General features: G+C 33.5%; 41 protein-coding genes (1 of these 41 running past the window's edge). 18 read left to right on the top strand and 23 right to left on the bottom strand.

What is annotated here, in order from left to right; all coding sequences use genetic code 11:
* The 3 genes from ACT3CE_RS07850 to ACT3CE_RS07840 all read right to left on the bottom strand — a co-directional run.
* On the bottom strand, positions 1-983 hold the 5' portion of the coding sequence (locus ACT3CE_RS07850) for a PepSY-associated TM helix domain-containing protein (RefSeq protein ID WP_444709217.1). 523 nt of this gene lie to the left of the window's left edge; only the first 983 of its 1,506 coding nucleotides appear in the window; its start codon is at positions 981-983; its stop codon lies beyond the left edge, outside the window.
* Between the two features lie 172 nt (positions 984-1,155).
* Positions 1,156-2,802 carry a hydroxylamine reductase gene (gene hcp, locus ACT3CE_RS07845; RefSeq protein ID WP_444709216.1) on the bottom strand — a complete coding sequence of 549 codons (1,647 nt, stop codon included), beginning with the start codon at positions 2,800-2,802 and terminating at the stop codon, positions 1,156-1,158.
* A gap of 243 nt (positions 2,803-3,045) precedes the next feature.
* Positions 3,046-3,408, bottom strand: coding sequence for a hypothetical protein (locus ACT3CE_RS07840; RefSeq protein ID WP_444709215.1), 363 nt, complete (start codon positions 3,406-3,408; stop codon positions 3,046-3,048).
* Positions 3,409-3,725: 317 nt separating this feature from the next.
* On the opposite strand from ACT3CE_RS07840, the gene ACT3CE_RS07835 reads away from it, so the two are divergent.
* From ACT3CE_RS07835 to uvrB, 3 genes are all read left to right on the top strand, one after another.
* Entirely contained in the window at positions 3,726-4,310 is a 585-nt protein-coding gene (locus ACT3CE_RS07835) for an HAD family hydrolase (RefSeq protein ID WP_444709214.1), read from the top strand.
* A 17-nt stretch (positions 4,311-4,327) separates the two neighbouring features.
* Positions 4,328-5,341 carry an endonuclease/exonuclease/phosphatase family protein gene (locus ACT3CE_RS07830; protein ID WP_444709213.1) on the top strand — a complete coding sequence of 338 codons (1,014 nt, stop codon included), beginning with the start codon at positions 4,328-4,330 and terminating at the stop codon, positions 5,339-5,341.
* A 128-nt stretch (positions 5,342-5,469) separates the two neighbouring features.
* Positions 5,470-7,479: an excinuclease ABC subunit UvrB gene (gene uvrB, locus ACT3CE_RS07825; protein WP_444709212.1), complete on the top strand. Its 2,010-nt coding sequence runs from the start codon at positions 5,470-5,472 to the stop codon at positions 7,477-7,479.
* Positions 7,480-7,546: 67 nt separating this feature from the next.
* On the opposite strand, the gene ACT3CE_RS07820 is transcribed toward uvrB, so the two are convergent.
* Both ACT3CE_RS07820 and ACT3CE_RS07815 read right to left on the bottom strand, forming a co-directional pair.
* The gene (locus tag ACT3CE_RS07820) at positions 7,547-8,407 is read right to left on the bottom strand and encodes a sigma-70 family RNA polymerase sigma factor (protein WP_152734659.1); all 861 of its coding nucleotides are present in this window, start codon (positions 8,405-8,407) and stop codon (positions 7,547-7,549) included.
* Between the two features lie 109 nt (positions 8,408-8,516).
* Positions 8,517-9,962, bottom strand: a complete 1,446-nt coding sequence (locus ACT3CE_RS07815; RefSeq protein WP_444709211.1) for a Do family serine endopeptidase — start codon at positions 9,960-9,962, stop codon at positions 8,517-8,519.
* A gap of 286 nt (positions 9,963-10,248) precedes the next feature.
* On the opposite strand from ACT3CE_RS07815, the gene dapF reads away from it, so the two are divergent.
* Positions 10,249-11,034, top strand: coding sequence for a diaminopimelate epimerase (gene dapF, locus ACT3CE_RS07810; RefSeq protein WP_444709210.1), 786 nt, complete (start codon positions 10,249-10,251; stop codon positions 11,032-11,034).
* A 16-nt stretch (positions 11,035-11,050) separates the two neighbouring features.
* Entirely contained in the window at positions 11,051-13,492 is a 2,442-nt protein-coding gene (locus ACT3CE_RS07805; RefSeq protein ID WP_444709209.1) for a cache domain-containing protein, read from the top strand.
* A 135-nt stretch (positions 13,493-13,627) separates the two neighbouring features.
* Here ACT3CE_RS07805 and ACT3CE_RS07800 read toward each other — a convergent pair whose 3' ends face one another.
* The 5 genes from ACT3CE_RS07800 to ACT3CE_RS07780 all read right to left on the bottom strand — a co-directional run bounded on the left by ACT3CE_RS07800 (position 13,628) and on the right by ACT3CE_RS07780 (position 22,154).
* Positions 13,628-14,194: an LOG family protein gene (locus ACT3CE_RS07800; protein WP_444709208.1), complete on the bottom strand. Its 567-nt coding sequence runs from the start codon at positions 14,192-14,194 to the stop codon at positions 13,628-13,630.
* Between the two features lie 71 nt (positions 14,195-14,265).
* Positions 14,266-16,227, bottom strand: a complete 1,962-nt coding sequence (gene gyrB, locus ACT3CE_RS07795) for a DNA topoisomerase (ATP-hydrolyzing) subunit B (RefSeq protein WP_444709207.1) — start codon at positions 16,225-16,227, stop codon at positions 14,266-14,268.
* Between the two features lie 388 nt (positions 16,228-16,615).
* The gene (locus tag ACT3CE_RS07790; RefSeq protein WP_444709206.1) at positions 16,616-17,116 is read right to left on the bottom strand and encodes a hypothetical protein; all 501 of its coding nucleotides are present in this window, start codon (positions 17,114-17,116) and stop codon (positions 16,616-16,618) included.
* Positions 17,117-17,242: 126 nt separating this feature from the next.
* On the bottom strand, positions 17,243-18,949 hold the full coding sequence (locus ACT3CE_RS07785) for a hypothetical protein (protein ID WP_444709205.1): 1,707 nt from the start codon (positions 18,947-18,949) through the stop codon (positions 17,243-17,245).
* Between the two features lie 19 nt (positions 18,950-18,968).
* On the bottom strand, positions 18,969-22,154 hold the full coding sequence (locus tag ACT3CE_RS07780; RefSeq protein ID WP_444709204.1) for a tetratricopeptide repeat protein: 3,186 nt from the start codon (positions 22,152-22,154) through the stop codon (positions 18,969-18,971).
* A gap of 252 nt (positions 22,155-22,406) precedes the next feature.
* Between ACT3CE_RS07780 and ACT3CE_RS07775 the strand changes: the two genes are divergently transcribed.
* Together ACT3CE_RS07775 and ACT3CE_RS07770 are read left to right on the top strand one after the other, a co-directional pair.
* Positions 22,407-23,126, top strand: a complete 720-nt coding sequence (locus ACT3CE_RS07775; RefSeq protein ID WP_444709203.1) for a cell division ATP-binding protein FtsE — start codon at positions 22,407-22,409, stop codon at positions 23,124-23,126.
* Positions 23,127-23,807 (top strand): rhomboid family intramembrane serine protease, encoded by a 681-nt coding sequence (locus ACT3CE_RS07770; protein ID WP_444709202.1) that lies wholly within the window; start codon positions 23,127-23,129, stop codon positions 23,805-23,807.
* Between the two features lie 75 nt (positions 23,808-23,882).
* Here the strand turns inward: ACT3CE_RS07770 and ACT3CE_RS07765 are convergent, their stop codons facing one another.
* The 4 genes from ACT3CE_RS07765 to ACT3CE_RS07750 form a co-directional block, all read right to left on the bottom strand.
* Complete coding sequence (locus ACT3CE_RS07765; RefSeq protein WP_444709201.1) at positions 23,883-24,689, bottom strand: M48 family metallopeptidase; 807 nt, start codon at positions 24,687-24,689, stop codon at positions 23,883-23,885.
* 85 nt (positions 24,690-24,774) lie between these two features.
* Complete coding sequence (locus ACT3CE_RS07760) at positions 24,775-26,877, bottom strand: thioredoxin domain-containing protein (protein ID WP_444709200.1); 2,103 nt, start codon at positions 26,875-26,877, stop codon at positions 24,775-24,777.
* Between the two features lie 187 nt (positions 26,878-27,064).
* Positions 27,065-28,543, bottom strand: coding sequence for a sulfatase family protein (locus tag ACT3CE_RS07755; RefSeq protein WP_444709199.1), 1,479 nt, complete (start codon positions 28,541-28,543; stop codon positions 27,065-27,067).
* A gap of 220 nt (positions 28,544-28,763) precedes the next feature.
* Positions 28,764-29,630, bottom strand: a complete 867-nt coding sequence (locus ACT3CE_RS07750) for a helix-turn-helix transcriptional regulator (protein ID WP_444709198.1) — start codon at positions 29,628-29,630, stop codon at positions 28,764-28,766.
* Positions 29,631-29,785: 155 nt separating this feature from the next.
* On the opposite strand from ACT3CE_RS07750, the gene ACT3CE_RS07745 reads away from it, so the two are divergent.
* The 5 genes from ACT3CE_RS07745 (at position 29,786) to ACT3CE_RS07725 (ending at position 34,306) form a co-directional block, all read left to right on the top strand.
* Positions 29,786-30,820: a uroporphyrinogen decarboxylase family protein gene (locus ACT3CE_RS07745; protein ID WP_444709197.1), complete on the top strand. Its 1,035-nt coding sequence runs from the start codon at positions 29,786-29,788 to the stop codon at positions 30,818-30,820.
* Positions 30,821-30,897: 77 nt separating this feature from the next.
* Complete coding sequence (locus tag ACT3CE_RS07740) at positions 30,898-31,968, top strand: L-rhamnose/proton symporter RhaT (RefSeq protein WP_444709196.1); 1,071 nt, start codon at positions 30,898-30,900, stop codon at positions 31,966-31,968.
* A 273-nt stretch (positions 31,969-32,241) separates the two neighbouring features.
* A complete protein-coding gene (locus ACT3CE_RS07735) occupies positions 32,242-32,691 on the top strand; it encodes a KTSC domain-containing protein (protein ID WP_444709195.1) in 450 nt (149 codons plus the stop codon).
* A gap of 162 nt (positions 32,692-32,853) precedes the next feature.
* Complete coding sequence (locus tag ACT3CE_RS07730; protein WP_444709194.1) at positions 32,854-33,732, top strand: DMT family transporter; 879 nt, start codon at positions 32,854-32,856, stop codon at positions 33,730-33,732.
* A 49-nt stretch (positions 33,733-33,781) separates the two neighbouring features.
* The gene (locus ACT3CE_RS07725; protein ID WP_444709193.1) at positions 33,782-34,306 is read left to right on the top strand and encodes a CIA30 family protein; all 525 of its coding nucleotides are present in this window, start codon (positions 33,782-33,784) and stop codon (positions 34,304-34,306) included.
* Positions 34,307-34,309: 3 nt separating this feature from the next.
* Here ACT3CE_RS07725 and ACT3CE_RS07720 read toward each other — a convergent pair whose 3' ends face one another.
* Positions 34,310-34,735, bottom strand: a complete 426-nt coding sequence (locus tag ACT3CE_RS07720; protein WP_444709192.1) for a BLUF domain-containing protein — start codon at positions 34,733-34,735, stop codon at positions 34,310-34,312.
* A gap of 73 nt (positions 34,736-34,808) precedes the next feature.
* Positions 34,809-35,174: a hypothetical protein gene (locus ACT3CE_RS07715; protein ID WP_444709191.1), complete on the bottom strand. Its 366-nt coding sequence runs from the start codon at positions 35,172-35,174 to the stop codon at positions 34,809-34,811.
* Positions 35,175-35,213: 39 nt separating this feature from the next.
* On the opposite strand from ACT3CE_RS07715, the gene ACT3CE_RS07710 reads away from it, so the two are divergent.
* On the top strand, positions 35,214-35,732 hold the full coding sequence (locus tag ACT3CE_RS07710) for a hypothetical protein (protein WP_444709190.1): 519 nt from the start codon (positions 35,214-35,216) through the stop codon (positions 35,730-35,732).
* A 187-nt stretch (positions 35,733-35,919) separates the two neighbouring features.
* Here the strand turns inward: ACT3CE_RS07710 and ACT3CE_RS07705 are convergent, their stop codons facing one another.
* The 3 genes from ACT3CE_RS07705 to argS form a co-directional block, all read right to left on the bottom strand.
* Positions 35,920-36,801: a bifunctional 5,10-methylenetetrahydrofolate dehydrogenase/5,10-methenyltetrahydrofolate cyclohydrolase gene (locus ACT3CE_RS07705; protein WP_444709189.1), complete on the bottom strand. Its 882-nt coding sequence runs from the start codon at positions 36,799-36,801 to the stop codon at positions 35,920-35,922.
* Positions 36,802-36,870: 69 nt separating this feature from the next.
* Positions 36,871-38,202: a signal recognition particle protein gene (gene ffh, locus ACT3CE_RS07700; RefSeq protein ID WP_444709188.1), complete on the bottom strand. Its 1,332-nt coding sequence runs from the start codon at positions 38,200-38,202 to the stop codon at positions 36,871-36,873.
* A gap of 284 nt (positions 38,203-38,486) precedes the next feature.
* Positions 38,487-40,280 (bottom strand): arginine--tRNA ligase, encoded by a 1,794-nt coding sequence (gene argS / locus ACT3CE_RS07695; protein ID WP_444709187.1) that lies wholly within the window; start codon positions 40,278-40,280, stop codon positions 38,487-38,489.
* Positions 40,281-40,677: 397 nt separating this feature from the next.
* Here argS and ACT3CE_RS07690 point away from each other — a divergent pair, with 397 nt between their 5' ends.
* Positions 40,678-43,656: a tetratricopeptide repeat protein gene (locus ACT3CE_RS07690; protein ID WP_444709186.1), complete on the top strand. Its 2,979-nt coding sequence runs from the start codon at positions 40,678-40,680 to the stop codon at positions 43,654-43,656.
* A gap of 215 nt (positions 43,657-43,871) precedes the next feature.
* Positions 43,872-44,213 (top strand): avidin/streptavidin family protein, encoded by a 342-nt coding sequence (locus ACT3CE_RS07685; RefSeq protein WP_444709185.1) that lies wholly within the window; start codon positions 43,872-43,874, stop codon positions 44,211-44,213.
* Positions 44,214-44,253: 40 nt separating this feature from the next.
* On the opposite strand, the gene ACT3CE_RS07680 is transcribed toward ACT3CE_RS07685, so the two are convergent.
* Positions 44,254-44,547 (bottom strand): hypothetical protein, encoded by a 294-nt coding sequence (locus tag ACT3CE_RS07680; RefSeq protein WP_444709184.1) that lies wholly within the window; start codon positions 44,545-44,547, stop codon positions 44,254-44,256.
* A 159-nt stretch (positions 44,548-44,706) separates the two neighbouring features.
* Between ACT3CE_RS07680 and ACT3CE_RS07675 the strand changes: the two genes are divergently transcribed.
* Positions 44,707-45,519: an aminotransferase class IV gene (locus ACT3CE_RS07675; RefSeq protein WP_444709183.1), complete on the top strand. Its 813-nt coding sequence runs from the start codon at positions 44,707-44,709 to the stop codon at positions 45,517-45,519.
* On the opposite strand, the gene ACT3CE_RS07670 is transcribed toward ACT3CE_RS07675, so the two are convergent.
* Positions 45,520-48,513: a histidine kinase gene (locus ACT3CE_RS07670; RefSeq protein ID WP_444709182.1), complete on the bottom strand. Its 2,994-nt coding sequence runs from the start codon at positions 48,511-48,513 to the stop codon at positions 45,520-45,522.
* Between the two features lie 264 nt (positions 48,514-48,777).
* Between ACT3CE_RS07670 and ACT3CE_RS07665 the strand changes: the two genes are divergently transcribed.
* Positions 48,778-49,338: a hypothetical protein gene (locus tag ACT3CE_RS07665; protein WP_444709181.1), complete on the top strand. Its 561-nt coding sequence runs from the start codon at positions 48,778-48,780 to the stop codon at positions 49,336-49,338.
* Positions 49,339-49,468: 130 nt separating this feature from the next.
* Entirely contained in the window at positions 49,469-51,790 is a 2,322-nt protein-coding gene (locus ACT3CE_RS07660; protein WP_444709180.1) for a cache domain-containing protein, read from the top strand.
* Here ACT3CE_RS07660 and ACT3CE_RS07655 read toward each other — a convergent pair.
* Both ACT3CE_RS07655 and ACT3CE_RS07650 read right to left on the bottom strand, forming a co-directional pair.
* On the bottom strand, positions 51,787-52,824 hold the full coding sequence (locus ACT3CE_RS07655; protein ID WP_444709179.1) for a PorP/SprF family type IX secretion system membrane protein: 1,038 nt from the start codon (positions 52,822-52,824) through the stop codon (positions 51,787-51,789). The genes ACT3CE_RS07660 and ACT3CE_RS07655 overlap by 4 nt on opposite strands.
* The coding region (locus ACT3CE_RS07650) for a T9SS type B sorting domain-containing protein (RefSeq protein ID WP_444709178.1) at positions 52,824-57,671 on the bottom strand (4,848 nt) is incomplete at its 5' end. The genes ACT3CE_RS07650 and ACT3CE_RS07655, both read right to left, overlap by 1 nt.

The raw sequence follows: 57,671 nt of genomic DNA, 5'->3' as shown, positions 1-57,671 counted from the left end.
GCCAAAACAATCCTATCCAATTCCTCATCAAAAAGTATCCTTCTAAACTGATCGTACCAGGGATTTGAATGATCGAGATGAGTAAATGGAATTTTAGTAACCCGATTACTGGCTATGGCAATTAACAAAGGCGGCCTTAAAAACATACCGCTTAAAGTGCTTATAATTAAAAATACAATAAGCCAACTACCAAAACGATTGTGCCATTTCAAATTGAATTTCAGAAATTGAATCTTCCCCTTAGTATTTGCACCTTTCTTTCTCAGTTTTTTAATCCACTTTGGAAATAAAAAATAAACCAATCCACTAAAACTCAAAAAAAGGAATACAAAACCTAAAAAATCGACAAATAATTTTCCAATCAATCCAAACGCTTCGCCGCTATGTATTTCCCACAAGGTTTTAAACACACTTGTTTTTCCATCGTAATCGGCACTAGCCTTAACGTCTACAATCTGAAATCCAGACTTCGTTTTTTTTAACAGATTACTTCTGCTTAAAACATACAAACTCGAGTCAAGCTCCATTAAATCAACAATCCGGTGTTCTTCAACTGGCAACTCAAGTTTTTTCCATTCTTGATTCTCCAAATAATACAAACCAAACAGAGTTCCTGCGTAAATTTTACCCGAAGAGGTACAAATCATTTTTTCAACCTTTCGATTATCTATTCCCTCGGGAAATCCCCTATTAAACTCATTATATGTCTGAAAATTATCTGTCGTTTTCCAAACACCAATATTTCCATAAATTAAAGCTGTATCTCCTTTAAGGTTAATAGCTGATTTTACGGCTGCCTTATTCCAATTTTTATATTGATATTCACTTCCCAGATAATTTCTATTTACATCGATAGATGAAAACAGAGCACGATGATTCATGATAATCCCAGAAATGGAAAAAAAGATAATAAATAGAGTTAACACAAGAGAAGGCCACTTGTGATACTTTTTTAAAAATGCGAGTGATTTTTTGGCAGCCATTAATTTTAATTTTATTGCAAGATATAAAACAAAAAACTGTCTGCTCAGAACTTATTAAAGTACCATGCAGACAGTTATTTTTTAATCTCTAATATATAAGTTCTAAGAATAGTATTCCGGAAACAAACCCTACATTCCTAACCACATCCGGAATACTTTTAAGATCTTTTTTCTAGTTCAAGAACATTTTCATGTCTTCATCAACAGTTCCAATTCCGCCAATTCCGAATGTATCAATTAATACTTTAGCTACGTTTGGAGAAAGGAAAGCTGGCAATGTAGGTCCTAGGTGAATATTCTTAACACCTAAAGAAAGGAGAGCTAACAATACGATAACCGCTTTTTGTTCGTACCATGCAATATTGTATGCAATTGGTAACTCATTGATATCGTTTAACTCAAATACTTCTTTCAATTTTAATGCAATAACAGCTAATGAATATGAATCGTTACACTGACCAGCATCTAATACTCTTGGAATACCTCCGATATCACCAAGCTCAAGCTTGTTATAACGGTACTTAGCACAACCTGCAGTTAAAATTACTGTATCTTTTGGTAAAGCTGCTGCAAATTCGGTATAATAATCGCGACTCTTCATTCTTCCATCGCAACCTGCCATTACAAAAAACTTACGAATAGCACCAGTCTTAACTGCATCAACAACTTTATCAGCCAATTGCATTACCTGGTTGTGTGCAAAACCTCCAATAATTTCGCCTTTTTCAATTTCGATTGGTGCAGCACAAGTCTTAGCCAACTCGATAATTTCAGAAAAATCTTTTACTCCATTTTCATCAGCTACTATGTGCTTAAATCCCGGGAATCCAGAAGATCCTGTTGTAAATACTTTATCCTGATAAGTAGAATTTGCTTTTGGAGGAACAATACAGTTAGTAGTAAACAGAATTGGTCCGTTAAAAGTTTCAAACTCTTCATTTTGCTTCCACCATGCATTACCATAGTTTCCTACAAAGTGCTCATATTTTTTAAATGCTGGGTAGTAATTTGCTGGCAACATCTCAGAGTGAGTGTAAACATCAACACCAGTTCCTTCTGTTTGCTTCAACAATTGCTCCATATCTTTCAAGTCATGACCCGAAATTAAAATACCTGGTTTATTGCTAACACCAATATTTACTTTTGTAATTTCTGGATTACCGTAAGCTGTAGTATTTGCCTCATCAAGCATAGCCATTGCAGTAACTCCATTTGCACCACACTCCATTACCAAAGCAACCAATTCATCAACAGAAAGAGAATCGTCGGTAGTAGCTTTTAAAGCTTTTTGCATAAAAGAGTACATTTCGCTCTTCTCAAAACCTAAATTATCAGCATGCTCTACATAGGCAGCCAATCCTTTTAAACCGTAAATTGTCAATTCTCTTAATGAACGAACATCCTCATTCTCTGTAGTTAAAATACCGACTACACGAGCTTTTGCATCAAAATCATTTTCAGTTTCAGCAAACCAGCTTGCAGAATGATGTAACTCACCAAAAGCAACACCTGCATCTTCAGCTTGTTTCTTAATTTCCTCTCTCAATTGAAGACCTTCACGAATTGCTTCTACAAATTTTACCTTATCAAAATTGGCATTGGTAATGGTCATAAATAAACCATTTGTAATAAAACGATTTACCTTTTCGTTTTCAATTCCAGCTTCACGTGCAAGAGTACTGTACTGCGAAATTCCTTTCATTACGTACATTAATAGATCCTGGATATTTGCAACCTCATCGGTTTTACCACAAACTCCTTTTACCGTACAGCCAGTTCCCTTAGCTGCTTCCTGACACTGATAACAAAACATTGACATATCTTTTTTATTTAAGTGATATTGATATTTGATTTCTTAAGTTACAAAATTCGAAAGAGATAGTTACACTATTCTTTCCTTTTGACTTCACAAATATGATACATCTAAATAATAAAAAGTGTAACGAATGTTACAAACGCAAATATTTTTCAGATTTTTTTATCTTTTTTTCTTTTATATATTTTTAGACAAAAAAAAATCCCAATCGAATTAAATTGGGAAAGCATATTATTCTATATGAAATTACAATTTTTTAAACATTTTTTTAAGCTTCTTTTTTAGTTCGCATTTATTCTCCTTATAACAGGAAAGTTGTTGAAGGGTTAAAATTTTCTCAAAATCATTTTCTTTTTGAAGAAGACTATCACGAACAGCTTGCATACACGAGAAACCAGCTTTTTCGATAGTTAATCTATCTATCTCTTTTTCGCACTCCAAATTTAAAACCTTAATTTTAGAAATCTGATCTGAATTTAAATCCAGCTTTTTCTCCATCCACTCTGTAATTATATCAGCCCTCTTTTCTGCCTTAGTAAAACTTTTAGCATTAACAGTCAAACTTAAAATTACAAACAGTAGAATCAAACTTTCTCTCACAAATTTCATAAATCTCCCTTTTAATTCTATACCTCTTAACAATTTTTAAAACGTATATTATCTAAAAATGTTCTCTTTAAGATTAGAAAATTATAAAATATTAGTGAGAACCACAAATTAAGCTCTCTTTAAACCTCTGTTTTACAAGCACTACTTCTTTCATTTAAATAGATCCAAATAATAAATTTTACTTGCTATTATTTAAAAAATAATTAATAATTTGGGCTTCCTTTTCTATCGATTCTGTAGTAATATTATTTACTATCCGATACAGGAAAGATAATTTACATGAATGTGTGAAGTTGAACTAAATAAACAGAAAGAAAATGAAATCGATAGACATTTTTACAAACACAAAAGCTTTAATATTCGATTTAGACGGAACCCTAGCCGATACTATGCCAATTCATTACGATGCATGGAACAAAACTGCTAAAGTTATGGGCATTAGTTATAGTCAGGAATTTTTGTCTAGTTGCGCAGGAATGCCATCTGCTAAAATTATCGAATTGCTTAATAAACAAAACAACCATTCTATTGATCCGCAGGAATTCTCCGCTTTAAAAGAAGAATTTTTCGCAAAGGAAATGCATAAGATAACAGAAATTAAACCTGTTACTGATCTTGTTTACAAATACCATAAAAAAATGCCTATGGCTGTAGGTACTGGTGGTAAAAGAAACATTGCCGAAGAAACTCTTAAGTTATTAGGACTGGACAAATACATTCCTATACTTGTAAGTGCCGACGATGTGGAAAATCACAAACCAGAACCTGAAACTTTTTTAAAGTGTGCCAATTTAATGGGTATTGCGCCCGAAAACTGTCAGGTTTTCGAAGATGGTTTATTGGGTATACAAGCAGCAGAAAAAGCAGGAATGATGGTTACCGATGTAACTCCTTTTTACTAAATCAATAAAATTAAATCATGCTTAAAAAATTATTCTTCCTTATTCCATTAGCTCTACTTATTTATTCTTGTAATGTAGAAAAAAAGGAATATACGGTCGCCTTTTACAATGTCGAAAATTTATTCGACACAATTAACGATCCCATTAAATGGGATGATGATTTTACTCCTGAAGGAAAATTAAAATTTACGACCGAAAGATACTCTAAAAAACTAGAGAACCTTTCATCGGTATTATCTGCTATAGACACTCTTAATTTACCTTCTATTATTGGGCTTTGTGAAATTGAAAACAGAACTGTCCTTGAAGATTTAATTTCCCAAAAAAGCCTAAAAACTGGAAATTACGCAATCGCTCACACCGAGAGTCCAGACAAAAGAGGTATTGATTGTGCCCTTTTATACAAAAAAAGTGACTTTCAGTACTTAAACCACGAAGTAATTAACATTCAGTTTCCCTGGGAACCCAATTATAAAACCAGAGATATTCTTAACGTAACTGGAATAATGGGTACTGATACATTACATATTTTTGTAAACCACTGGCCTTCACGCCGGGGTGGACAGGAGAAATCTGAAAAGAACAGAGTTTTTGTGGCAAAACAACTTAAAGAGGCAGTAAATAAAATACAAAGTAAAAACGAGCATGCTAAAATCGTTATTATGGGCGATTTTAACGATGAACCTAACAATGTTTCAGTTACCCAAACCTTGCTTGCCTCGAACAATAAAGAATCCCAAAAAGCCAGTGATTTATACAATTTAATGTATGATTTACAAGCCAATGGACATGGAAGCTATAGCTATAGAGGAAATTGGAATATGCTCGACAATCTTATTGTATCCAGAGAATTAATTAACTCATCGAATGGATTAAGCACCACATACGATGCAGGAAAGATATTTACAAAACAATGGTTTTGCTACGAGAGTAAAAATGGAGAATACCTGCCAAGTAGAACCTATGCCGGACCAAAATATTTTGGTGGCTACAGCGATCACTTTCCAGTTTATTTTAAACTTAAAAACTAAGATTAAAAGCTGAAAAATATAATGCCGGTTGATAATTTCAATCGGCATTTTTATTGCCAAAATATTCCATGGTTCGCATTGTTTCTCTATTTTAGCAAATCAGAATAGAAACGATTCAAAAGTGCTGCATGAAATTTAAAATAGAATCAAAATTTAAACCAACAGGAGATCAACCCACTGCTATCGAAGAATTATCGAATGGCCTAAATAACGGTGCTCCATTTCAAACCTTATTAGGAGTTACAGGTTCTGGTAAGACATTTACCATTGCCAATGTAATAGAGAAAGTGCAGCGTCCTACTCTTGTCTTAAGTCATAATAAAACTCTTGCTGCACAATTGTATGGGGAATTCAAGAATTTTTTTCCGAACAATTCTGTCGAATATTTCGTTTCCTATTACGATTACTATCAGCCCGAAGCATATTTGCCAGTTACAGGAACTTATATAGAAAAAGATCTTTCTATTAATGATGAAATTGAGAAATTGCGTTTAAGTGCTTCATCGGCTCTTCTCTCGGGCAGAAAAGATGTTATTGTTGTTTCCTCTGTTTCCTGTATTTACGGAATTGGTAACCCCGATGATTTTCATGCTAATGTTACCATAATAAAAAAAGGACAGTTAATTTCACGTAATAAATTACTTCATGCTTTTGTAGATGCTTTATATTCCAGAAATGAAATAGAGTTCGACCGGGGAAATTTTCGCGTAAAAGGTGATACAATAGATATATATCCTGCTTACGCTGATTTTGCGTATCGCCTTATTTTTTGGGACGATGAGATTGATGAGATCTATTCTTTTGATCCCTTAAATGGATCGAAATTGGATTCCTATGATCGAATTACCATTTATCCGGCTAACATCTTTGTTACCAGTAAAGATCGGGTACAGCAAGCCATACATCAAATTCAGGATGATATGGTAGCACAGGTTGCCTTTCTTAAGGATATAGGCAAACACCTGGAGGCAAAAAGATTAGAAGAAAAAGTTAATTTCGATTTGGAAATGATTCGCGAATTAGGTCATTGTTCGGGTATTGAGAATTACTCGCGATATTTTGATGGCCGAAAAGCAGGAACACGTCCTTTCTGCTTAATGGATTATTTTGCAGACGATTTTCTTGTAGTAATTGATGAAAGTCATGTTACAATTCCACAGATTAGAGCAATGTATGGTGGAGATCATTCCCGAAAAATTAATCTGGTAGAATATGGTTTCCGTTTACCTTCAGCACTGGACAATCGTCCTTTAAAATTTGAAGAATTTGAGCAAATTGCGAAACAAACCATTCATGTAAGTGCTACTCCTGCCGATTACGAGCTCGAAAAATGTGAAGGTGTTGTTGTTGAACAGGTGATTCGACCAACGGGATTACTCGACCCGGAAATTATTATTCGCCCAAGTTTAAATCAAATTGACGATTTAATTGCTGAAATTAATACGCGAACTGAAATTAATGAAAGAACACTGGTTACCACTCTAACCAAAAGAATGGCAGAAGAATTATCGGAATATTTCACAAATTTAAGTATTCGCTGTCGTTACATTCACTCCGATGTTGATACGCTGGATCGCGTAAAAATTATGGAAGAACTTCGAAATGGTGTTTTTGATGTTTTAATTGGTGTAAACCTATTACGTGAAGGCCTTGATCTACCAGAAGTTTCACTTGTAGCTATATTAGATGCTGATAAAGAAGGTTTTTTGCGCTCTACCCGATCATTAACACAAACTGCCGGCCGTGCTGCCCGAAATATAAATGGTAAAGTAATTATGTATGCCGATAAAATTACAAAATCAATGCAGGAAACCATCGATGCTACAAATCATCGAAGAGAAAAACAGCTGGCATACAATATTAAAAATGGAATCACCCCTAAACAAATTGTAAAATCGAAGGAAAGCATTATCGATCACGATAAAAAAGAACAGCCAAAAGCCTATAGCGGACCCGAATCGGTTGAGATTGCTGCCGATCCAGTTGTTCAATACATGAGCAAAGAAAATTTGGAAAAAACCATCGAAAAAACTAAAAAAGCAATGCAGAAAGCATCTAAAGAAATGGATTTTCTGCAAGCAGCCCAGTATCGCGATGAAATGTATCGACTTCAGAAACAACTCGAAGAAAAAAAGTAATTGTAAAAAAAAGGCATTAAAAAAAGCAGTTTCTTTCGAAACTGCTTCAGTTATTTCTAGGGAAATACTATCCCAAATATGATTTCAACAACTTGCTTCTGGAAGTGTGACGCAAACGACGAATCGCTTTTTCTTTAATTTGACGTACCCTCTCGCGAGTTAAACCAAATTTTTCGCCAATTTCTTCCAAGGTCATTTCTTGAATTCCAATTCCAAAGAAAAGCTTAATAATATCACTTTCTCTCTCTGTTAGAGTAGCTAAAGCTCTATCAATTTCTCTGGTTAATGATTCATTCAAGAGACTTCTGTCTGCAATAGGCGAATCATCATTCACCAATACATCCAACAAACTGTTATCCTCTCCGTCAACAAACGGAGCATCAACAGAAATGTGACGACCAGAAACACGTAGAGTATCTGCAACTTTATCTGCAGGCAATTCTAAGGAGTCTGCTAATTCTTCAGGAGATGGCTTTCTTTCATGTTCTTGCTCGAATTTCGAAAATGCTTTGTTGATTTTATTCAACGAACCAACCTGGTTCAATGGTAATCGAACGATTCGAGACTGCTCTGCCAAGGCCTGAAGGATAGACTGACGAATCCACCATACAGCATAAGAAATAAATTTGAAACCACGAGTTTCATCAAATTTTTCTGCAGCTTTTATCAATCCCAAGTTACCTTCGTTAATTAAGTCAGGAAGACTCAATCCTTGATTTTGATATTGTTTAGCTACAGAAACAACAAAACGCAAATTTGCTCTGGTTAATTTCTCCAAAGCTCTTTGATCGCCTTTTTTGATTCGCTGCGCCAATTCAACTTCTTCTTCTACTGTAATAAGATCTTCTTTACCAATCTCTTGTAAGTACTTATCTAAGGAAGCACTCTCTCGATTGGTAATTGATTTAGTTATCTTTAATTGTCTCATAGTCCCTTTTCCTCGAAAATATGCCGCAAAATTAACCTTTTAAATAAAAAAAGTCAAAATTAATTGCCATTTTATTCGAATATTTATATTTTTCTTTTTTTTGCATTCCTTAATCTCCATTTAAAGAGAAGGCATAATACTTAACACTACCGTTAGGATAAATTCCGGAAATAAAAATTCCACCATCATTTACCTCATCAATCGCTTCCTTTATATCATCCACTTTATAAATTGGTTTATCATTTATTTTATATATAATAAATCCTTCTTTAATATTCTCATCTTTTAATTTCCCACTCCGCAGATTCTTCACCTTTACTCCTCTGTTAATTTGTAAGCGATACTTCTCTTTTTGTGATATAGCTTCGAAGTCGGCTCCCAGAAAAGCTAAATTTTTCGATTTAATAACATTCGTATTTCCTAAGCTGTTACGTAAAACTACGTCTAATTGTTTCTTTTTTCCGTTTCTTTTTATTAATACCTTAATTTCATCACCAGGACGATATTTACTAACCTGCTCCTGTAATTCTGCCGGCGAGTTAACATCTTTCCCATTTATAGCTAAAATAACATCCTTAATTTCAACTCCAGCCTCGTCTGCAGCACTTTCCTGTGTCAGCCCTGCCACAAATACACCTTCAATTTTATCTAAATCTTTATCCTGTGCAAGTTTAGCATCTACAGATTGAATAGAAACACCAAGCATGGCTCTTTGCACATGACCAAACTCTTTTAAATCGGCAATAACTTTTTTAACTATGGTAACCGGAATAGCAAAAGAATATCCCGAATAGGAACCGGTTCTAGATTCAATTGCTGTATTAATCCCAACTAATTGTCCCTTACTATCAACCAATGCTCCTCCACTATTACCAGGATTAACAGCAGCATCTGTCTGTAAAAACGATTCGATACTCATCTGACTTCTCATAATCCCCAAATTTCTTGCTTTGGCACTAATAATACCTGCAGTAACTGTCGATGTCAAATTAAATGGATTACCGACTGCCAAAACCCACTCTCCTAATTTTAATTCATCTGAATTACCTAGTTCCATTTTCGGTAAATCTTCTTCATCAATCTTAATTAACGCCAAATCTGTATATGGATCTTGTCCTATTAATTGAGCTTCGTACGATCGTTTATCATTTAAAACAACAGAAATAAAATTTGATTCCTTTACTACATGATTATTAGTTACAATATAACCATCTTTAGAAATAATTACTCCCGAACCAGAACCCATAGCTGGCTGAGTCTGATAACCTCTACGACTGTTTCCAAACAAAAAATCGTAAAATGGATTGGATTGATATTCTTCGTTACCATAAACTGTGGTAATATGAACCACTGATTTTACCGATGATTCCGCAGCAATGGTCAAGTCTACTAATCCTGAAGGACCTTGTGAAAGGCCTGCTAATTGTATTGTCTGCGGCTCAGGAGTTGTTATAATTTCTTTTTCTCTATCAACAAATAAAACGAATAAAATAATTGCTATTCCACCACCAAAAATTGCGGTTAATACTCTTCCAAAAAATAATTTAATCTTCATTTCTAATACTATTTTTTTGAGTGACACATAATATTAACCTTATTCAGATATTTTTTACTTATTATGAGTTTAAAAAAAAGTTACAAAAACAAAATCATTTAGTCAATTATAATTTTTTATGGTCGTAGCTGACTGGTATCTCATCAAAATCTATCACTTTTCAGCCCGCTAAACCAAGAATATCTGAATAAGATTCTTATTTTTACACTACAATTTTAACGAATAAGTTCATTAAGTGTTTTTCATTTTAACGTATTTAACACTTCTTAACAACATTTATACAAAAATGCAAATCGAATTCTCTAAATATCAAGGAACAGGCAATGATTTTGTTCTTATTGATAATCGTAACAATCTTATTTCGCCAGAAGATACCAGTTTAATTGAAAAACTTTGCCACAGAAGATTTGGTATTGGTGGCGATGGATTAATGCTGCTTGAAAAGGAAAATAATTACGATTTTAGAATGAGATATTTTAATTCTGATGGTAAGGAAGCGAGTATGTGCGGCAATGGAGGACGATGCATCGTTGCGTTCGCATATCATTTAGGAATTATTAAAAACATAGCCAGCTTTATTGCTGTTGATGGTGAACATGAAGCAAAAGTAGAGGATAATGAAGGACAAATACAAATTTGTCTGAAAATGGTAGATGTTAGTGGAATTGAAAAAAATGAAACTACATTTTACCTGAACACGGGCTCACCTCATTATGTAGAATTCATTAACGATCATAATGAATTTGACACCTATTCTAACGGAAAAGCAATTCGATACAACAAAAGATTCGCAAAAGAAGGAACCAATGTAAATTTTGTATCATTCAACAATAATGACTTACAAGTTAGCACCTATGAAAGAGGTGTTGAAGATGAAACTTATTCATGCGGCACTGGCGTGGTTGCATCGGCAATTAGCGCTGGTTTTTTGAAAAATAAAAATCGTTTCAATATAAATACCAAAGGTGGAAAACTAAGCGTCTCCTTTAACAAGATTGACAATCAAAACATCGATAACATTTGGCTCATGGGACCCGCTACTCATGTATTTTCCGGCTCATTAACTATTTAATATCCTCTTTTTTTATATGAAGTTTATTCTCTCTAAAATTTTTGAAGATAAAAGTATTTCAAAGGTATTTTTACTTTCATTACTTTTAATTTCTCTTTCTCTAATTCTAATATTAGGAATATTTACAATACAACAAGAAAAACAAAAATTCACGAGAGAATCTGCTCTCATACAGGAAGATTTTATTAAAAATCAGAAAAAAACACTTTTACAAGAAACACAAACATTAATTAACTTTATTGAGAACGAAAGACTTCAAACTCGAAATCTATTAAAAAAAGAAATAAGTAGTAGAGTAAATGAAGCGCATACCATCGCAACCAATTTATACAAAAGCTACAAAAACAAATTATCAGATAAAGAACTGGAAAATCTCATATTAAATGCACTTGCTTCGTTAAGATTTAATAATGGCAGTGGATATTTCTATATTAACAGTCTATCTGGAATTGTAATTCAGGATCCACAAAACCCAGAATGGAAAGGAAAAAACAAACTTGCCTTGAAAGATGCTTATGGAGTTTCTATTATTAAAAGTGAAATTGAAACCGCAACAACGACCGGAGAAGGCTACACAAACTACTCCTGGCAAGATAACAATAGCCAAAAAATACATCCTCAGATATCTTTTGTAAAAATATTTAAGCCTTTTAATTGGTACATAGGATGCACTCAACATGTTGAAAATTATAAAACTGAAATTCAAGAGGATATTCTAAATAAAATTACTGATTTAAGATTCGATGATAATTTTACCATAGCCGTAATCCGTTTCGATGGTGTTTGTCTTGCCCACACCAATAAATCACTAATAGGCAAAAATCTATGGGATAGTGAAGATAAAAATCAAAACAAATTTATTCAGAAATTTATATCAAGAGGAACCGATATGAATGGTGGTTTTGTTGAATCTCTAAACAATTTTGATAACCACTCTAGTCTGGCAAACCTAATGCATGCTAAAGCATACAAAGATTGGCAATGGGTAATTGGCTCGGGTGTTAATTTAAAAGAACTAAACCTGGCCATAAATAAACGTAAGCAAGAACTTCGATCAAATGTAAACAACTACATAATAAGAGCTAGTATTGTTCTTATTCTCAGCATCTTTTTTATTATTATATTTACAAGATTTGTTGTTAAAATTAGCAAATCGGAACTTGGTATTTTCAGTCAGTTTTATAAGGATGCTGCTTCAAACTCGGTTCTTATTGATACCTCCACTTTACATTTTAAAGAATTTAAAGAACTGGGGGACCTTGCCAACCAAATGATAATTAACAGACAAAAAGCAGAACACCAATTAAACATAGAAACAGCTTACTTTGAACAGCTATTCGAAAATTCGCCAGAAGCAATTGCCATTACCAATACTGAAAGTAAAGGAATAAAAATCAACCATAAATTTACCGAACTTTTTGGGTATTCTGCAAAGGATATTAAAGGAGCCGTAGTAGACTCTCTACTAACCGATAAAGACACGCAAAACGAGGCCTGTGAGTTAAATGCTACAATGGCAAAGGGAAAACTTGCCGAACTTGAAACCAAACGAAAATGTAAAAATGGCGAGTTAATTGATGTATCGATAATGGGAAATCCGATTGTTATTGACGGAAAAACCATTGCTATTTTTGGAATCTATCGTGATATTACCCAGCGTAAAGAATACGAGCAACATCTTAAAGAAGCAAAACACCGTGCCGAAGAATCTGATTTATTAAAATCGGCTTTTTTAGCTAATATGTCTCATGAAATAAGAACACCTATGAATCATATTATTGGTTTTACGGATATTATGACATCACAACAAATTGAAGAAAAAGACAGACAAGAATATGCTGCATTAATAAAACAAAGTGGATACAGTCTTCTGCAATTAATAAACAATATAATCGATTTATCAAAAATTGAATCCAAACAGGTACAAATACACCCTGAGTACTCCTGTGTAAACAGCATTTTAACAACCCTATATGAACGTTTCAACAAGCAGAAAAATGAGAATAAAAAATCTCACCTAAACCTTATTATTGAAAAACCATTAAGCAATAATGACTCTATAATTTATACCGATGCAAGGCGCTTAGAACAATTACTAGCTAACTTAATTGACAATGCCATTAAATTCACCAACAAAGGAAATATAGAGTTTGGTTACCAACTAAATAAAGCTGAATCCGAAATAGAACTATATGTTAAAGATACCGGAATTGGAATTCCAAAAAAATACATAAACAATATTTTCAAATCATTTAGACAAATAGATGGATCGGACACCAGACAATATAGCGGCACAGGACTAGGTTTGACAATTTCACATCGATTAAGTGAAATTTTAGGTGGTAAAATCAGATTAAAATCTGAAGAAAATAAAGGTACCTGCTTTTATGTCTCATTACCTTACAAGTGTAAAACTTCAAACTTAACAACAAAGATATCAGAAGAATATCAAAATTAAATACTAAACAAATTAGAGTAATTATTAAAATTGGTTTTAATAAACACCGTAAATAAGTTAATTAGCTAATCCTAATAAATTAGGACTTTAGTAAAATGAGATTACCATATAGATACCTTAAAAAACTTACATTTACTAATCCCATTTGGTACCCGACTGTTCTTGTTTATAATCTTTAACATAAGCAAGGGCCTGATTATAATCATCGACGAACACATACATTTTTTTATACTGCTCTTTCACGAACTTTTCCTGATACGAAATTTCGAACTGCTCTTTTAAATTATTATAAAACCCTTTGGTATTAATAAACACAATGGGTAAATTATGATATCCTAACTGCTTTAATGTGATTACTTCTAAAATTTCTTCGAGTGTTCCAAATCCACCTGGAAGTGCAATAAAAGCATTCGATTTTTCTCTCAAAATCTTCTTCCTATCTGCCATATCTGAAGTAATAATCAACTCATCAAGATTACTTGCACAAATTCCATAATCCTTAATCAGCTTTGGAATTACACCTATAACTTTTCCACCTGACTTTTTAACGGCCATTGCGACCTCGTTCATTAAACCAACATTTGTTCCTCCATAAACCAAATTATTTCCTGTAGAACCAATTTCTATTCCAAGATTTTTTGCTTCCTGAAAGTAATCCTCTCCTAACGAATTACTTGATGAACAAAATACACAAATATTCATTTTCTTTAATTTTATGGTAAACAAAAGCCCCTGAGAAATCTCAAGGGCTTTAGAATAATATTATTTACACCTTATGCATCAATATTTGCATAGGTAGCATTTTTCTCAATAAACTCTCTTCTTGGAGGCACTTCATCACCCATTAACATAGAGAATACATGATCGGCTTCGGCAGCATTATCGATAGATACCTGACGCAATGTTCTAAATTCAGGATTCATAGTAGTTTCCCATAGTTGCTCGGCACTCATCTCTCCAAGACCTTTGTAACGCTGAATATGCATAGAACTCTCTTTACCTCCACCCCACTCTTGTATTAAGCGTAGTCTTTGGTCCTCGTTCCAACAATACTCATGATTCTTACCCTTTTTCACCAAGTATAAAGGTGGAGTAGCAATATACAAATAACCATTCTCGATAACCGATTTCATATAACGGAAAAAGAATGTCATAATCAATGTTGCAATGTGGCTACCATCCACATCGGCATCACACATAATTACAATTTTATGATAGCGCAATTTCTCAACATTCGCAGCTTTACTATCTTCTTCGGTTCCTATAGTAACACCAAGGGCTGTAAATATATTTTTAATTTCTTCACTTTCGAAAACTTTGTGTTGCATTGCTTTCTCAACATTCAAAATCTTACCTTTTAGCGGAAGAATAGCTTGAAATTTACGATCACGACCTTGCTTAGCAGTTCCACCTGCCGAATCTCCCTCGACAAGAAATACTTCGCAATTAGCTGGATCTTTATCAGAGCAATCGGAAAGCTTACCTGGAAGTCCAGAACCTCCAAGTACAGTTTTTCTTTGTACTAATTCTCTTGCTTTACGAGCTGCATGACGAGCCGTAGCTGCCATAATAACTTTCTGAACAATTGTTTTAGCATCTTTTGGATGTTCTTCCAGGTAATTAGCTAACATTGCGCTTACAGCCTGATCTACCGCAATACTCACTTCTGAGTTACCTAATTTTGTTTTGGTTTGTCCCTCGAACTGAGGCTCTGCAACCTTAACCGAAACAACTGCTGTTAAACCCTCGCGAAAGTCATCACCACTAATATCGAACTTTAATTTTGATAACATTCCTGATTTCTCAGCAAAGGCTTTTAAAGTTCGTGTTAATCCACGACGGAAACCTGTTAAGTGAGTTCCTCCTTCAATGGTATTAATATTATTCACATAGGAATGAATATTTTCCGAAAAAGAAGTATTGTACTGAAGAGCAATTTCCACAGGAACCTCATTTTTATCGATAGAAACATGAATGGTTTCCTCTATTAATCTTTCTCTTGTATGATCAAGATATTCAACAAATTCCTTTAGCCCTGCTTCAGAATAAAATTCATCAGATTTGTATTCGCCCTTTTCGTTTTGCTCCCTTTTGTCGGTAATATTTAATCGAATTTTCTTATTCAAAAAAGCCAATTCTCTTAAACGAGCAGCCAAAACATCATACTTATATTCTGTGGTTAAAAATATCGATGCATCGGGTCTAAATGTAATATTCGTACCGGTAACATTCGTCTCTCCAATCACTTTAATATCGGCAAGAGGAGCTCCTTTAGAATACTCTTGAAGATAAATTTTACCATCACGATGAATTTCAGCGCTCAATAAATCAGATAATGCATTAACACAAGATACACCTACCCCGTGCAAACCTCCAGATACTTTATAAGAATCTTTATCAAATTTACCCCCGGCGTGTAAAACTGTCATTACAACCTCAAGAGCCGATTTATTTTCTTTCTGATGTAACTCAGTAGGAATACCACGACCATCGTCTTTTACGGTAATGGAGTTATCCTCATTAATAATAACTTCAATATTATTACAATATCCTGCTAAAGCTTCATCAATAGAGTTATCTACCACCTCGTACACCAAATGGTGTAATCCTTTTACATTAACATCTCCAATGTACATGGAAGGGCGTTTACGAACCGCTTCCAAACCTTCTAATACCTGAATACTATCAGCGGAATATTCAGCATTCCCTTTTGGTTTATTTTCTAAATCACTCATCTAACAGATCTTTAGTTTTCGAAAAAGAATTACAGGAACAATCAATATAATCATTAATTATTCTACAATAATTCTAATATTTTTTGTGCAAAATTCAGAATATCTTTTGCTAGCATAAAAGCTAAGGAAAAAGTGCCTAATTAAAAGATAACGAATACCTTTTAATCATCTAATTATCAATCAATAACAACACCCTCTTTTTCAAAAGATAAAAGTTAAACAAAGATAATAAAAATGATGAACCTAACGATAGGAAAACAAGGAAAAATAGTACATTTTAATAGATTTTGACGAACTGAATTTACAAGCCAAAACAAACAACAAGTTTAAAATGTTTATGTTTAAAGCATTACTATAAAAACCTACAACAAAAAAAGCAAAACTTATTTTAAAAGGACATAGATTGACTTTTTCGCGGACGTTTCATTTTAAATTTAATGATAAAATTACTAATCTTATCTCCATCTTCGCTAACTCCGTATTCGTGCAATTCAAATAAGGTAGTCACATTCTTAAAACCTTTGGGCATAGCTTTCCACATTCTGTAAAAAACCACCTGCACATTTTCCAAATCGGTATCATCGAGCTTTATTTTTAACACTTCCCGACCTTTTGGCAATGCAAAAACACTTATTCCGTGTTTTTTCCAGGCAATTGCCTCTTCTGCAACGAAAGACATATTTAAAGTATCACGGGTAATATCAAACAAATAAGTAACCTCCTGATTATCCGCATTTAACTCCATTAAAATATCTATGGGTTTTCTATCCTTATTAACAGACAGTTTCCATCTTTCAGGTTTTTGAGCTGCTCCAAAAATAGGCACCATCAAAACGAACAGAAAAATTGATACTTTAAAAATATTTATCGATCGACCTATTGATTGCATACTGTTTAAAAATAATTTGTTTAATTAAAACTACTAAAAACTATTTTAACCGCAACATTATCTTAAATAAAAAAAGAGATACCTAACTTAAAGATATCCCTTGATTGATTTTAACAAAATAATTCTCTAAAAATTTGCCTTAACTCCAAGCAAAAAATTAAGCCCCTGAGAAGGATATCCATCCCATTGATAATACTTATCTGCAAAAAGATTATTTAAGGTTCCGAATACTGAGAAATTCTCATTTAAATGATAGTTTGCACTCATATTTAAATCATAAACTGCATCTAATGTTTGTTTGCTGTTATCAACTAAAACAGCTCTTTCGCCAAGAATGTTTACTCCTGCCTGAAAAGTCAGTTCATTGGTGAATTTATAGTAAGCATTTACCTCCACTTCAAAATCTGGCTTATGCCAAGCCTCTTCTAATTTATCCATAGAATATGAATTGTAAATTAGGCTCGAGCTTAAGCTCAATTGATTATTCCAGTCAAGGTTTAAGTCTGCTGATAATTTTAACAAACTTATATCGTCGTAAAGCACCGTAAATTTATTTGAGTAAAGTCTTATAAAATTTGAATTTCCCAGATCGGAATTTCTTTTCACAAAGAAATATTGATTATCAATTGCGGAATATTCTGCAACAAGAGTAAAGGAGGAATTTTTAGACAAGCTACCTTTTAACCCACCAAACATGCAATATTTTTGATTAGAGGGAGTAACATTTAAACCTGAAAATACATAATAGTTCTCCGATACAATATCTTTATATCGGTTCATATTTAAATCACCTTTTAAACCTGTAAAAAAGCTTAGAATTCCATCAACAGCCTCAAAATCGATCTTTACATCAGGATACAATTTTGTTTCAGAATTATCGCCCATTGCCAAAACTGTCTTTACTCCTAATTGTAAATTTAAATTACCCGTTTGCAGCAGATACTGCGGATTCAAGCTCCAAATCAAATTCTTTCGATCCTTGATTTGCTCTCCATCCTCCCAATAATACAATCCATCAACTGTAAAATAATCAAAATCTGATTTTAAACTCCAAAAACCATCACCTCTTCTTATTTTGGCATTTCCCGATATCAACACATCACTCTCTTTCAAATCAATATCATCAGAAAAATATTGATACTTAATTCCTATGCCAAAATTTAGTTTCTCTTCATCTTTAAAAGCACTTTGAAAATCGGCAACCAAACCAAATTTATTTTGTTTTTGTTCATCGTAAGGAAATAAATCCTCGTAAAAACCAAGCATATCGTCAGCCTGAGGAAAGCCATAATAATTATATCCTATGCGCTCATAAAACAAGCTTCCGCTCACTTTTCCTTCATCCAAATAAGCCGCACCGTAAACTTCTGCCAATTGTTCTGTATAGTCTGGTTTCACCTTATCACCATCTTCCAATTCTAGTTTTCCATTGGTAGAATAGTGTTTCAAATGAAATCCAATATCGGTAGTTTTTGATCGTTTGTTATTGTATCGATAATCTCCAAACAAAGTTGAATAATTTCCGCCGGCAAGAATTAAAGAGTTAGCATTTAAACTTTTTAATGGCTCTCCTACAATTTTGGCTGCCGGAATTTTAGCAGGAAAAAATCCTACCGACAAAGCCTTTGTTTGTACAAAATAATCGAAAGAAGGAGTAAAACTTGCTGTATCTTTTACCACTGGCAATTCTCCAATTCTTTTTGCTTTATTTATTTTAGGTTGGTAAGTTGTTCTCACACTTACTTCTTTGTTAAGATCTCGTTCTTCCTGTGCCTGAGCAAATGAAAATGCAAAGCCAGCAAACACAATTGCTAATAATAACTTTTTCAACATTGTTTCTACATTAAATATTTTACTCAATTTCAGATTCTTTGTTCAACATTTCCTGCAACATCATTTTCTCTTCGTCTAAACCAAGCGAGTCGCTTTGTGTTGTTTTACTCTCAAATAATTTTGTATTTTCTATACTATCTGCTCCTTCAAACTGAACCTGAACTTCCTTATCACGAATTTGTTCTTCCTTTTGTTTTTCCAAAACAAGTAGAGCCTGTAATTTTTTGCCTGCCCTATCAAGAATTCCATCCTCTTTTACTCCATAATTATCAACAATACTTTGCAGAGTATATTTTGCTTGAAATTCATCATTTTTTTTCATAAAAACATCCGACAAAAGAATAAAACTCTCTGCCAGCCAATAATGATGCGGCGAATTCATTTCAATAAAACCATTTATTTCCTTTTCGCATAATTCGAATTTTGACTGAGTAAAATACACTTCAGCAATTCTAAATTTAGCCTCTGCTCCCTCGGCACTTTTTGTTTCCATGGCTAAACTCTTAAGATCAGGAAGAGCTTCCTGCAAGCTGTGTAATGCCAAATACGACTTGGCTCTTTTGTATTTCGCCTCACGAATCATTTCTTCCTGAATTTTAGGCATTTCCAAAACCTCTTTCGCTGCAGTTAGTACTGTTTTATATTCGTGTAACTCATACACCGATCGTAAATAGCCCACCTTAGCCACATCAGCATTTTCAGGAATCTCTGCCCTCCTGGCCAATTGAGCGTATTGTATTTTGGCTTTCTCAAAATTTTTCTCTCTATAATTCAATTGCGAAGCTGCCAATAATGCTTTTTCAGTAAATAAATTATCTGCCTGATTCAAAACATCTTCAAATCCTGTTAAAGCATCTTTAAAGTTTCCTTGATTTAAGGCTGCATCAGCTCTGTAATATTGCGCATTTAAGCGAAACATTCCTTGAGGAAAATTCGATAAATAATTTTCAAAAGCCTTAACTCCACGAAGTGTTTCTCCCGACATATATAAACGCTCTGCCGAAATATAACTCAAGGAATCCTTTTCGCTAGTTCGAATACCTCCTCCGTCGGCAAACGATTCGGCAAATTCAAAATAATCATCAAGCTTATTTAAATCAACATATACATTTTTAAGTCCAACAAAAGCACTTTTCTTTTCTTCGCTTTGCGGATAATTTTCCACGACCGATTTGTAATTAAGAATAGCTTGCTTATAATTTTTCCTGTTGTAGTTTAACTGTCCTAATTGTAAAATAGATTTGGCAGCATAAGAGCTTTGCGGATAATTTTCAGCCAAATCCTTATACAGGATAATAGCTGCATTCTGATCCCCCAACTTCACTTTTGCACTTGCCAATTCATAAAGAGCATCATCGGAATAATCCGATTGAGGATAAGAATTTTTTAATTCGAGTAATAATTTAGCCTTTTTATCGGATTGATTTAATAATCCCAAACAAAATGCCTGCTGATAAAGAGCATAATCGGCATCCCAGGCCTTAGCTTTTGCTGTTTTAGCATAAAACTCGGCAGCTTGTTCATAATCTCTATTCAAAAAAAATGAATCTCCAATTCTGTTATAAGCATCGAGCACGTAAGAATTCTTTTCATTTGCCTGATTAACAAATTTACGAAACCAATTGGAAGCTTCAGAATAGTTATCGCGATCGAACTCGGCGTAAGCAATATTGTAATATGCTTTTCCAAAATAATCAGAAGTTCCAACTCCTGGTGCAGATAAAAACGTTTTGAATTGTGATATTGCTTTGTCTAAATTTCCTAAACGATAATTTGCTTCGGCAGTCCAGTACAATCTGTTAGCCGATATTTTTGAATTGTATAATCTATATTTCCACGATAAATTAAAAGATTCAATAGCATCTTCATACCTTAATTGTTTCATCAGCTCTAATCCTCGCAAATAAGAAACTCTTTGGTAGGCTCTTTCTATCTCTGGCGTTTTATTATTTATTTTATCCATAGAAGCCAGGGCATCCCCATAATTTTTTGTGCTCATATACACTTTCACCAGGTAATCATAAACCTCATCGTTTCTATCCGAGTCGGGATATTTCTGCAAATACTCATCAAAAGCTCTTATGGTTTCATTAAAAGGCGAATAAGATAACTCATAGGTTAATTTGGCAAAATTAAACAAAGCATCCTGCTGCATGTTTTTATCAAAACTCATGCGCGCTGTACTCGAAAAAGCTGCTTTAGCCCCTGTTTTATTTCCCACTTTAAGATAACAATCGGCCAAACAATAGGTTGCTACCTGTAACATTTCATCATCCTTACCACCTACTTTTTCAAACTGAGCTATTGCCTTTTCGTATTGGTTTTCCTTGTACAAACAATATCCGAATGCAAATCGATCTTCTCGAATTAAGCTTTTGCTGCCTTTCTCTAAAAATGAAATTGCCTTGCCATATTCTTTCAACTGATAATGCGATAATCCAATCATCTTAGCAATTTCGGCACTACGTTTTACCGTTGCATCTTCTAAATATTTCGGCGCATAATTCAGCACTTCCTTATATTGTTCCTGCAAATAATAAATCTGACATATATAATAAGGAACAATGGGTGAAAATGTATTGTTACCAGCTAATTTTTCGAAACTTTTAAATGCTGTTTGATAGTTTCCATTTAAATATGCAATGTGTGCATAATAATAATTGGCTGGTGCATTATACTCACCCGCAACATCAATAATTTCATAAAAATTCTTGTGTGCCAGGTCATATTCTTTTTTCATAAAATAAGAATAAGCCAACTTAAAACGGTACTCTGTCAATTCGTCGGGAGACAATAAATAAGAGTCAACCTGCTGAAACCAAACCAATGCAGCCTGATATTTTTTATTTCTATACTGCTGTCTTCCCAGCTGAAAATAAGCCAATTGAATTTTATTACTCTCAGGATAATTTCGAATAAATTCTTTCATTTCGCTTTCGGCCTCAGGACGAAAAAGTTCGATAGAACACCAGGCACTATAGAATTCAGCCTGCGATTTTCTATCCAAAAAAACATCTTTTCTGTCTTTAAATTCAAGAAATTCATGACGTGCGGCACCATAGTTCTGATTCTGGAATTTTTCCATTGCCGACTGCCATATTTGCGAATTGGAATAATGATCCAATGATTTTTGAGCCTGTGAAGGAAATCCGGCACAGAATAAAAGTACGAACATAAAAGTCCACAATAAACATCTGCTTCTCATACTGTTGTGTATAGGTAAATTAAGTGAATTAACTATCCCGAATACCTTTATTTTAATCAATGATCCGAGATTATAAAACCAGCCTTAAAGGTAAAAATAATATATCATCTTCATCGTAAATTCAAACGAAGGATAAAAATAAAAATTGCACTCTTAGTAAATAATAAATATAGAAATAGAAAGTATTGGGCGAAATTATTTTTTTAGATTTGTATTTCGACACACTTGTTTCACTACATTAAATTAGAGTACATGTCAGAATCTGCGATTATAGAATTAAAAAATGCCACAATCCGTCAAGCGGATAACATTATACTTACCGAAGTAAACCTTAAAGTTGAAAAAAATGAATTTGTATATTTAATTGGAAAAGTTGGAAGTGGAAAATCAAGTATTTTAAAAACTCTTTATGCAGATTTACCATTAAAAGATGGCGGTGGATCGGTTGCAGGTTTTTATCTTCCTATTATCAAGCGCAAGCAAATTCCTTTTTTAAGACGAAAAATTGGAATTATTTTTCAGGATTTTCAGTTACTAACTGATCGGAGCGTAAAAAGCAATTTAGAATTTGTTTTGCGTGCAACTGGATGGAAAAACAAAACTGAAATTGAAAATCGAATTGTGGAAGTTCTCGAGAAAGTACAAATGGCTAAAAAAGGATACAAAATGCCACATGAGCTCTCGGGAGGAGAACAGCAAAGAATTGTAATAGCTCGTGCCTTACTAAATTCTCCGGATATTATTTTAGCCGATGAACCAACAGGTAATCTGGATCCGGAAACGTCCGATGAACTGGCTCAACTTTTAATGGATATCAGTAAAAATGGAAGAACTGTTATTATGGCAACCCACCAACACGATTTATTAAAAAAATTCCCTGCACGTGTAGTAGAATGTATAAATGGAAAGCTAGTTGATTTATTGGATACTAATAAAGTTAACGAGTCAGAAGAAACAAAACCTCAGGAATAATTGAAATCTAATTTACCATATAATAAAGACCTGGAAAAATTAAAACTTAAACACAGTTTAATTTTTCCAATTACTTTTTTGATACTAATATGGTTTGTTAAAATTTTTGAATGGGGATTAAATTTAGATCTTTACTATTACGGAATTTTTCCTCTTCACACCAAAGGCCTAGCGGGAATACTTTTTAGTCCTCTTATACACAAAGATTTTGCTCATTTAATGGCCAATTCCATTCCCTTTTTAGTTTTAAGCTGGGGAATCTTTTATTTTTACAGGCCTTTATCCTATCGTATTTTTCTGCTTTGTTATTTCTCTACCAATATTTTAGTTTGGATTGGAGCACGGGAAGCTTACCATATCGGTGCCAGTGGCTTGGTCTACTCTTTTGCTTCTTTTCTGTTTTTTAGTGGAATTATTCGAAATTATTACCGCCTAATCGCCATTTCGTTTATTGTTGCTTTTCTTTATGGTGGTTTATTTTGGGGTGTTTTTCCAATTTTAAAGGATGTTTCCTGGGAAGGTCATTTGTTTGGCGCAATATCGGGTCTTACTTATGCTATAGCATACCGAAACCAGGGACCACAAAAACCTCAAGCTAATATTCCAGAAGATGATGAAAGTATTCCTGAGGAAATTTGGAATTCAGATCATCTGGAAAACAAAGAAGAACTTCGCAAATAGATATGAATTCTCTGCTAATAGAAAGGGAAAATCAATAAATGAAATTCCCTTTTTTTGATAAATAGACGTACTAACTTATTTCTTTTTATAATATTTCATTGCTTCAGGCAAATAAGCTTTAAGATCTTTTACACGAGTATCGTCGGCAGGATGAGTAGAAAGAAATTCTGGTGGCTTTTGTCCCCCACTGGCTCCCATTCTTTTCCAGAACTCTACTGCTTCGGCAGGATCATAACCGGCCATTGCCATAAAAATTAGGCCCATTTTATCTGCTTCGGTTTCATGAGAGCGGGAAAATGGTAATATTACCCCAACATTAGAAACTGCGCCAAAAGCAGTCATCCAAATTTGTTGTGTTTCTGCAGGCTTTTCATTCAAGTAAATAGACAAACCCTGACTAATTGCCTGAAGGCCCATTTGCTGGCTCATTCTCTCGTTTCCATGCCGAGCAATGGCATGAGCAATTTCGTGTCCCATTACAACGGCCAAACCTGTTTCTGTTTGTGTATATGGCAAAATTCCAGTATAAAATACTACCTTACCACCAGGCATACACCATGCATTGGGCGTATCATCTTCTACCAAATTAAATTCCCATTGAAAATTAGCAATTCTATCGCTCATTCCATGTTCTATCATAAAATCCTCAACAGCTTTTGCAATACGCTTACCACAAGATTTTACCATTGCTGTTTTCTGCTTATCGCCAGACAATTTACTGTCTTTAAGAAATGTGTCGTATTGAGTTAAACTAGTAGCAATCATCTCACTTTCGGGAAACATATTTATTTGCTTTCTTCCTGTAATTGGAACCGTAGCGCAAGCTGCTAAAAAAAAGCAAAAGCCTAACAATAGGGTATTACGCATGTTTTTTTTCATCATTTTTTTGTTTTGATTTATAATCTTATTTTTTGTTGTTCGCTTACTTAGAATCATATAATTATACATTTATTCGCACCCCAAAATATTATTTTTTAAGCTGATTAAGCAAATCATCCACATTAGTAAAAGGCAATTTACAAGTTTTATTTTCACACAAATAAAAAACTGTTTCATCAGCAATATATCTATTCTGTAACAAAGGCAAGTCGCTCTCTTGTTGGCTGCCAGCAATTAACACCTTAGGTAAAAATAAAGATTCTATTTTTTGTTTTTCGGCAATGGCATTTTTTCCACAAATAACAATTTCGCAAGATGTATTAGCCAAATAAAAAAATAGCTGTCCCCAATTGGAATGATAAGCTGGCAATTTAAATAATCGATCTAACACATTATTAAGCATTTGCTGAGATCTTTCGATATACTCCTGATTTTCGAAATAAACACCTAATAAGTAAAGGTTTTTTGCCATTGAAGAATTCGATGAAGGAATTACATTATCAGTTAACTCCATTTTTCGGGCAATTAAATCAGGATCTTCATCTGATGTATAGTAAAACATTCCAGAATTATCATCTGAAAAATGAAGAAGAACATACTCACATAAATTATTGGCTTTTTTCAACCAAGCCTCATCAAAACTTGCCTGATACAAAGCAATAAATGCCTCTATTGTAAAACTATAATCATCTAAAAATCCATTTATTTTAGAACATCCATCTTTATAATTTCGATTCAGAGCTCCATCTTCTTTTAGCAGATAATTTTGAATAAATTTAGCCGCTTTTATGGCTCTTTTCAAATATCTTTCTTCACCTACCGCTTTATAGGCATCAACATATCCTTTTATCATTAAAGCATTCCAGCTAGTAAGCGATTTATCATCTAAACCGGGCCTAATTCTTTGTTCTCTGTGCTTTAGTAAAAGTAGGTTTGCCTGAGAAATCTTCTGTTCAAACTGCTTCTGCGTCAATCCATTTTCTATGGCAAGCTTTCTCTTATCAGCCTTTACCATAAGAATATTACCTTCCTCCCAATTTGGAAGTTCAGTAATCCCATAATATTCACAATACAAGTCGGAATCAATTCCCAAAACCTTTTCTACTTCCCTTTTTCCCCAAACATAGAACTTCCCCTCAACTCCTTCGCTATCTGCATCTAAAGAAGAATAAAAACCCCCTTCCTGCAAACTAAATTCTCTATTTACAAATGCAAGACTTTCTTCAAGCACTCTTTTGTACTCTGGAGTTTTTGTTAACTGATATGCTTCGGCATACAAACTAATTAACTGAGCATTATCATACAACATTTTTTCAAAGTGAGGCACTTTCCAAATCTCATCGACCGAATAACGGGCAAAGCCACCACCAATTTGATCATAAATTCCACCAGCAGCCATTTTATCAAGCGTAAGCACAACATGATCCAATGCCGATTGATCTTTTGTATGGTAATAATACCTTAATAAATATTGTAAGGAATTTGGCAAAGGGAACTTAGGAGCTCCATTGTTTCCACCTTCTTTATTATCAAATTCCTTTTTCCATGTTTCGTATCCATTTTTCAAGTTATCAACATGAATGTTTTTTGATACTGCTTTTAGCTCTATTAATTCATTGGTACGAACTCCTTCGGCAATTTTACTTGCAACATCCTTAACTTTCTCTGGTTCGTTAAGCCATGCATTTTGTATCCCCTGCAATACTCTTAACCAATCAACCGATCGAAAATAAGTTCCTCCAAAAAATGGTTTCCCATTGGGCATTGCAAAACAATTTAATGGCCAGCCTCCACTTCCTGTCATCATCTGAACTGCATCCATATATATTTGATCGATATCCGGACGCTCTTCTCTATCAACTTTTATACAAACAAAAAATTCATTCATTATTTTTGCCACACTCTCATCTTCAAAACTCTCCCGTTCCATTACATGACACCAGTGACAAGCAGCATAGCCAATGCTTACTAATATTATTTTATTTTCAGCTTTTGCCTTTTCTAATGCCTCATCACTCCAGGGATACCAGTCGACCGGATTATGCGCATGCTGAAGCAAATAAGGACTATTCTCATTAATCAGCTTGTTAGTATGTTTTATCTCCATTGTTTCCTCTTTATTTTGGGAATAAACAGATATTTCCATCAATACAGAAAATGCTACAAACAATATTATATTGATTTTATTCATGCTTCCCTAATTACATCTTATTATTAAAGATATAAATTATTTTTAATGATTTTAAATAAGAATCAAATCACCCAACAATTAAAGAACAATATACTTTTAAGATGAACATTTAACACAGAATTATATGGCACAAAAAAGGCTATTTTATTATAAAATAGCCTTTTTTTAACCCCTTACAAAATACGGATTATAAATTAACTCCTGAACCTTGCATTGAGCTATCATGATCCCACATTATAATCCAGGGATCTTTGGTTTTTTGCTGATAAGTTTTAAGTTTTGATTTTAGTCCTTCCAATATTTCATCATACTTTTTATCTGTTGCCAAATTTTTACTTTCCCAAGGATCAGAAGACAAATCATACAATTCAAATTCTGCGCGAAACAGATAATCTGTAACTTTTCTGCTTCCATAATACTCTTTGTGGTTTCTGTAAATTCCCTGCCAGGTTGAAGAAGCCCATAAATCAGAAGCAAAAGGATATTCAAGACGATAAGCCGTATTCCAGATTAATTTATATTTACCTGAACGACATACGCGCATTGGATAATACATGGTAATTTCATGGAAGGTATGCGATGCATAAATCTCATTCCAACCTTCTGCTTTTGGATTTGCAATTACATCCTTAAACGAATGTCCGTGAAAACGTTCAGGTTTATAATCTACACTTGCAATATCCAGAATTGTCGGCGTTAAGTCAACCCAGGAAATCATGGCATTATTTTCGAGTCCTTTTACCGATAATTTTGGATTTTTAATAATACATGGCAATTGAATTCCCGGTTCGTATACCGTAGTTTTAGCACCAGGAAAAGCCATTCCATTATCCGAAATATAAATTACAACAGTATTATCAATCTTCCCACTTGCTTCCAGCATCTTCATTAATTTACCAAACCCCTGATCTATTCTGGATATACTCTGATAATATTCCGCAATTTCTTCACGGGTCTGTTTGGTATCGGGTAAAAATTCTGGCACAATTACATCTTCAGGATCATAAACTTTAGTTTTAACACCCGCATATCCCTCTTTCTTATTACCAAAATTATTAGGCATATCCCATTTTTCAGGTTTAAATGGAGCACCTCGATGAGGATCGTCGGTGCAAAAATATAAAAAGAAGGGTTTTTCTGAATTTAATATTCCTTCGCATTGTTCGGCCATCTCTACTGTATTTCTAGGATCTGCTTTTAGCACCTCTTGAAAATGATAAACCGATTCGGGTGCTACATGATATTTTCCTATGCGTGCAGTAGTATATCCAGCTCTTTCTAAAAGTACCGGTAAGGATTTTACATTTTTAAAGGTACTAAAGTGATGATAATCGTGAACATGACCATAAGAACCTGTTGCATGACCATACAATCCCGTTAAAATAACCGAACGACTAGCGGCACAACTTGCACTTGTACAATATGCATTATTAAAAAGAACTCCTTCAGCAGCCAATTTATCTAAATTTGGTGTTTGAATAATAGGATTTCCATAACAACCCAAAGCATCTTTTCCATGATCATCGGACACAAACAAAATAACATTGGGCTTTTGCTTCTGAATAGTTGTTTGATTAATACTTGCACTTTGTTTTTTACAGGAATACATACCTAATAGGAAAACAAATATTACCCAAACAGTAGGTTTAATAAAAACTTGTTTCATAAGTTTATAATATTTATGTTTTTTTTTAATGTCAGCTTTTATTTCCAGATATAGTTCAAGATATTATAGTAGTATTTACCCTTATTCCAGAAAATAATATTTCAACAATATTAATTTTATAAACATACACATAGAATCCCCTCAATTTGTATTTACAAATTCATGCGAAGTATCTGTTAGTACATAATGCAATTTTCTATTGATCTCTGCTCATAATTACTTAAATCAATCCACCCATTTTTCGATATTGCTCTGGCGAACGGCCACTAATTTTTTTGAAAATCCGGGTATAATACTGCTGACTATTAAAACCTGTTTCTTCGCTAATTTTCTTTTGAGACATAGTCGTAGTAATTAAAAGTTCCTGTGCCTTTTCAATCCGCTTTTGATTGATGAACTCCATAGGTCTCATTCCTGTAATTTTTTTAAATTTACGGGTATAATGGTCGGTTGAGCAACAAGCAAGGTTTGCCAAAGCTTCAATCCTAATTTCTTCGTATAAGTGATTAGAAATATATTTAAACGATTTTTGAATGAACGATTGCTTTTGCAATGGCAATGTTTTAGAAGAGTCATTTCTGATAAACCGCGAAAATAACTGCTTAATAATTCCCTCAGTTTCCAATTGAATATGATTAGCTCGATGCTCCATCCTGTTATTTGTCCAACTATCTTTTTCGTAAATATTAGGATCGGTATATTTTAACGATAATGTTGAATTAATTTCAAGCAGTCTCTCGAACAAATGAAAATCGATTGGCAAAGCCTTTACTTCGTTAGCCATAGAAGTTTGATCGAAAATCTTCAAACCATCAGGTAGATGATGCGAAAAATGCAAATAATACTGACTCAACTCCTCCACACAATGATATCCACATAAGGTATAACTGGGAACTAAATACAAATATCCAGGCTTTAGCTTTTGCATCTTATTATTTGGTAAAACGTAGCCTTCTCCTTTTGTTATAAGGTAGATTCTAGAAAAAGGACTAATTACATTGGCATAATTCCACTCCTGTCCAAGAGTACATTTCGCAGTATTGTAAATTTCAACTTTAATTTCATCTATTAATCCGGGTGATATCATATGTAGCAAAATTAGATTTACAAGTAACTAAACATGCCGGAAATATACAAATGATTACCGATTTTATATCTATTTTACAAAATCGGCCACTTACCTTTGAAACACCTAAAAATCATATCAATAAAATTAGAATCTTTTTTTACAATCTATAAATAATGAATTCAAAAGAACGAGTATTTGCAACCATAAGAAGAGAAGAAGTTGATTACCCTGCTAGTTGGTTAGGTCTGCCAGTACCTCCTGCACTTCCTTCTCTTTTCGAGTATTTTAAAGTATCAAACACCAATGAACTTAAAAAACGTATCGATGATGATATCTGGCCAATTTTGGTTCCCTATAACAATGCACCTTTTAACGATGTTGGTTGTGCCTTAAGTTTTGCAAAAGAAGATACACCAAATGGATCGCAGGATGAACGAACATTAACGGCTCCTGGATTTTTCGAAGGAATGACAGATCCAGAAATGGTAAAAGAATTTCCCTGGCCAAATCCCAAAGAATTTCTGGATCTTAAAAAATCGCAAGAGCTTGTAAACGATGCTCCTGATGATTATTTTAAAATGGGTATAATGTGGTCGGCTCATTTTCAAGATGCTTGTTCTGCTTTTGGAATGGAAGATGCCTTAATAACCATGATGATGTACCCAGAAATGTTTAAAGCTGTAATAGATCGTATTACTGATTTTTACCTTGACCTAAACGGACGATTTTATGAAGCAACCAAAGGTAAGCTCGATGGTGTTTTAATTGGCAACGATTTTGGAAGTCAGACTGCTTTAATGGTTGATCCATTTATGTTGCGAGAATATGTATTTCCCGGAACAAAAAAACTAGTCGATCAAGCTAAAAGCTATGGATTAACCGTTATGCATCACTCTTGTGGATCGATCTTTCCAATTATTGAAGATTTATATGATATGGGTGTAGATATTGTTCACCCAATACAAGCTTTGGCTACTGACATGAGCGCAGAACATTTGAGCGAAGAATTTAATTCTAAAGCATTTTGTGGAGCTGTAGACGCGCAGCAATTACTTGTAAATGGTACACCAGAACAAATAAGCACCCGAGTACAGGAATTAAAAAAACTTTTCCCTACCGGACTGATAATATCTCCTAGCCACGAGGCTATTTTACCCGATATTGCGCCGGCAAATATAGAGGCTCTATTTGAAGCCGTGAAAAAATAATTTATTATTGTTCTCTGCTCAATAGTATAACAAACAATACTTTTGAAAAATCACATTAAAAACTCAAATATCAAATCATGATAACACCCAACCCTATATTTGGAACTGGCTTACATGCGATAGGTGGTATTTCTGCTGCCAGTTGTTACATGCCATTCGAAAAGGTCAAAAACTGGACCTGGGAAATTTTTTGGATCGTACAGGCACTTTTCGCATGGCTTATAATGCCTTTACTAATAGGATTTTTTACCGTTCCAGATTTATTCACAGTCCTAGCAAAAGCACCTGCATCGGTATTTTGGCCCGCCCTATTATTAGGAGCTGTTTATGGTTTTGGAGGACTATCTTTTGGTTATGCAATCCGAAATATAGGCTATTCACTAACCTACACCATATCCATTGGAATATCTGCCGTTTTAGGCACAATAATTCCTTTAATCTTAAAAGGCCAGCTAATCGAACAATTCACTAAAATTGGTGGTGACACTGTACTTATAGGAATGATTGCATCCATTTTTGGTGTTGCACTTTGCGGAAGAGCAGGTTTCTTAAAAGAGAAGTTTTTATCTTCAAAAGCAAAGGATAAAGGAAATAGCTTCAATATGAAAAAAGGACTAATATTGGTACTAATCGCTGGTTCTTTATCTGCAATATGGGGTGTATCATTAGAAGTTGGACAACCTATTTCTGATATTGCCGCAGAACATGGAGCTGGAAATTTTGAGGGTAATGCTAAACTAATTGTATCCTCCCTGGGATGTTTACTTACCAATCTTATATGGTTTGGCTTTGTAACATTTAAAAATGGCTCAATAAAAACACTAATCTCAGTTAAACAAACAGGAACAAAAAGATACCTAAGCAATTTCTCTCTTTCGGCTTTAGCTGGATCTTTATGGTATGTTCAATTTTTCTTTTACGGATTAGGACACGTGCGCATGGGGTCTTTCCAATTCTCAAGCTGGGTTCTGCACATGTCTATGCTGATCTTTTTCAGCTATATCATTGGCGTACTAATGAAAGAATGGAAAGATGTGAATCGAAAAACATATATCACTTTAATATTTGCTTTACTGGTTTTAGTTACCTCATTTGTTATAATGACTTACGGTAGTTATATAGGAGAATTAGCCAACGGCACACATTAGCATTAAATTTTAATATAAAAATATTGAGCTAAAGCCTGCAATTCTCTTGCACTTTAGCTCATTTTTTTTGTTTAAACATTAAATACAGGCAATACACTCCGCTTTAATAAGCCAATAATCAAACAGATTCGCTTAAAAATAAGAAAACAAAAAATTCCCCTAATTCCAATCTTAAAAATGCATAGCTTTGTCGCTGCTAAAAAATTCTGAAGTAATTCCACTTCTATGGCTTAGCAAACATTTATTTATCAGGAAATTTAGAAAGAAACATTTATGAAGCGAGTAAACGCCTACAAGAAATTATTTAATGTAGATCAGGATACTGATCTTAAAAAATTAAAATCCATTTATAGAAAATTGGTAAAAGAATGGCATCCGGATAAATTTCAAAATGATGATGAAAAATTTGCAGAAGCAGAATTAAAAAGTCGGGAAATTATAGATGCCTACCATTTTTTAGTAAGTATTGCTCCAGAAACCATTGCCGCAAATTTAGAAGAATATAAAACCACCACTAGCGAATCGGGTATTGCCGATTACAAACACAAAGGTTTACTATTAGAAATTTCGTTTTTAGATGGTACTACTTACGAATACTTTGGGGTTCCAAAAAATGTATTCAATAAGTTTATAAATTCAGACAAACAGTACCGCTTTGCCAAGAGAAGTATTTTCAATTCTTATCTTTACCGAAAATCGAAAAAGGATGCACAAGCAGCCTAATACAATAATTGCTTGTTATTTCAGCAATTATCCTGCTAATGAAATAACAAGCAAAACCTCTTAATTATGACAAATTATTTCTGATTATTTTTCTTCTTTTTCCCTTTTTTCGAAATAAAAGCTCCTACCTTTGTCAGCATAATTAAATAATAAGATTATCAAATGAAAAGGGAAGGAAGCTCTTATGGTATTTTCCTGATGGTATTATCGGTTATTGCCTTTGGACTTATGGCTGGCTTGGTTCGAAGCATGTCTCATGTAAGTACATACATTACTGTTTTTGTGCGCTTTGCCATTGGAGTAGGCATTATTGGAATACTAGCAATGATGCGAAAAATAGACCTTAAATTTGTTCGCAGCCCTTTACTTTTACTTCGCGGAATTACAGGCACAGCATCGGTTGCTTTATTTTATTTAGCCATTGTTAAAATTGGCATGGGAAAAGCATCGGTTTACTCCTATTCTTATCCTCTATTTGCCTCTTTACTAAGTGCCATAATTCTTAAGGAGAAAATAAGCAGCTCAAAATGGCTTATGATGCTTTTAGCATTTATTGGCATTATTTTGGTCTCCTTTCAGTTTACAAATACAGGAAAAAACTGGGATTTTGGCTGGTACGATTTTTTAGCCATTTTAAGTGCCTTTACAACTGCTGTTTCGATACTTATAGTTAAAAAATTACATGGCACCGATAATTCGTACGCCATATTTTTTGCTCAGGCCATTGTTGGATTTTGGATATTTTTAATCCCAGCCAACCTTCCAGAACTCACAGGACCAGTAACAAGCAGTTATGTTTTAATTTTTATTGGTATTGCCTCAGCATTTGCTCAGCTTCTTAACACAGAAGGCTATCGTCATGTTTCCATAGCAACAGGATCGCCATTTCACATGCTTATCCCTATTGTTAATGTAATTATAGGAGTTTTTGTTTTTAATGAGTTTTTTAGCTTTCAGGAAATTATTGGCTCCTCGCTTGTTGTAATTGCCTGCCTGGGCATACTCCGGATAAATGGTTTATCAATAAATCGTAAAATGTAAAAAACATTACTTTGCCCGAACATTTTTAAAAATAAACTGTTTACTGTACATGATAAATATTTTAATACTTGTACAGATACTTACAACCACCAAAATAATAGCAGACTTTACCAACGATAACAATTTATCGAATTGGTTTATTGTAAATGATGATGTAATGGGTGGAAAGTCCGATTCTGGGATTTATATAAACCAAAATAATTGCGCTGTATTTCAAGGGACTGTTTCCATAGAAAACAATGGAGGCTTTGCAATGGTTAAAAATGTATTTCAGCCCTTAAACATAAATCAATACTCCACTATTGTATTAAAAGTGAAAGGCGACTCAAAAAAATATCAATTAAGATTAAAATCAGAAAACTCACAATACTATTCTTTCGTACACAATTTTTACACAAATGACAAGTGGCAAATTATAGAAATTCCATTTGAAAAATTTCAGGCCAGTTTTCGTGGACAAAAATTAAATTACCCAAATTTTAATTCTGAGCAATTATCAGAAATTGCTTTTTTAATAGGCAATAAAAAAACAGAAAAATTTAAACTGGAAATTATGTGGATTGCTTTAAAATAAAATTCAGGTGTACATCATAAACTTATCAATTAGCTCTACTACTGCGGCAGAACTTTTCTTTAAACTTTCTTTAAAATCATTCGCCGACATTAAATTTGAATAACCAGATAATTTTTCCGATTCTTCCTTACTTAACTTATGATATCCCATACTCCAATCAGGAAATGATCTTTGTTTGATATTCTCTTTTAAAATTGTAACAACATTAACATGGCGATCATCTTTTTTTAATCGCTCATACAAATTGTTTATGATCTCAGATTTGCCTTCTAAAACCTGAATAAAAATTTCGTCGTTATACAAAAGTAAACCTGTAATATTATTCTTGCGGTTTTTAGGTCGTATTTCACTTAATATATCATCAAGCTCGATTTCAGAAAGTTTTTTTCTGGAACAACTTACATATACAATATGAATTAACTTAGACATACAACTAAAGTTACAAACAAAATAATCAGTAAACGAAGCTATAAGTATTTATTCAATTTTTTTAGCCAAACACTTATTGCAATTTTTTACGCTGAACTTTTCTTGCTGCAAGAATCATTAAATATCCGGCTATAACCGGGCCGTAAGAAACAATATAATAACCTTTAATATTCAGCCATTGAAAATAGGATGCAAGCGTAATTCCCCCTCCAATAATCATTAACAACCAACCAATTAATCGCAATTCTTTTGCTTTTATGTTTTTTGCCTTTTTTACATCTCCAGACAAGATTTTATTGTCGATTTCTCTTACAACATTTTTAATGAGACCTTCTTCTATACCTTTCTCACTCATCTCTTTTCTAATTTGAGAGAAATCCATTCCTTCAATTTTCTTTGCGTGATAAAATTCGACTAATTCCTTAAAATCCTGTGCCATGATTATAGTTTTGAGTTGCACAAATCTAATCAGAGAGAAATGATTTTCAAAATCCAGTCACTGCCATTTGTGCAGATGCAGCAGTACTATACCTCTACACCAATTATTTTTCAAAACATTTCCTTAACCATCAACATTGCAATACTCTTAGTTACCATTGGCAGACTCTTTATTCTCATCGGTCAAATCAATTCTGTTATTGATGCACTCCAAGTAAGAATTTGCGGACTTCTACCTACCACTGTGAGCCTAATCCTCATTAAATGCATCGTAATACCTAAGAAATACAACCTCTTACCTGCCAGATGCATTGCACTTATTAACAATGAGCATGCAGATATCAACAATGAGCGTGCAGATGGCAGGTCTCTCGATGCAGTTGACAAGTCTCTCGATACAGATGGCAGGTCTCTCGATACAATTGGCAGGTCTCTCGATACAGTTGGCAGGTCTCACGGTACAATTGACAGGTCTCACCGTACATTTATTAACAATGAGGGAAACATTGGCAGGTGGAACGGCGCAGGTAACAGAACGAACGATGCAGATGGCAAGTAGAACAAAGAAAATGACAGAAATTAAGTCTCTAAATTTTATGAGATGCGGGCAATACCCGATCTTTACCAAGAAGGTTTGTTTGGTCATGCTAAAGACAGCATTAATGCCGTCTTTATTATAAATACCATAAAAAAAGCAAGTTCCTAAATTTAGAAACCTGCTTTTTTTTTATATTATATTCTTATTTCTAGCTATAAATTTCTTTTTTGGCAGCTAGTAATGTATTCTGAAGTAATGAAACAATTGTCATTGGTCCTACTCCTCCGGGAACAGGGGTAATGAATGATGCTTTGGGTGCAACCTCATCGAAGTTAACATCACCTTTTAGTTTCCATCCCGATTTTGTTTTATCGGATTTTACACGGTGAATACCAACATCAACAATTACAGCTCCTTCTTTTACCATGTCTCCGGTAAGAAACTCCATCATTCCCAATGCAACAATAACAATATCGGCCTCACGTGTAATTTCACCAATATTCTTGGTTCTACTATGACATAAAGTTACAGTACAATCGCCATAAGCAGCCTTTCGCGACATCAGCACACTCATTGGAGTACCTACAATGTTACTACGACCAATAACTACACAATTTTTACCAGAAGTTTCAATTTTATAACGCTTTAACAACTCTACAATACCTGCAGGAGTAGCTGGCAAATACGTTGGTAAGCTGGCAACCATTTTACCAACATTCATTGGGTGAAATCCATCAACATCTTTTTCGGGACGAATGGTTTCTATCACTTTAGTTTCGGATATGTGCTTAGGTAAAGGCAGCTGAACAATTAATCCATCAATATCATCATTCTCGTTAACTTTACGGATTTCTGCCAATAACTGCTCTTCGGTAATATCATCCTCAAACCGAAACTCTGAAGATTCGAATCCTACAGCATGACAAGCCTTAACCTTAGCAGCCACGTAGGTTTCACTAGCTCCGTCGTGTCCAACAATCATTGCAGCAAGATGAGGAGCTTTCCCTCCTGCTTTTTTTATCTGTTCAACTTCGGCAGCAATTTCTTGCTTCACCTGGTTCGAAATTTTTTTTCCGTCGATTAATTCCATGGCTATTTAGGTTTCTTGTTATAAAAAATGCCTGACACAAAGTATCAAGCATTTTAAATTTCCTATTTATTATCTTTTGCGTCCCATATTCCCCATCATTCGGGACATGTTACCGCCTTTAGACATCATTTTCATAAGTTTTCTGGTCTCATCAAACTGTTTTATCAGTCTGTTTACATCCTGAATTGTAGAACCGCTACCATCGGCAATTCTTTTTCTTCGCGAACCATTAATTAGTTTCGGATCTTCTCTTTCTCCAGGTGTCATCGAAAAAATAATAGCTTCAACGCCTTTAAATGCATCATCGTCAATATCGATATTCTTTAAAGCCTTTCCTACTCCCGGAATCATGGAAGCCAGATCTTTCAGGTTACCCATTTTCTTAATCTGAGAAATCTGAGACAAGAAATCGTTAAAGTTAAACTGATTTTTAGCAATTTTTTTCTGAAGCTTTTTAGCTTCTTCTTCATCGAATTGTTCCTGAGCACGCTCTACAAGAGAAACGATATCACCCATACCTAAAATTCGATCGGCCATACGATCGGGATGGAAAACATCAAGAGCTTCCATTTTTTCGCCTGTACCTACAAATTTAATTGGTTTATCAACAACCGAACGAATAGATAAAGCCGCACCACCTCGTGTATCACCATCTAATTTGGTTAAAACAACACCGTCGAAATTTAAACGATCGTTGAATTCTTTTGCTGTGTTTACTGCATCCTGACCAGTCATAGAATCAACCACGAAAAGAGTTTCGCTAGGATCGATGGCTTTTTTAACCGCCTCGATCTCGTTCATCATCTGTTCATCAATAGCCAAACGCCCAGCAGTATCGACAATTACCAAATCGTGTCCTTTTGCTTTTGCTTCTTTTATAGCCGCTTTAGCAATCTTAACCGGATTTTTATTGTCAACATCAGAGTAAACAGGAACATTAATTTGCTCTCCTAATACTTTCAACTGATCGATAGCCGCAGGACGATATACATCACAAGCTACCAATAATGGATTTAGTGAACGTTTCGTTTTAAGCAGATTTGCTAACTTTCCTGAGAAAGTGGTTTTACCCGACCCTTGTAATCCGGCAATTAATATTACAGCAGGTTTCCCCTTTGTATTGATATCAACCTGAGTTCCACCCATTAACTCAGCCAGTTCATCGTGAACAATTTTCACCATTACCTGGTTAGGTTTAAGAGCAGTAAGTACGTTTTGTCCTAATGCTTTTTCTTTTACGGTATTGGTAAACGACTTGGCAATTTTAAAGTTAACATCGGCATCCAATAATGCACGCCTTACGTCTTTCAAAGTTTCTGCAACATTGATTTCGGTAATTTTCCCCTGTCCCTTTAATATTTTGAACGATCGCTCAAGTCTTTCGTTAAGATTTTCAAACATTATTCTACGTATTTATATTTCACTGCAAAAATAAAAAAATATGTGTAGAGCAAAAGTGAATCAGACAGAAATGTCAATAAAAATGTAAACTAAATTGAAAAAAATTGAGTCGGAGATCTAAAATCATAAATTTAAGATCTAATATTCAAACTTTGAGATATTAAATTCTACTGATTTTTAATTTTTAAGAGTTAAATATTACGGCTAACAACAAAACGTTTAAATCAAAAAAGGCAAATCTCCGAAATGGAAATCTGCCTTTACAATATCATATAATCTGAATTTTACATTCTTTCAGGAACACCGATTCCCATCAAGCTCATACCCGATTTAATGATCTCACCAATTTGTTTTGAAAGCACCATACGGAATGCTCTTAAATCAGTATTTTCTTCTTTTGCAATTGGAAAATCGTGATAAAATTGATTGTATTCCTTTACAAGATCGTAAACAAAATTAGCAATTTGCGCAGGGCTAGTCTCATTACCTGCTTCTTTAATAATTACAGGATAATTTGCTACCATTTGAATCAGAATAGATTCTTTTTCTGAAATATCAAGATTTGCAACTGCCGCATCAGGCAATTCAATTCCCGAATCAATAGCCTTTTTCAATACCGATTGAATTCTGGCATAAGTATACTGAATAAATGGGCCTGTATTTCCGTTAAAATCGATAGATTCTTTCGGATTAAACATCATATTTTTCTTAGGATCGACTTTAAGTATAAAATATTTTAAAGCACCCATGGCAACCTTATTATAAACATCCTCAGCCTCTTCCTCCGAATAACCTTGTAGTTTTCCTAATTCTTTTGAAGTATCTCTGGCAGTATTTACCATTTCGTCCATTAAATCGTCGGCATCAACCACTGTTCCTTCTCTCGATTTCATTTTCCCTTCGGGCAATTCTACCATTCCATAGGAAAGGTGCTGAATTTTATCGTGCCACTCATAACCAAGCTTACCCATGATTAATGACAAGACCTGAAAATGATAATTTTGCTCGTTACCTACCACGTAAATATGTTCGTCGATATTGAATTCATCGAAACGCTCGTATGCAGTTCCAATATCCTGAGTCATATAAACTGAGGTTCCATCGTCGCGAAGCAATAATTTATGATCCAATCCGTCAGCTTCCAGATTTGCCCAAACAGAACCTGTATCTTTTTGGTACAATATTCCATCAGACAATCCTTTCTCTACAATTGCTTTTCCTTGTTTGTAGGTATTTGATTCGAAGTAAACCTTATCGAAATCTACACCCATTTTCTTGTATGTGATATCGAATCCGGCTAAAACCCAATCGTTCATCTTACGCCATAATGAAACAGTTTCTTCATCTCCTGCCTCCCATTTGCGCAACATATCTTGTGCTTCCAATAATAAAGGAGCTTGTTTTTTCGCTTCGTCGGCCTCCATACCTTTGGCTATTAAAGCTTCAATTTCTTTTTTATATTCCTGATCGAATTTTACGTAGTATTTTCCGACTAAGTGATCTCCTTTCATTCCTGTTGATTCAGGAGTTTCTCCCTCTCCAAATCTTAACCAAGCCAACATCGACTTACAAATATGGATTCCACGATCGTTTACCAAATTAACTTTAATTACTTCGAATCCGTTGGCTTTTAAAATTTGAGCTACTGAATAACCTAAGAGGTTGTTACGAATGTGTCCCAGGTGTAGCGGTTTATTTGTATTTGGAGAAGAGTACTCAATCATTACTTTTTTAGCTCCTTCTTTTAAGGGCGTAAATCCATAATTTTCTGTTTTAACCGCAGAATTTAAAACAGAAATCCAATATGAACTATCGATCACTAGGTTAAGAAAACCTTTTACAACATTAAATGCCGATACGGCCTCAATATTTTCTGTTAAAAATTGACCAAGATCATTAGCTGTTTCTTCTGGTGATTTTTTAGAAAAACGCAAAAATGGAAACACAACAACTGTTAAATCTCCTTCAAATTCTCGTCTTGTTTTCTGAATTTGAACTGTTTTCTCCTCAATATCCTGACCGTAACAGTTTTTTACGGCTTCAATAACTTTACCTTTAATTAAACTTTCGATGCTCATTTGGAAATTCTATATTTCGAATTCTACTTAAATTCTAATTTTAAGAGTATTTATGATTCTCATGAATTACTAGCTACTTACCATTAGGCTATGCTAAAATTTTATAAAAATTAAGTCTCCTAATCTGAATTTGCAAAGATAATAGGAATATAATGAATTGCTATCCATAAATTAAAAAAAGTCATTCACACTCAGCTTTATCCAATCTCTCAAAAATCAAGTCCTTTTATCCTTTCAATTAGTTGACATTAATTATCTTTGTAGATAAGTTTTTAAAAAACTGTATGTTAATAATATTTTAGGAGTAACTTATTTCAACTTTATTAAGTATTTAATCTTTAACGATACTAGTTTTTTTATTAAATCGAATTGAAACATTCAACTGGCCTCATTTAGAATGAAGAACTTTATAATAATTCTTGCCCTTACTTTTTTTTCTTGCAATTTGTTTGCAAACACAAGAACTGAAACAATTCCTAAAAATATAACTCCCGATAATTTAAGTCAACTTTATTCTCTTGCCGAATCATATTATTATAAAAATGATCCTAAAGCTATGCATATAGCTAATTTAGTTGCTGAAAAATCGCTTGCTTTTGAACAAATGGATCAATATGCATCGGTAACAGAACTTATGGGACGTATTTATTTATATCAGGGGAATATGTCAAAAGCTCAAAAATGCTTTGAAACATCTCTTAGCTATTGGGAAAATTTAAAAGATACCAGCCATATTAGTTTTCTTTACGGATATTTTGCGGAATTAAACTTTCTACGTTGCAATTACCCCAAAGCAGACAGTCTGTATCATAAAAGCCTTAATCTTAAAATAAAAATAAAGGATAGTTTAAATTATGCTTATAGTTATAATGCTTTGGGAAATATAAAATTCGAAACCTGTCATTACCCCGAAGCATTGTCGCTATATCGTAAAAGTCTCAATATCAACAAAAAGAACAATAATATCTCTGGTATTTGTTACACTTTAAATGCTTTAGGAAAAGCATATCTGGAAACAAACAATATTAATTTGGCAAAAACATATTTTGATGAGGCTCTTGAATTAGGAAAAAAACATAAACTACAAAAGAATATTGCTTATAGCTTAATTCAATTGGGATATGTTCAAAACAATTTAGGAAATAGAAACTCTGCCATTCACTCATTCAATAAGGCAATAGAGTTATGCAAAGAGCTCGATTCCAAGCACGGGAAAGCCTCTTCATATATGGGTATCGGCGAAGTTTTTCTTTCCATGGATCAAAACGACAAAGCAATTGAATATCAACACAAAGCACTTCGAATCTTTCAAAAAATAGGTTCAAAAAAAAATATTGCCAAATGCTACGAAAATATAGGCAGAATACTAAAATCTTTGAACGATTACAGTTTTGCCAAGGAAAATTACGATAAAGCAATAAAAATATATCAGGAAATAGGTTTTATAAAAGGTACTGCTGAAGTTTATCGCAGATCTGGAAATACGTATTTAAGTGAAAATCAAGATTCTCTAGCCTTAATTCAATATAAGAAGTCGCTAAAAATTCAAAAGTCGATTAAAAATTTAAAAGGCATAGCCGCTTGTTACACAAATATGGGATTAATTTATTTAAACAAAGGAAATTTACCACAATCCGAAGAACTGTTTAACAGGTCGGCAAATATTAACAAAAAGATTAAATATACTGGAGGCATAGGTTCTGTCTACAATAATTTGGCTGCTTTATATCTGGCCAAAGCTGATACTTCAAAAGCTATTTATTACTTAAATGCAAGTCTAGATCTTGCTACAAAAATTAACAGAAGAACTTTAATGGCCGAAAATAACAGAAACCTTTCTGATATTTATGCTAGTCTAAATAACTATAAAAAATCCTTAAACTATTATAAAAACTACGTTGATCTTTATAACCAACTTTATAATGCACAATCGGAAAACAGAATTGGCTGGATTCAAATGCAAAATGAAAAGGAAAAAAGAGAAAACCTGGTTCACATGCACGCTAAAGAACAATCTATTAAGGAAGAAAAACTAAAGAAAGAAAAACTTAACAACAACTTTTTAATTAGCATTATTGGCTTAATTATTATTTTTACTAGTATTCTTGTATATTTTTATCACAGTGTAAAAAAATCTAACAAAAGACTCAATCTCGAAATAGAAGAACGAAAAAAAGCAGAAGCCCTAATCGAAGATCACCAACACAACCTTGAGAGTTTAGTAAAAATTCGAACCTTAGAATTACTAAAGGCCAAAGATAAAGCAGAACAAGCTGATCGATTGAAGACATCTTTTCTTGCAAACATGTCGCACGAAATTAGAACTCCGATGAATGCTATTATCGGTTTCTCGAAATTAATGGCAATGACAAATTCAAAAGAAAAACATAAATACTATACCAATATTATTACTGATAATGGGCACATTTTACTTACTCTTGTGAATGATATTATTGATATTTCGATGCTGGAATCAAATCAGATTAAAATAAAAAAATCTAATTTTTCTCTTATTCCTATTTTTGAAGAACTAAAACAAATTTTCGACGAACAAAAAGTTAAAGCTGGAAAAAACAAAATTCAGATTAATCTCATTATCCCTAAGGGAGTTAAGAACATCTTTATGCATTCCGATTTAGTTAGATTAAAACAAATTTTAATCAACCTTTTGCGAAATGCATTAAAATTTACAGAATCGGGACAAATAGATTTTGGTTTTGAGCTTATCAATAAAAACATCAGGTTTTTTGTCAAAGATACAGGTATAGGAATTCCTAAAGAAGAACAAACAACAATTTACGATAGATTTAGACAGGCCAGTAACAATACAATTCAACACGGAGGAACCGGATTAGGACTCACCATTTCGAAAAATTTAGTAGAACTATTAGGTGGTAAAATATGGTTTAATTCAGAATCTGATAAGGGAAGTCAGTTTTTTATTGATTTTAATTTAGATGACCAAAATGTTCTAAAAATACCTCATAAGGAACAAGCTAAAGAAAAAATGGATTTATCAGGTAAAAATATATTAGTTGCCGAGGATGTAGAATCTAATTTTCTTTATATTAATGAAGTCCTAAAAAAAGTAAATGCAAATGTAACCTGGTCGCAAGATGGCATCGAAACTGTTGAAAAATTCCAAGGCAGTCATTATGATTTGGTTTTAATGGATATTCAGCTACCAAAAATCAATGGATATCAAGCAACTGTTCAAATAAAAAAACAAGACCCAAGCGTACCTATTGTTGCCCAATCGGCCTATACCTTTAAAGATGAAAATGTTAAAATACACGAAGCCGGCTGCGATGCATTTATTTCAAAACCCTATACCGAAGATGAATTATTATCAATAATATCTAAAAATATGAGCTAATTCTATTGGCTAAATTAAAAATTAGACTGATGGTATTGTCTAAATATCAGCACCATTTTTTACATCTCCCCAAAAGTAAAACTTCTAAATTATCTAATCCGACAACTCCCTTTAATAACACATGTAAATTTCTGAAATCTAAATTATTTTGAGAGATCACTTTTTAGGATTAACTTAAACAGAAAAAAGAACTATCACTCTTAAAATTAAACACTATGGATATCAATTTAAATGGAAAATGGAAAAACCAATACGATTCTATATTAGATTTAACGGTTGATGGAAATTACTTAAAAGGGATCTTTCAAACTGCTATTGGCCAACCTAATTTTAATGATAAATTTAAGGTTATTGGAAAAATCAATGATAATGCAATTGCATTTATAGTCGATTTTGAAAAATATCGATCTTTAGCTTGCTGGACAGGTAGATTAGAAAAAGATGAAAAGGGACCTGTATTGCATACAATGTGGCATTTATCGGAAAGCGAAGGAGGTGATGAAGAACAAAAAGCAAAAGCAATTCTTACGGGAGTTGGAACCTTTAGAAAACAATAAAAAAAACAGGAGTACGATTTTATTCATGCTCCTGTTTCTATTAATTTAAAATTGTATCCAATTTATCTATTTTACCTAAAAGATCGTGAGTTGAGCTCAACAAGTCATCATAAATAGACTTAAAATGTGTTTTAATTTCCTTTGGAGATTTATCTTTTAAGTTAAGATTAATACGGGATATATAATCATTTCTTGAGGCAATAGCATCATTCATTATCTTATAAATCTCTTTAGAATTATTTTCTCCAAAAAATTCCAAATAAATCATACTTCTCATTAATATCTCATCAGTAAGGAAATTCACGTCTTTTTTAAACTCTTTTTTACTTGCCATAAATTATATTTTATATTTTAATATTTTAATATTAGCTAATGTACAAATAAAGCTATGAATAATATACTTTCTGTTATAATTCATTCTTACTTCATTGTATATAACGTACAAAAACCCTTATTTTGTTTTTTAAATAATAAAAACTAATACATATATGATATGAGTGAATGCTATCGATACATCTATTTACAAAACGAAAATTTAAAGAGCTCAGAAAGCTTTAAAGATAGTTATATCCGCAATGGCATATCTCTTTATGAGGTTATTAGAATTATTTCGGGGAAAGCAGTTTTTCTTGAAGAACATTATGCTCGTTTATGCAACTCAGCAAAACAAATTAACGTAAATATATGGTACGATTTTCCTAAATTCAAAAACTGCATTCAAATTCTAACAGAAAAAAATGATGTACAGGAAGGTAACATAAAACTAGTTTTCAACATAAAAGAAAAACAAAAGAATTTCTTTGCTTATTTTATAAAACATTCATATCCAGATAATGAATTATATAAGAATGGAATTAGAACAATAATTCATCAGGCTGAAAGATCAACACCTACAGCAAAAATTTACAATCACGAACTTCGATCCAGAACAAATAATTTAATTCAGGAAGCAGAAATATTTGAGGTCATTCTATTAGATTCTCTTGGAAATATTACAGAGGGAAGCCGATCTAATTTATTTTTTGTTAAAGATAATACACTTTATACGGCTCCCGATGATAAAGTACTACACGGAATAGTGCGCGGAAAAGTAATTACGATTGCAGAAAAATTACACATCAACATTTGTAAAGAAGCAATCAAATTCTCAGAACTAGACAAATACGAATCAGCTTTTTTAACCGGAACCTCGCCGATGATACTTCCTATAAAGACCATTAATGCTATCAACTTTTCGGTTTCACATCCTATTTTAAATAGAATACTAAGCGAATATAAAACTATGATAAAAGAAAACCTTCTCTAACTAAACAACAGGAAAACCCAATTCTGTTTTTACACCACTCTCTTTTAATGAGTTAGTCGGAATTTTTTCAATTGAATAGTAATAATGTTTTCCGGATAAAGATACTTTATTAAGCAATTCTAATCTTTCTCTAGTTAATTGAAGAGAATTCCCAAAATCACTTTCACTAGTTACAGCAGTATTCTTATCAAAAGATCTGTATGGAATTCCATTATCAATAATGATACATTTTAAATACCCATTTTTTTCTTGCTTAAACCTCAAAATAAGCTTTCCTCCCCCTTCTAATCCACTTAATCCTTTTCGTATAGTATATTCCAAAAAAGGCTGAATAATCATAGGCGGTACTTTCACATTCATCGGTTTAATATTGGAGTCCATTTTTATCTCATAATCAAACTTGTCGGCAAAACGCATTTGTTCCATTTTCAAATACAATCTTAAATAAGATAACTCATCGTTTAAGTGGATGAAATTTTTATCCGCATTACTAATGTTTTTTCTTAAAATCATTGAAAAATCCGACAAATACTCAAGTGCTAAATCCACATCGTCATCTAACATATAACTTTGGATGGAATTTAAAGAATTAAAAATAAAATGAGGATCTAACTGATACTGAATTGCCTTTATTTTAAGACCTACTATTTTATTAATTTGTTTACTTCTATTTTTTTCTTCTTTCCTAATTTTGTTTTTGTAGATATTTAATATTCCTACAACTACAATAATAAACAATATTAGAACTAGTAATATAAAACCGGCTGTCCTATACCAAGGTATATCAATTACAAGATCAACACCAAATCTAGCAATACAACCTGTACTTAAACATTTCCCTTCAAACTCGAACCGATACTCTCCTCCTAGCAAATTGGTATAAACTGCTTCATTACTATTACGCCATTCACTCCACTCCTGCTTTTGCCCTAATAAACGATACCTAAACAGATTATTATATGGACTTTCGCAATATGAATATGCCATTTTAAATGTGATATCTTTCTCGTTATAACTAAGAAATATTGGTTCTTTATATGCTCCAGTCCATTTATCTGTTTTAGAATAATCTATTGGGTATCCATTACTAAGTACTTTCAGTAAGGTTACATCACAAGATTGCTCTGATTTATCGCACTTGGTATTAATTTTAATCAACTCCCGACTTGTATTGACCCAAATATTTCCATCTTTATCCACTAATGATTCTTTTCCGGGATATTTAATATTAGCATCGTTTAAACTCCAAAAGCGAAGGTCTTTTTCTTCTTTCTTATTTTCAGAATTACAAACAAAACGATGAATTCCTTCATTTGTTCCACACCACAACGATCCATCGCTTAAGTATTGAAATCCAAGAACCGACATTCCCCTTAAACCTTCTGGTTCTGATATTGTATCAAAAACAACCAAGCTATCATTTTTAAGCTTAAGCTTGTAAATAATTCCATTATTTCCAGCAACAATCATCAGCGAATCTGATAACATACTAAAATCATTTACAATATTATGAATCCCTGTATTCTGATTATTATAATAAAAAACCTTCCCTTTTTTATATCTAACAATACCTTTACTCCTAATGGATATCCACATCTCCCCATTATGTTCTAATATTTTAGTAATATCGGATTGCTTATATTTTAAATTTGTTTTGATATTTTTTTTACCCTTTTGCTTTGGATTATAAATACAAAAGCCATTTTGTGCAGAACAAAACAATTTTCCATCCTGAGTAAATGTAAAATTATTTACACTAGCACCCCCCTTATAATTCAATCGATTCGATTCTATATTAAGAGTATAAAAACCCTTATTCGTAGCAATCCATAATATACCATCAGAGTTAATCCTAATATCATTAATTTTTAATTGCACCTGACAATTTGTATTGTTATGCAAATAACAAAAGTTCTTTTCTGGAACCAGCTCTGTAATTTTATTATTTACCAACTTTAATATGTTATGCTCTGTAGCAATGACTAATTTTTCAGACGGCAAATATTCAATACCCACAATAGTTTGATTCGCTAATTTTAAATCCTTCATATCGAAGCTCGAAAAGCGATTTTTTTTAATGCACAACAAACCGTTATCTCTTGTGCCTAGCCATAGGCTACCCCCGTTTTTCTTTTGAAATAAGGACTTTATAAAAATATTTTTCAGTTTATACTTTGTAGAAATATCAATTGCCTTATTATTCGAATAAGATATTATTTTCCGGAATTCCTTTCCCTTTACAAAATTCCGTAACAAAAAATACTCTTTTTCGTCGATTTTAAGCTTTTGAATAATATCGTAACTCCTTTCAATATTATTTTCTTTCAATAGAACTCTTGATAATGAACCAATTGCAACTCGCTTATTTAATTGTTTTCCAAAATCAACTTGTATTGTTTTTTGACTCGTAATTATTTTATCAGACTCAATATCATAAATACAGCTTATAAATTTCTCTTTCGAATATATTATTAAACGGTTTTTATCTAAAATAATTTTTAAGACATTTATTGAGTCTTTAAGACATAAAGGCTTTACAATACCATTAAAAGTATTGGCATAAAAAACGCCATTTGAGGTGCCAAAAAATAATTTGTCTTTATAAATTATAAAAGAATGAATATCTTCTAAATAATCGGTAAATTTTTCTTGTATTATTCTCAGTTTATTTCCATCGTATATATATAAACCAACGCCTTTTACAGCAAACAATAAATTCCCATTAAGATCTTCTTTAATGCATTTAATTTGCTCCCCAACCAATTTCGACAAACTTGGTCTAAATTTAACTGTAGCTCCTGTAAATTCGCAAACTCCTGCATCGGTAGCCAACCACACCAAACCTCTAGAATCTTCGAAAATATCGTTAACACTATTACTTGGCAAACCATTATGCATGGAAAAATTAATCGTTGGACTATTAACTCCGAAGGTTAAAATGTTAGAAATAAGTAAGAAGAAAAGAAATATAAATGATTTTATTGACAAATTCATAATGCAATAATAGGCAATATTTACAAAAAAATAAGCTGTCAAATGTGTCAAGTTAAACGACTTTACAAACTTAAGTCCATCATATTAAATAAGTTCATAAGAAAAGACTTGTCAATACCCACCTCTAACATAAAATTTGTAAACAATTTTAATAAATTCCCGTAGAAATATCTATCAGCTTTTCATGCTAAAAAAGAGATCAAAAGATGAAATATTAAATCCTTTAAGATACTTTTGTAAAATTAATGTAAAAGAGAAATTATAATGAAATTTACTTTCGATAAATCTAATCTTGAAAAAGCATCACAATTGTATGCAGACAATCAAAACTTCTCGTACACAGTTTTACCCAGACTAAAAGTTCTTTATGCTTTAAAAAAAGAATTTAAAAGCATTTCGGATATTGAATGGTTTTTTGAATACGATCATGTTAATATTAACAGGAATAGAGTATTTATTAAGTATAGTAATACAACAAGTGAAGATTTTACTTTCTTCTACGAAATACCTCTTAGCCAAAAATTTGAACTGAGAGTATTTTTTGCGAAATCATCGATCCATTTTATCGACATCTACAATTACCTAATAAACAACAATATTTTAGAAAAAAACCAATATCCTTTAAAAGCAGAATATCATACAATTCCTCATTTAGTGATAAATAAAAACACAAAAAAATATAATGTTGGAATTTTAAATCAATACACTAACTCAACCGATATTAATCAAGAGAAGATTGATAACGATATCAAAAATGAAATTGCCCTAGGATTTAAAATTTTCAATCCTATTTTTAGTCAGATCCTAAATCAATTTAAGATTTAATTTTTCCTGTTGTATTATGAATTCGATCCTAAATCTGCTCAATAAAAATAAACTAAGCATTAGTAAATCCTATTTTTTACTTTTTCTAATATTGACGATTGCTTTTTTATTAAGTTTTAGTAGTATTTGGATGTACAGTAATGTTTCTGAATTTAACGAACAAACTAAAAATTTACGAAGCGAATATATCGAAGAACAAAAAAGTGTTTTAATTCGAAAAGCTAACGAATGCACCGATTTTATTCAATATCAGAATAATCAGACTGAATCAAGGCTAAAAAACAGACTAAAGAATTTTGTTGATCAGTCTCATGCCATTGCCACACATATTTACTTACAAAACAAAGGTTTATTACCTGACAAGGAAATTAAAAAAAGAATAAAAGAAGCCACTAGTCCTCTACGATTTGCCAACAAACACGGATATATTTTTATTAACACATTAAATGGAGTAGGCGTATCCTATCCTTTTTCGAAGCACAACGAAGGTAAAAATTTACTTCATTTTCATGATCTTAACAACAACTATATTATAAAAAATGAAGTTAAGTTAATGAAGCATCAGAACGAAGCTTTTACGAAATACAAAAACAATGGTAAACTAAAAAACAAATATAACGCATATACAAAAGTATCATACATTAAGAAGTTTGCTCCTTATAACTGGTATATGGGTAGTTTTGCTTTTCTGGACGATTTACGCGATGAAATTCAAAAAGAAAGTTTAACACGAATTAGCCAAATTACATTAGATAATAATAATTACTTTTTTGTATATAAAAAAGATGGAACCTGCCTTTTACATCAAGACACAAATAGTATTGGTAAAAATTATCGGGAATACAAACACTTAGCCAGACGAAATAATGTTAAAAAACTGCTAAAGGCTGCTGAATCGATTCAAACTGGCTTTATTGAATATGAAGATCCATTTTCAAATAAAGGAAATAAAATTTCTTATTTACAAGTCGTTCCAAAATGGGATTGGGTTATTGGTGCGGGTCTTTATACTAACGAAATAGATAAAGACATAGCAATTTCAAAATCACAGCTTCAGCAAAAAGTAAGAAAAAATGCTATTCAAATTATAATCCTTATAATTATTGCAATTGTAATTATCTATATTACTTCAAAAATAATTTCCGTTAAAATGAAACGGAATTTTATATCCTTCAATAACTTTTTTAAAAAAGCTTCTACTCAATCATTTAAAATTAACATTAAAGATCTAAATTTTTCTGAATTCCGGGACTTGGCAGTTACAATTAACAAAATGATTGACATTAGGACACAAAAGGAAAAAGAATTGCTTATTGCCAGAGAGAAAGCTGAAGAATCGGATCGATTAAAATCATCTTTTCTTGCGAATATGTCGCACGAAATAAGAACTCCAATGAATGCAATAATTGGCTTCTCTGAATTACTAAAAGAAGATGATTTACCCTTGGAAACAAGACAACAATTCTTTTCCCACATTCGCAACAGTGGAAATTCTCTTCTTAATTTAATAAATGATATTATTGATTTTTCGAAGATAGAATCAGGAAAACTAAAAATTTCGCTCACTTCTTACAATTTAAACCAATTGTTTGATGAGTTGTATTATACCTTCGAAAAAATTAAAGCTCAAAAAGAAAAAGACAATATTGAGTTAAAGTTTACAAAAGGACTCGATGATGATAAATCTGTAATTTTTACTGATCCATTAAGGTTAAAACAGATTATCACAAATTTAATTGAAAATGCATTAAAATTTACCGAGAAAGGAAGTATTAATATATCGTACCAACTTTGTGAATCGAATTTAATATTTACAGTTAAAGATACTGGTATTGGCATTAGCGAAGAACAACAAAAAATTATATTTAACAGATTTAGACAAGCCGATGACTCTCATGCTCGTAGATATGGAGGAACCGGTCTTGGCCTTTCCATATCTAAAAAGCTGGCAAAGCTTCTCAAAGGCGATATGTGGGTAGAGTCTAAAGTAAATATAGGAAGTAGCTTTTTTGTGAGCATACCATATTCTACCAACAAAAAAAGTGACATTCAAATTATCAAACCCAAACAAAGCAGAAATAACATTCAAAATCTTTATGGAAAAAAGGTTTTAATTGTTGATGATTATACTGTAAATCTAACTCTTATTAAACAAATGCTACAATCTACAGGTATAGAATTAGCTCTTGCAAACAATGGAAAAAGTGCCGTAGAACAATGCTCTAAAAATAATTTCGATCTTGTATTACTAGATTTACAAATGCCTGAACTTAACGGATACGACACCTTAAAACTAATAAAAAAGGATCAGCCAAAAATTAAGATTATTGCACAAACAGCTTATGCTTTAGCCAACGAAAAGGAACAAATTTTGAATTCCGGATTTGATGGGTACATTGCAAAACCGATAATTAAGCAGAAACTACTCCAACTAATTAATAAAATGATTTAAAAATGAGGACATTTAATACGTCCTATTTTTCGACGCTTACGAAGTGATTTTTCCATACATCCGGAACGATTTTTTCTTGTATTCTTAAATCGCATTAGAAATGATATTTCATGAGCTCCGGTATTGGTATGTATTAGCTTAGAAACCGTTTTATCGTAACTATATGCAACTTGCCACCAGTCTCTCATTATTCCAAGTTGTAATATAATAGCATCGTATTCCAACTCTAAATTATCGCGATACCACATTCCATAAATTAAGGATCCTCTAGAAAGATAAAGACCATAATTCAGCTGCTTGTTTGTTCCTTGTTGCTGATACAAAAAGTTAGGGGCCAAACTAAAATCAGATTGATGCAAACCATTTCTAAAAACAGGTACGTTTACTCCACAATGAAAAGTATATTTTCGAGGTAATTTTGAATAATCACTTTCCTCTTTATAAGCTTCATCTGGCTCGGCAAGATGATGAGCAGCAAAACCAATAAACCAGTTTTTGTAGGATGCTATTAAACCTGTTGAAAAATCGAAATAATTCCTATTTAAATGATCAACTGCACTTTCTCCTGTAAACGGACTTATCAATCCATTAATATAAAATTCATCGGTTTGATCGGGAAAAGTAAAATTAGAATCATTCAATTTTCGTTGTATATATGACAATTGAAATCCCGCTTTTACGGATAGACTACGACTTACCCTAAGAGTATAAGAATACATACCACTTACAGTTGTTGTACTTATGGTGCCATCGCCCTGTTCATCTTGCATAACCTGCAAAGCTACACCTCCTCCTAATGAATTTACATATTGATCGTAAGCTACACTATAAGTTACATAAGCAGAACTTATTTCGGGCCATTGATTTCTGTAGTTCATAGATATTCTTGCATCAAAATCGGAACCTGCAAAAGCCGGATTTAAGTATACTTTATTTGCATAGAACTGAGAGAATTCAACGTCTTGCGCATACAAAAACGTCGAATTCATCAACAGTAAAATAAAACTTGCTATTTTCAGTCCTTTTCTAATCATTATCTAAACAATGTAACTGTTCCGTGAGCTCTTTCTTTTCCTTCGTAAAAAATAATATAAACGTATACTCCTATTTCGGCATCACTACCTCTGTAAGTTCCGTTCCAGCCTTCATATTTCAACTCATTATTGGCAACCATATCCTTTTTCAATTCAAACACCTGCTCACCCCAACGAGTATAAATATACATTTCAAAATCACTAACAATTCCTTTAAAAACAGGATAAAAAATCTCATTAGGACCTTTTCCGTTAGGCGTAAACACATTAGGAACAACCATTTTGGCTTGCAATAATTTCACTGCTATTGATGCCCGAGCATCACAACCATATTCATTTTCAACCTGCACAGAATAATCTCCTTCATTATCAACCTCAATACTTCGCCAATCCGAGCCTGTACTCCAATAATAAGATGAATATCCTGATCCTGCATCCAAAGTAAGAGTTTGTCCCTTATACATGCTTAATGTATCAGCGGCTATCTGCACTTCCGGAGAAGGATAAACTTCAACACTAATGGTATCTGTTCCCATTATTCCATACATATCCCAAACTTGTACGGTATATTGACCTGTTTTGTTCACTGTAATTGTTCTTGATACTGCTCCGGTGCTCCATAAGTATCTTTCCCAGTTACCTGCATCGAGCATTAAAGAAGTTCCCTCGCAAATTCCAGCTCTATTTCCTAAATTAATAGTCGGCACAGGATTCACAGCAACCTTTACTTTTCCGTTTCCTCTACATCCATGCATATCAACAACACGTACTGCATACTCTCCATCTTTTTCTACCTTCAAAAATTGAGAATCCTCTTGATTGTTCCATTCATATTCTACATATCCACTTCCGGCATCTAACAAAATCGAACTTCCCTCTGCAATTACAGTATCTCTACCTAAATAAACATCTGGATTTTCATGAACAAAAACACTTATATCATCCTGTCCTGTACATCCAAAATCATCTGTCACATTCAAAATAAAAGTACCTTCTTCGTACACATATATTGATCTTGTAACTCCTCCTGGATTCCATTCTGTATAATATCCCTCTGGAGCTTCTATTATTAATTCTTCTCCTTCACAGATATATAAATCAGGACCTAAATCAACAATTGGTAAATCATGAACAAATACTTCTACAGAATCATAACCTATGCAACCGTGAATATCACGAACCTCAACCTGATATATACCTCCTGCACTTACCTCTCTGGTTTGAGTGGTAATTCCATCGTTCCATATAAATGTTTCACCATCACCAATATCTAATTTTACTGATTCTCCATAACACATATCCACTTTATCTGGCAAAGGAGTATTTGGCAGACTAATAATTTCTACATCCACACTATCAGATGCAAAACAATCATCAGCATTAAAAATTTCTAATGTGTATCTTCCCGATTCTCCTGTTGTAAGAGAATAGTCAGTTTCTCCATCAATTCGTATCCCATCTTTTTTCCACAAATAAGTATAATTAGCTTGATTTGGTCCCTCAATATAAGTTGAGTCTCCATAACAAACCAAACTAGATGAGTACATCAGTTCAAAATTAAAATCTGGTAATAAATTTACATGGATACTATCTTCAGCTATACACCCATTGATATCCGTTGCAACTAATGAATACATTCCTGTAGCATTCACATTAATGCTTTCCGTACTTTCTCCTGTACTCCATAAGTAAGATACAAAAGATCCTGATGCCCTTATCTCTGAGCTAGTCGCTCCACATTCTTTAATATCAGCTCCTAAATCTACTATTGGATTCGTGTGAACGGTTACATTTACATCATCAGTAGCGGAACAACCATTGGCGTCAGTCACGACTACTGAATAATTACCGGAAGTTGAAACTGTAATTGTCTGTGTGGTTTCTCCTGTCGACCATAAATATGTTGAACCTGCATTGCCTGCATTCAATGTAATGGTAGTACCTGCACAAGTTTCCTGATCAGCTCCTAAATCCACAACTGGATTCGGGTGAACTGTGACATTTACATCATCAGTAGCGGAACAACCATTGGCGTCAGTAATTGTTACACTATTATTTCCGCTTGCAGAGACTGTAATTGTCTGTGTTGTTTCTCCTGTCGACCATAAATATGTTGAACCTGCATTGCCTGCATTCAATGTAATGGTACTGCCTGCACAAGTTTCCTGATCGGTTCCTAAATCTACTGTTGGATTTGGGTGAACGGTTACATTTACATCATCGCTTGCTGAACAACCATTGGTATCAGTCACGACTACTGAATAATTACCGGAAGTTGAAACTGTAATTGTCTGGCTTGTTTCTCCTGTCGACCACAAGTAGCTTGAACCTGCATTGCCTGCATCTAAAGTAATGGTAGTACCTGCACAAGTTTCCTGATCGGCTCCTAAATCTACTATTGGATTCGGGTGAACTGTTACATTTACATCATCGCTTGCTGAACAGCCGTTGGTGTCGGTTACTACAACTGAATAGTTAGCACTTACATTTACTGTAATTGTCTGTGTTGTTTCTCCTGTCGACCACAAGTAATTTGAACCTGCATTGCCTGCGTCTAAAGTAATGGTAGTACCTGCACATGTTTCCTGATCAGCTCCTAAATCTACTGTTGGGTTCGGATGTACTGTCACATTTACATCATCGCTCGCACTACAACCATTGGCGTCAGTAATTGTTACGCTATAATTTCCGCTTGCAGAAACTGTTGCTGTTTGTGTGGTTTCTCCTGTCGACCACAAGTAGTTTGAACCTGCATTTCCGGCATCCAAAGTAATAGTAGTACCTGCACATGTTTCCTGATCTACTCCTAAATCTACTATTGGATTTGAATGAACTGTTACATTTACATCATCAGTAGCACTACAACCATTGACGTCAGTAATTGTTACACTATAATTCCCGCTAGTTGAGACTGTAATTGTCTGTGTGGTTTCTCCTGTCGACCACAAGTAGTTTGAACCTGCATTGCCTGCATCCAATGTAATAGTAGTACCTGCACATGTTTCCTGATCTACTCCTAAATCTACTATTGGATTTGAATGAACTGTTACATTTACATCATCGCTTGCTGAACAACCGTTGGTGTCGGTTACTACAACTGAATAGTTAGCACTTACATTTACTGTAATTGTCTGGCTTGTTTCTCCTGTCGACCACAAGTAGCTTGAACCTGCATTGCCTGCATCCAATGTAATGGTAGTACCTGCACAAGTTTCCTGATCGGCTCCTAAATCTACTATTGGATTCGGATGAACTGTTACATTTACATCGTCTGTAGCGGAACAACCATTGATGTCAGTTACGACTACTGAATAATTTCCAGATTCAAAAACTTCAAGAATAGGTGTAGATTCTTCAATATTCCACACATAGCTTGCTCCTGCATTGCCTGCATTCAATGTAATGGTAGTACCTGCACAAGTTTCCTGATCGGCTCCTAAATCTACTGTTGGATTCGGATGTACTGTCACATTTACATCACCAGTAGCGGAACAGCCATTGGCATCAGTAATTGTTACATTATAATTCCCGCTAGTTGAAACTGTAATTGTCTGGCTTGTTTCTCCTGTCGACCACAAGTAATTTGAACCTGCATTGCCTGCATCCAAAGTAATACTTCCACCTGCACAAATTTCCTGATCGGCTCCTAAATCTACTACTGGATTCGGGTGAACGGTTACATTTACATCATCAGTAGCACTGCAACCATTGGCGTCAGTAATTGTTACGCTATAATTCCCGCTTGCAGAGACTGTAATTGTCTGTGTTGTTTCTCCTGTCGACCATAAATATGTTGAACCTGCATTGCCTGCATCCAATGTAATGGTAGTACCTGCACAAGATTCTAGATCGGCTCCTAAATCTACTGTTGGATTTGGGTGAACGGTTACATTTACATCATCAGTAGCGGAACAACCATTGGTATCAGTCACAACTACTGAATAATTACCACTTGTAGTAACTGTAATAGTTTGTGTTGATTCACCGGTATTCCACAAATAGCTTGCTCCTGCATTGCCTGCATCCAATGTAATGGTACTGCCTGCACAAGTTTCCTGATCAGCTCCTAAATCTACAACTGGATTCGGGTGAACTGTTACATTTACATCATCAGTAGCGGAACAACCATTGGTATCAGTCACAACTACTGAATAATTACCACTTGTAGTAACTGTAATAGTTTGTGTTGATTCACCGGTATTCCACAAATAGCTTGCTCCTGCATTGCCTGCATCCAATGTAATGGTACTGCCTGCACAAGTTTCCTGATCAGCTCCTAAATCTACAACTGGATTCGGGTGAACTGTTACATTTACATCATCGCTTGCTGAACAACCATTGGTATCAGTCACGACTACTGAATAGTTAGCACTTACATTTACTGTAATTGTCTGGCTTGTTTCTCCTGTCGACCACAAGTAGCTTGAACCTGCATTGCCTGCATCCAATGTAATGGTACTGCCTGCACAAGTTTCCTGATCAGCTCCTAAATCTACTATTGGGGTCGGATGTACTGTCACATTTACATCATCAGTAGCTGAACAACCGTTGGTGTCGGTTACGACTACTGAATAGTTAGCACTTACATTTACTGTAATTGTCTGGCTTGTTTCACCTGTCAACCACAAGTAGCTTGAACCTGCATTGCCTGCATCCAATGTAATGGTACTGCCTGCACAAGTTTCCTGATCAGCTCCTAAATCTACTATTGGGGTCGGATGTACTGTCACATTTACATCATCAGTAGCTGAACAACCGTTGGTGTCGGTTACGACTACTGAATAGTTAGCACTTACATTTACTGTAATTGTCTGGCTTGTTTCTCCTGTCGACCATAAATATGTTGA

It is taken from the genome of Marinifilum sp. RC60d5 (assembly GCF_052400665.1).
Classification (GTDB): domain Bacteria; phylum Bacteroidota; class Bacteroidia; order Bacteroidales; family Marinifilaceae; genus JBQTGK01.
Note: the sequence above shows the minus strand (reverse complement) of the source record. Positions and strands in the feature narration are given on the sequence as shown.

Excerpts from the sequence above, each read along its gene's own strand:
- hcp (WP_444709216.1), bottom strand. The coding sequence starts at position 2,802 with ATGTCAATGTTTTGTTATCAGTGTCAGGAAGCAGCTAAGGGAACTGGC.
- ACT3CE_RS07710 (WP_444709190.1), top strand. The coding sequence starts at position 35,214 with ATGATTTTCAAAATCCAGTCACTGCCATTTGTGCAGATGCAGCAGTAC.
- ACT3CE_RS07780 (WP_444709204.1), bottom strand. The coding sequence starts at position 22,154 with ATGAGAAGCAGATGTTTATTGTGGACTTTTATGTTCGTACTTTTATTC.
- ACT3CE_RS07665 (WP_444709181.1), top strand. The coding sequence starts at position 48,778 with ATGAAATTTACTTTCGATAAATCTAATCTTGAAAAAGCATCACAATTG.
- ACT3CE_RS07740 (WP_444709196.1), top strand. The coding sequence starts at position 30,898 with ATGATAACACCCAACCCTATATTTGGAACTGGCTTACATGCGATAGGT.
- ACT3CE_RS07735 (WP_444709195.1), top strand. The coding sequence starts at position 32,242 with ATGAAGCGAGTAAACGCCTACAAGAAATTATTTAATGTAGATCAGGAT.
- ACT3CE_RS07790 (WP_444709206.1), bottom strand. The coding sequence starts at position 17,116 with ATGCAATCAATAGGTCGATCGATAAATATTTTTAAAGTATCAATTTTT.
- ACT3CE_RS07815 (WP_444709211.1), bottom strand. The coding sequence starts at position 9,962 with ATGAAGATTAAATTATTTTTTGGAAGAGTATTAACCGCAATTTTTGGT.
- ACT3CE_RS07655 (WP_444709179.1), bottom strand. The coding sequence starts at position 52,824 with ATGATTAGAAAAGGACTGAAAATAGCAAGTTTTATTTTACTGTTGATG.
- ACT3CE_RS07690 (WP_444709186.1), top strand. The coding sequence starts at position 40,678 with ATGAAGAACTTTATAATAATTCTTGCCCTTACTTTTTTTTCTTGCAAT.
- ACT3CE_RS07705 (WP_444709189.1), bottom strand. The coding sequence starts at position 36,801 with ATGGAATTAATCGACGGAAAAAAAATTTCGAACCAGGTGAAGCAAGAA.
- ACT3CE_RS07675 (WP_444709183.1), top strand. The coding sequence starts at position 44,707 with ATGAGTGAATGCTATCGATACATCTATTTACAAAACGAAAATTTAAAG.
- ACT3CE_RS07805 (WP_444709209.1), top strand. The coding sequence starts at position 11,051 with ATGAAGTTTATTCTCTCTAAAATTTTTGAAGATAAAAGTATTTCAAAG.
- ACT3CE_RS07730 (WP_444709194.1), top strand. The coding sequence starts at position 32,854 with ATGAAAAGGGAAGGAAGCTCTTATGGTATTTTCCTGATGGTATTATCG.
- ACT3CE_RS07725 (WP_444709193.1), top strand. The coding sequence starts at position 33,782 with ATGATAAATATTTTAATACTTGTACAGATACTTACAACCACCAAAATA.
- ACT3CE_RS07755 (WP_444709199.1), bottom strand. The coding sequence starts at position 28,543 with ATGAAACAAGTTTTTATTAAACCTACTGTTTGGGTAATATTTGTTTTC.
- ACT3CE_RS07670 (WP_444709182.1), bottom strand. The coding sequence starts at position 48,513 with ATGAATTTGTCAATAAAATCATTTATATTTCTTTTCTTCTTACTTATT.
- ACT3CE_RS07685 (WP_444709185.1), top strand. The coding sequence starts at position 43,872 with ATGGATATCAATTTAAATGGAAAATGGAAAAACCAATACGATTCTATA.
- ACT3CE_RS07720 (WP_444709192.1), bottom strand. The coding sequence starts at position 34,735 with ATGTCTAAGTTAATTCATATTGTATATGTAAGTTGTTCCAGAAAAAAA.
- ACT3CE_RS07775 (WP_444709203.1), top strand. The coding sequence starts at position 22,407 with ATGTCAGAATCTGCGATTATAGAATTAAAAAATGCCACAATCCGTCAA.
- ACT3CE_RS07745 (WP_444709197.1), top strand. The coding sequence starts at position 29,786 with ATGAATTCAAAAGAACGAGTATTTGCAACCATAAGAAGAGAAGAAGTT.
- ACT3CE_RS07840 (WP_444709215.1), bottom strand. The coding sequence starts at position 3,408 with ATGAAATTTGTGAGAGAAAGTTTGATTCTACTGTTTGTAATTTTAAGT.
- argS (WP_444709187.1), bottom strand. The coding sequence starts at position 40,280 with ATGAGCATCGAAAGTTTAATTAAAGGTAAAGTTATTGAAGCCGTAAAA.
- gyrB (WP_444709207.1), bottom strand. The coding sequence starts at position 16,227 with ATGAGTGATTTAGAAAATAAACCAAAAGGGAATGCTGAATATTCCGCT.
- ACT3CE_RS07785 (WP_444709205.1), bottom strand. The coding sequence starts at position 18,949 with ATGTTGAAAAAGTTATTATTAGCAATTGTGTTTGCTGGCTTTGCATTT.
- ACT3CE_RS07800 (WP_444709208.1), bottom strand. The coding sequence starts at position 14,194 with ATGAATATTTGTGTATTTTGTTCATCAAGTAATTCGTTAGGAGAGGAT.
- ACT3CE_RS07765 (WP_444709201.1), bottom strand. The coding sequence starts at position 24,689 with ATGATGAAAAAAAACATGCGTAATACCCTATTGTTAGGCTTTTGCTTT.
- uvrB (WP_444709212.1), top strand. The coding sequence starts at position 5,470 with ATGAAATTTAAAATAGAATCAAAATTTAAACCAACAGGAGATCAACCC.
- ACT3CE_RS07830 (WP_444709213.1), top strand. The coding sequence starts at position 4,328 with ATGCTTAAAAAATTATTCTTCCTTATTCCATTAGCTCTACTTATTTAT.
- ACT3CE_RS07750 (WP_444709198.1), bottom strand. The coding sequence starts at position 29,630 with ATGATATCACCCGGATTAATAGATGAAATTAAAGTTGAAATTTACAAT.
- ACT3CE_RS07660 (WP_444709180.1), top strand. The coding sequence starts at position 49,469 with ATGTACAGTAATGTTTCTGAATTTAACGAACAAACTAAAAATTTACGA.
- ACT3CE_RS07760 (WP_444709200.1), bottom strand. The coding sequence starts at position 26,877 with ATGAATAAAATCAATATAATATTGTTTGTAGCATTTTCTGTATTGATG.
- dapF (WP_444709210.1), top strand. The coding sequence starts at position 10,249 with ATGCAAATCGAATTCTCTAAATATCAAGGAACAGGCAATGATTTTGTT.
- ACT3CE_RS07820 (WP_152734659.1), bottom strand. The coding sequence starts at position 8,407 with ATGAGACAATTAAAGATAACTAAATCAATTACCAATCGAGAGAGTGCT.
- ACT3CE_RS07680 (WP_444709184.1), bottom strand. The coding sequence starts at position 44,547 with ATGGCAAGTAAAAAAGAGTTTAAAAAAGACGTGAATTTCCTTACTGAT.
- ffh (WP_444709188.1), bottom strand. The coding sequence starts at position 38,202 with ATGTTTGAAAATCTTAACGAAAGACTTGAGCGATCGTTCAAAATATTA.
- ACT3CE_RS07715 (WP_444709191.1), bottom strand. The coding sequence starts at position 35,174 with ATGGCACAGGATTTTAAGGAATTAGTCGAATTTTATCACGCAAAGAAA.
- ACT3CE_RS07835 (WP_444709214.1), top strand. The coding sequence starts at position 3,726 with ATGAAATCGATAGACATTTTTACAAACACAAAAGCTTTAATATTCGAT.